This is a genomic window from Kitasatospora sp. NPDC048662 (assembly GCF_055587065.1).
Genome location: NZ_JBVJHA010000002.1, coordinates 488,015 through 543,941 on the forward strand (window position 1 = coordinate 488,015; position 55,927 = coordinate 543,941).

Genomic DNA, 55,927 nt, shown 5'->3' on the forward strand with positions numbered 1-55,927 from the left:
CGGGGGCCGCACACCGGGGGCCGCGGGGGGCCCCCACCCCCCCGGGCCGGGCCGGGAGGTACCCCCACGCGCCCCTGGTTTCGCGCCCGCCTGCCTTCCCCCCAGCTACAGCCAACCCTTTTCGCGGGCGACCCGCACCGCCTCCGCGCGGTTCCTCGCGGCCGTCTTCTGGATCGCCATCGACAGGTAGTTCCGCACCGTCCCCTCGGAGAGGTGCAGCCGGGCCGCGATGTCCGCGTTGACGGAGCCGTCGGCCGCTGCGGCCAGCACCTCGCGTTCGCGCCCCGTGAGGGGATTCGCGCCTTCCGCGAGCGCGGCGGCAGCCAGTGTCGGGTCGATGACCTTCTCGCCGCGCAGGACGCGCCGGATCGCGCCGGCGAGCTCCGCGGCCGGTGCGTCCTTGACCAGGAACGCGTCCGCGCCGGATTCCATCGCGCGGCGCAGGTAGCCGGGGCGGCCGAAGGTGGTGGCGATCACGACCTTGGTCTGCGGCCGGACCCGCCGGATCTCCGCGCAGGCGTCGATGCCGGTCATGCCGGGCATCTCGATGTCGAGTACGGCGACGTCGATGCGGTGGTGCGTCACCGCGGCCGCGACCTCGTCCCCGCGGGCGACCTGGGCGACGACGTCGAGGTCGTCCTCCAGCGAGAGCAGCGCGGCGAGTGCCTCCCGCACCATGCCCTGGTCCTCGGCGAGGAGTACGCGTACCTGTCCGTCCGTCACGGGGCGCAGCCTATTCCCCGCTGGGGCCGGGTCGCAGCGGGACGAGGGCGCGCAGGCGGAAGCCCTTGCCGCGGTTGGCGGGGCCGGCGTCGAGGTGGCCGCCGACCTGTTCGAGGCGTTCGCGCAGGCCAGAAAGGCCGTTGCCGGGGAGGGACTTGCCGGGGCCGGGGCCGTTGTCGACGATTTCCAGGACGGCGTAGCGGCCGTCGTCCTCCCAGGTCTCGTCGAGGTGGACGGCGCAGCGGGTGGCGCCGACGCCGTGCCGGACCACGTTGGTGACGGCTTCGCGCAGGGCCCAGGCGAGGGCGCCGGTCTCCTCGGGGCCGAGGCCGGGGCGTTCGTCGGTCAGGCGGGGGTCGGAGTCGAGTTCGATCCGGCTGGCGGTCAGGGCGGTGCGGGCGGTGGCGAGTTCGACGGCCAGGGTGGGGCGGCGGAAGCCGCTGACGGCTTCGCGGACGTCGGTGAGCGACTGCCGGGCGACCTTTTCGATGTCGGCGACCTGGGCGCGGGCCTCGGCGGCTTTCTCGGCGTCCATGAAGCGGCCGGCGAGTTCGCTCTTGATGGCGATCAGCGAGAGCGAGTGCCCGAGCAGGTCGTGCAGGTCGCGGGCGAGGCGCAGCCGTTCCTCGGAGGCGGCGAGGTGGGCGACGGCGGTGCGGGCCTCGCGCAGTTCCCGCATGGTGGTGACGAGGCGTTGCATGCCGTACATGGCGAAGCCAGCCAGCAGGCAGGGCAGTCCGACCGCGACCAGGGTGGTGTGGTCGGCGCGGGTGGCGAAGCCGATCAGCGCGAAGACGGCGGTGACGGCGGCGATGCCGCCGAGGGCGGTGCGGCCGGGCAGGATGATGGCGGCGCAGACCGAGGTGTAGGTGAACAGGGTCAGCCAGGCTTCGCCGAGGCCGATCGAGGTGCCGATCGCGATGCCGAGGATCAGCGCGAACGGCACGTACTGCCTGGCTCGGGTGCTGCGGCGGGTGTTGCGGATCACCACCAGCGACATGTAGGCGGCCAGGAAGAGCGCCAGCAGCGCCGCTCCGGCCACGGTGGCGGCGGTGGTGTGCCGGCCGGTCGCCAGGTCCTGGACGGGGTACAGCAGGTAGAACGCCCAGACGGACGTCCACATCAGCTTGACCAGCAGCTGCCGGCGGGTGTCGACGGGCACGCCCGGGTACGTGGTCCAGCGGCCGTCCGGCCCGTCCTCCCTGTGCCGGCCGGGGCGGCGGGCCGGGCCGGTGCTCTGCATGCGGGCCATCATGCCTGCTGGGCGTCCTTGCGGTACAGGTAGGCCGCGACGCCCGTGAACAGCGCCAGGAACCCGGCGAGGGCGGCGATCGCGAAGCCCGGGACGCCCTGGCCGTGGATGAACGAGGCCAGCTGGTTGTAGTCGTAGACGGGGTTGAACCGGGCGTAGGTCTTCAGCGAGTCACCGACCGGGAACCAGGTGCCGCCGAGCAGCGCCATCAGCATGTAGACGATCATCACGACGGGCTGGACGGCGTCCGGCTGGGCGGCGTACCCGAGGGCGACGCCGAGCGCGGCGAACACGAAGCTGCCGAGCCACAGGACGGCGGCCAGGCCGAGCCACTGGGCGGCGGTGAGGTCGACGCCCTCGATCGCGCCGATCGTGAAGACCACGGCGATGGCGGGCAGGGTGGTGACGGCGCAGGCGGCGATCTTGCCGACGGTGTAGGCCCGGCCGGGCAGTGCGGTGAGCCGCAGTTGGCGGGTCCAGCCGCTCTTGCGTTCCAGCGAGATCCGCTGCGCGGAGCCGGTGAGGACGGCGCCGACCGCGCCGAAGGTGGCCATCGAGACCATGAAGTACGACTTGACGGAGGCTCCGCCGGCCACCGTGCTGCCGCTGCCGTAGGCGCTGATGAAGAACAGGTACAGCAGGCCCGGGTAGAGGACGATGAGCATCAGGTACCGCTTGTTGCGCAGGGTGCGCAGGATCTCCAGCTTGATCAGGGTGGTCATCGCGCGCTCGCCTCTGCTTCCTCGGTGCGGTCCTGCTCGCCGGTGATGGTCAGGAATGCCTGCTCCAGGCCGAGGCTGGTGACCTCCAGCCCGCGCGGGTACAGGCCGGCCTTGTAGAGCGCGGCGACGCCCGCGTCGGCGTCGGTGGAGCGGATCCGGACGGTGTGCACGCCGTCGGTGCGGGTGCTGACGTCCAGTCCGACGGTGCCGGGCAGGGCGCGCAGCACGGATTCGTCGAGCGGGCCGCCGTCGGAGGGGTGCAGTTCGAAGCCGATCCGGCGGGCGCCGGCCTTGGCCTTGATCTCGGCGGAGGAGCCGTCGGCGATCAGTCGGCCCTTGTGCAGCACCAGCACCCGGTCGGCGATGGAGTCGGCCTCCTCCAGGTAGTGGGTGGCGAACAGCACGGTGCGGCCGGTGTCGGCCTGGGCGCGCATGGTGGCCCAGAACTGCTGGCGGACCGAGACGTCCATGCCGGTGGTGGGCTCGTCCAGCACGATCAGGTCGTTGGCGCCGGCCACCGCGAGGGCGAACCGGACGCGCTGTTCCTGGCCGCCGGAGAGTTTGTCGACCCGGCGGTCGGCGAGGTCGGCGATCCCGGCGGTCCGCAGCACCTCCTGGGGCTGGTGGCCCTTGGGGTGCACCTTGCAGGCCAGGGCGACCAGTTCGCGGACCTTGACGTCGCTCATCAGGCCGCCGCTCTGCAGCATCGAGCCGACCCGGCCGCCGGTGATCGCCTCGCGCGGGGTGCCGCCGAACAGTTCGACGGTGCCGCTGTCGGGCTCGCGCAGGCCCAGCAGCAGGTCGAGGCTGCTGGACTTGCCCGCCCCGTTGGGGCCGAGCAGGGCGACCGTCTCGCCCGGTCGCAGGACCAGGTCGAGTCCGTTCACCGCCTTCACCCGGCCGTAGCTCTTGCTGACGTTCCGGAAGGCCGCGACCTCCCCCGTTCCCGTGCCCATCTGTCTTTCAGTCCCTTCGGAGCCGTCTCTCTTCGACTCCTCAAGACTCCTGGGAACGGGGGTGCCGGCGGCAGTGTGCACCGTCGTGACGTCCGCATGACGGATGTCACGGGTGCATCCGTTACGCCATGCCCAGGGCGTCCTTCAGGAACCGCACCTGGAGCAGCAGCAGGTTCTCCGCGACGTCCTCCTGCGGCGTCATGTGGGTGACCCCGGACAGCGGCAGCACGGTGTGCGGGCGGCCGGCGGCGAGCAGCGCGGTGGACAGCCGCAGGCTGTGCGCGACCACCACGTTGTCGTCGGCCAGGCCGTGCACGATCATCAGCGGCCGGCGCAGCGAAGGGGCCAGCGCCACCACGGAGTTGGCGGCGTACGACTCGGGTTCGGTGTTCGGGTCGCCGTAGTAGCGCTCGGTGTAGTGGGTGTCGTACAGGTCGTGCTCGGTGACGGGCGCGCCGGCCACCGCGGCGTGGAAGACCTCGGGTTCGCGGAGCACGGCGGCGGCGGCCAGGTAGCCGCCGTAGGACCAGCCGCGGATGGCGACCCGGCCGAGGTCGAGCGGGAACTCCTCGGCGAGCGCGTGCAGCGCGTCGACCTGGTCGGCGACGGTGATCTCGGCGGTGCGCCGGTTGATGGACTTCTCCCAGGCGGGGCTGTGCCCGGGGGTGCCGCGCCCGTCGGCGACGATCACGGCGAAGCCCTGGTCGGCGAACCACTGCGAGGTCAGGTGCGGGTTGTGCGCCTGCACCACGCGCTGGCCGTGCGGGCCGCCGTACGGGTCCATCAGCACCGGCAGCTGCCCGTCCACGTCCGGGTCGTAGCCGGTGGGCAGCAGCACCGCGCAGGGGATCCGCCGCTCGCCGGCGAACCGGAACACCGGGCGGGCGGTCAGCAGCGGGGTGTCCGCGTGCGAGGCGATCACCAGGGGTTCCGCGCCCTCCCGCAGCACGGTGACGGTGCTGCCGGGCCGGCGCGGGTCGGCGGTGGTGAGCACGGTGGTACCGCCGCCGCGCACCGCACCGAGTGCGCCGTCGCCGAGCTCCCGCACGCCGTCCGGGCCGTGGGTGAAGACGCCGAGCCAGCCGGGCGGGCGGCACTCGAACTCGGCGGCGCCGCGGGAGGCCGAGAACAGCACCTGCTCGCCGTCCAGGCCGAGCACCGAGCGGACGTGCAACTCGGCGTCGGTGACGGCCTGTTCGCCGACCATCAGGACCCGGGCGCCGTCGTGGTCGGCGATCCGCACCAGCTGCCCGTCGGCGCGCCGCACCGGGACGCCGCCGAACAGCTCCAGCCAGTCCTCGTCCCGCTCGGTGAGCAGCACGGTGGTGTCGCCGGTGCTCGGGTCGGCTTCCAGCACCAGCTGTTCGCGCTGGTCACGGGCCTGCACCTGGAGCAGCGGGGGGCCGCCGGCCGACCAGTGCACGCGGGCCAGGTAGGGGTAGGAGGCGCGGTCCCAGCGGATCTCGGTGCGGGTGCCGTCCAGGCCGAGCAGCCACAGCCCGACCTCGGCGTTGGGGGTGCCGGCGGCGGGGTAGGCGATCTCGACCGGCGGGCGGCCGGGGTTGGCGGGGTCGGCGATCCACCAGCGGCGCACCGGCGTGTCGTCGACCCGGGCGGCGAGCAGCGCGCTGCCGTCGGGGGCCCACCAGTGGCCGCGGTCGCGGCCCATCTCCTCCTGGGCGATGAACTCGGCCTGCCCCCAGCTGATGCCCTCGCCCTCGGGCCCGGCGAGCAGCCGGTCGCCGCTGCCGTCGAGGGCGGTCACCCGCAGCTCGCCGCTCGGGGTGGCGTAGGCGACGTGGCTGCCGTCCGGGCTCGGTCGCGGGTCCAACAGCGGTGCGGCGGCAGGCAGTTCGCGGGCTTCGCCGGTCTCGGTCGCGACGGCGAACAGCCGCCCGGAGAGGGCGAGGACGGCGGTGCGCCCGGCGGCGTCCAGCGCGTAGCCGACGATGCCGGCGGAGGTCTCCCGGCTGCGTTCGCGGCGGGCCCGCTCGGCGGCGGACAGTTCCTCGGCGCCGCCGCCGAGCAGCACCGCCGGGTCGGCGAGCACGGTCTCGGTGCCGGTCGCCACGTCCAGGCTCCACAGCAGGTTGGCGGGCGCCCCGGCACCCCGGGAGCGCAGGAACAGCACCCGCGCGCCGTCCGGGGTGACGCTGAACGACCGGGGCGCGCCGGTGGTGAACCGGTTGGTGCGCGCGTACTGCCGGGGGAAGGTGTCGTGCGGCTTCTCGGTGATCATGCCGCCGACCTTAAAGCCTGGCCCGTCGGCCGCTCACTCCTTCGGCCCAGCGTGCCGCACCTGCGGCGCACGGCCGTTCGGACCGCCTCTGACCGGCGGCGCTGTACCCGAACGAGGCCGCCGCGACACCCCGGAAGGGCTCACGGAACGTCACCCGGAGGTCACCGATCCGGTATCAGTTGACCATCGTTCCGCCCGCTGCCCCGCCCCGGGGCGGCGCACCCGAGGAAGGGTGTGAGCCGTCATGGCTTTGTCCGTCTCCGCCGCTGTCCTGATGCTCTTCGTGGTCTGGCTCCTGGTCCGGCGTTCGGGCCTGAAACTGGGCCATGCGCTGGTGTGCGCACTGCTCGGCTTCTACCTGGCCTCCAGCTCGATCGCACCGTCGATCCAGGAAGTGACGGCCAACCTGGCCGGAATGATCAACAGCCTGAAGCTCTGACCGCTGTCCGCGCGGCGCCACGGCCTGTCCGGGAGTCCTCTCCGGGCAGGCCGTAAGCTGCGGGACATGACCTCCGTACCCCCGGCCGACGCGCGCGGGCTGCTGCTGGTGCACGCCCACCCCGACGACGAGTCGATCAACAACGGCTCCACCATGGCGCGTTACGCCGCCGAGGGCGTCCGGGTCACCCTGGTGACCTGCACCCTGGGCGAGGGCGGTGAGGTGATCCCGCCGGAGCTGGCCCACCTGGCGCAGGACCGGGACAACACCCTGGGCGCCCACCGGATCGGCGAACTGACCGCCGCGATGCGCGAGTTGGGGGTCACCGACCACCGTTTCCTGGGCGGCGCGGGCCGCTACCGGGACTCCGGGATGATGGGCGTCGCGGACAACGAGGACCCGTCCTGCTTCTGGCAGGCCGACGTGGACGAGGCCGCCGGCCACCTGGTCGCGGTGATCCGCGAGACCCGCCCGCAGGTGCTGGTGACGTACGACGAGCACGGCGGCTACGGCCACCCCGACCACATCCAGGCGCACCGGGTGGCGCTGCGCGGCTACGAGTTGGCCGCCGACCCCTCGTTCCGCCCGGAGCTGGGCGAGCCCTGGCAGATCGCCAAGGTCTACTACAACCGGATGCCCCGCTCGGTGATCGAGGCCGGACTGCGCCGGACCGCCGCCGAGGCCCCGTTCAAGGGCGTCGCGCCGGTCGATCAGATCCCCGGTGTGGTGGACGACCTGCTGGTCACCACGGCACTCGACAACGCGGCGCACGCGGGTGCGAAGGCCGCCGCGATGCGGGCGCACGCCACCCAGATCGTGGTGGACGGGCAGCACTTCGCGCTCAGCAACGACCTGGGCCAGCCGCTGCTGGCCACCGAGTACTACCAGCTGGTCCGCGGCGCGCTCGGCCCCGGCGGCCCGGAGAGCGACCTGTTCGCCGGGGTGGCCCGGTGAAACTCCTCCACCCCCTCTTCGGCAGCCGCGAGGACCGGCTGGGCGAGCCGATGCCGCCGCGCGGCGCCCGGATCGCCGTCTACACGGTGCTGTTCCTGCTGGGCGCGGCGGTCTCGGTGTGCGGAGCTTTCGTGCAGGCTCTGTGGGCACCGCTGGGCGTGCTGCTGGCCCTGTTGGCCTGCGGCGGCCTGTTCTACGGCGGGCTGCGGGCGACGGGCACCAAGCTGGGCGCGGGCGCGCCGCTGGCCGGCTGGTTCCTGGTGCTGGCGGTGCTGCTGGCGCCCCGTCCGGAGGGCGACCTGGTGCTCGCCGCGACCGCGACGGCGTACGCCTACCTGTTCGGCGGCTCGGTGCTCGGTGTGGTGTGCGCGACCCTGCCGACCCGCTCCGGGTTCCTGTTCGGCGTACCGGCGCCGCAGCCCCGACAGGCCGTCAAGGACGGCGACCGGTAACGCCATACCGGGGGGATTCGGACCATTGGGATCCACCGGTCGTCCGACGGGCCGGATTCGCAGTCGGTATGGTGGTGCCTCGGCGGGCCACCCCCACCGTTTGGCCCCGACCGGGCAGGACGGTACCTTCGGCACCACTCGCGTGACGGGGCGTTGCCGCAGCCGACATGTGAACAGCTGATGTCCCCCGGGGCCGTTCGGCCCGCCGCACGCCGCACGCCCGCGTACGGCGGCCCAACCCGCCCCATACGCAGCGGACGGCCCAGCCGGCCAGGCCGCGAACCCGGAGCAGAGCAGCATTGAGCAGCCGCGAATCTGACAACGCCCACCCGCAGCCCCGCCGCGGCGGCCCCGACGCGTACCCGTCGGGCACCCCGCCGTACGGCACCGGCCTGCCCGGTGGACTTCCGGACCCGGCCGCCGCACGGACCGCTTCCGGCCCGCGCGCCGACGAGGCCGAGCTGCCGAAGACGGAGACCACGCTGACCACCCGGGTGCGGATCAACATCCCCGGGTCCCGGCCGATCCCGCCGGTCGTGGTGCAGAGCAAGGTCAAAGACGACAAGCCGGCCGAGCCGGCCGGCCCGCGCCACCGCGGCGGGGGCGGCGACCCGGTCCTCGGCGTGATGGACGGCGGCGCCGGCCGCGGCACCGCCACCCCGCCGAAGCTGCCGCCGGAGTGGCAGGAGCCCGCCGCGCCCAGGGCCTCCGAGTCGGAGTCCACCGGCGAGTGGTTCAAGCCCCGGCAGAAGTCCCGTCAGGAGCCCGCCCCGGCACCCGCACAGGCCGCCCCCGCGGCCCCGCCGGCGGGGGGCCCGGCCGGTGGCCCGCAGGCCGCGCCGCGCCCGTCCGGCGCGCCGGCCTCGCCGTTCGCCCCGGCCGACCGGCCCGCCGCCGAGCCGCCGCAGCACCAGCAGCACCAGCAGCAGGCGCAGCTGCCCGGGCAGCAGCAGCCGATGGCCGCTCAGGACCCGTACGCGGCCGAGCAGCAGCACCGCCGGCAGCAGCCGGTGGCCGGCCAGGACCCGTTCGCGGCCCGTCCGCGGGCCGCCGCGCCGCAGCAGCCGGAGCCGCAGGGCGAGCCGTTCGCCGGCGCCCAGGGCCCGGCCGCAGGTGCCCAGGAGCCCTTTGCCGGCCCCCAGGACCCGTACGCCGCCGAGGCCCCGGGCGCGCCCCGGGCGCAGCACGGCGGTGCGCCCGGCGGTCAGGGCGGCCCGGCCCCGTTCCCCGGTGGCCAGGACCCGTTCGCGGCCGGGCCGGCCGCTGCCCAGGGCGCGGACGCGGAGCCGGAGGACACCCAGATCGGCGGCTTCGATCCGATCACCGGCGAGGAGCCGCCCCAGGGCGGTGCGATAGCCGCTGACCCGCCGACCACCCAGTTGTTCCTGAACGCCCCGAAGCCGCCGTCCCACCCGGCCGCGGCCGACCCGTTCGCCACCGCCGCCGACCGGCCCCGTCCGGCGGGCGGCAACGGCGGCGGCCGGTTCGCGGATCTGCCCGAGGCGCAGCCGTTCCCGGGCGGGCCGCGGGCCGCGACGCCCAAGCGTGAGGCGCCGAACGGGCAGCCGCCGGCGGAGCAGGAGGGCGCCGAGGCGCCCGCCCCGAAGAAGCCGGCGGCCAAGAAGTCCGGTGGCGGCAAGGTCAAGAAGCTCATGGTGACGGGTGTCGGCGGCCTGGTGTTCCTGGGCGCGGCGGCGTACGGCGCGGGCCTGATGATGAATCAGTCCGACATTCCCAAGGGCACCACGGTGCTGGGCACCGACATCGGCGGCGACTCCCGCGACCAGGCGGTGACGGCGCTGGACGGTTCGGTCGGCAAGGCCGGTCAGCAGCCGCTGCGGCTGAAGATCGGCGAGCAGTCGGTGACCCTGGATCCGGCCAGCGCCGGCCTGAGCTTCGACACCACGGCGACCGTGGACGGGCTGACCAAGCACAGCTACAACCCGGTCGAGGTGCTGTCCTCGCTGACCGGCAGCAGCAAGGCCGTCGAGCCGCAGGTGCGGGTGGACAAGGCGAAGCTGAAGGCCGCGCTGGACGACCTGGCCGTGAAGTCCGGGCAGGGCCTGCAGGAGGGCTACGTCAAGTTCACCGAGGCGGGCGGCACCGAGGTGGTGCCGGGCAAGGCCGGGCAGGGGCTGGACTCCGCCTCGGCCGCCGACAAGGTCGAGCAGGCCTACCGGGACCGGGCGGCCGGCAAGCCGGACGCCGAGCTGGCGCTGCCGCTGACCGACGCCAAGCCGAAGGTCGGTCAGGACGCCCTGCAGGCCGCCGCGGACAGCATCGGCAAGCAGGTGCTGAACGGCCAGATCACCATCACCGCGGGCACCAAGCAGTTCAACTTCGGCAAGAGCACCGCGGCGAAGGCGCTGGTCCTGGCCCCGGACGCCTCCGGCACCGTCACCCTGAAGTGGGACCTGGACCAGCTGGCCAAGGCCATCGCCCCCACCCTCGACAAGGTGAAGATCACCAAGAACGGCCAGTCCTCGGTGATCACGGCGCAGGACGTGGCGGACGCGATCGGCCAGACCATCGCCAAGACGGGCCGGGACCGGGCGTACAAGTTCCCTGGCTGACCTGTCGTCAGCACCCGCGCCGGGCCGGGGCTCCGCAGTCGGAGCCCCGGCCTTCGGCATGCTGGCGAATCCTCGCCAGTGGCGTCCCAGAACGGGACGAAACGGGCGGCGTGCGGGGTGGCCGCGTCGCGTTATCAAGACTTGATCGGCCGCTGGTCGACAACTTGTCGCGCCGGTACGCAAGATGTGCCGCGTGCCGAGACCCCCCGCCCCGCGAAGCCGCCGTGCTCTTGCCCTGACCGCCTCGGTGGCGGTGCTGTCCTTCGCGCTGTGCTCCTGCGCTTCGAAGAGCGGGCCGGACGGCGGCGGATCCGCGGCCCCGGCGGGCGGCGACGCCCCGCGGATGACCCAGCAGGCGCTGAACCCGAAGCCGCGCGCGGAACTGCGGCAGGGCGGCACCCTGAACTGGGCGATCGACCAGTACTCCGCCCAGTGGAACCCGGTCCAGGCGGACGGTTCCGCGGTCTCCACCAACGACGTGGCCAAGGCGCTGCTGCCGACCTTCTGGCGTTCCGACGCGGGCGGCATGCAGACCCCCAACCCGGCCTACCTGACCGATGTGAAGAGCGAACTGCGGCAGGGCAAGCAGACCGTGGTGTGGACGCTCAACCCGAAGGCCCACTGGTCCGACGGCACCCCGATCACCTGGCGCGACCTGCAGGCCGAGTGGCAGGCGCTGAACGGCCAGGACCCGGCGTACCGGACCGCCTCCAGCAATGGCTTCGACCAGGTGGAGAGCGTGGTGCGCGGCCAGGACGACCAGCAGGCCGTGATGACTTTCCGGGAGCCGTACTCGGAGTGGCAGGCGATGTTCAACAACGCCGGCAACGCCCCGCTGCTGCCCGCGAAGTACATCGCCACCCCGGAGCTGTTCAACACCTCCTTCAAGGGCCGCTTCCCGGTCACCGCCGGGCCGTTCAAGGTGGAGGCGATGGACCCGGCGGCGCGCACCGTCACCGTGGTCGCCGACCCCGGCTGGTGGGGCGACAAGCCGCTGCTGGACCGGATCGTCTTCAAGGCGGTCGACACCGGGAAGATGCCCCAGGCGTTCGCCGACGGCACGGTCGACTACTACAACAACGGGCCCAACACCGAGGGCTACCGGATCATCGAGTCCACCCCGGGCGCGGAGGCCCGCCGGGCCGGCGGCCCGAACCTGCGGCACCTGGTGCTGAACGGCCGCAGCCCGCTGCTGGCCGACCCGAAGCTCCGTCAGGCGCTGGTCCGGGCGATCGACCGGGCGGAGATCACCCGCACCGACCTGGCAGGCCTGAACTGGCCGTACGCGCCGATGAACAACCACTTCCTGGTGCCGTCCCAGCACGGCTACCAGGACAACTCGGGCGGCCTGAGCCGCTTCGACCCCGACGCCGCGAAGGCGTCCCTCGACTCGCTGGGCTGGAAGCTCGGGCCCTCGGGCGTCCGCACCAAGGACGGCAAGGAGCTGGCGCTGCGGTTCGTGGCGCCGGGCGACAACAACGTGGCCGCCAACGAGAGCGCGCTGGTCACCCGGATGCTGGGACAGGTCGGGGTGAAGGTCACGGTGCAGACCGTGCCGGCCGGCGAGTTCTTCGACGGCTACGTGTACAAGCACGACTTCGACCTGACCGCGTTCGCGCTGATGGGCACCCCCTTCCCGGTCTCCAACTCGATCAGCACCTTCCAGCAGGACTCCGGCTCCAACTGGTCCCAGGTCGGCACCAAGGCGCTCGACCGGGCCATGGCGGACGCCGCCAAGGCCGACAGCGTGGACGACCGGACGACGGCGCTCAACCGGGCCGACGCCGAGGCGTGGGAGGTGGCCGGCCTGGTTCCGCTGTACCAGCGCCCGGCCATTTACGGCGTCCGGAAGAACCTCGCCAACCTCGGCGCGGCCGGGCTCGGCGACCTCGTCTACGAGAACATCGGGCTGCTGAAGTAACGCCCGGGCGGCGAAGTCTCGCCAATGGCGGGAAATAGCCAGGCGGTCGGTGGCGCGGCTGCCGCCCGAATTGGGTGACCCCTACCCATGAATTCGCTCAGGCATGCCCGAAAACGCAGGTGTCCGATTATCGGACACTCAATTGCCGAGCCCAATTCCACCGATTGGCACCAAAACGGACATGGTGTCTACGCGCGTCACGCAATCGACCTGCCGAACTCGCCGTCCAGATAGCGGACCTGACAGTTCGTCGTTACGGACACGTGAACGAGCCTTGATCACGTTTGTCCGGTTTTGACCGTCTCGGTCGGAGGCTGTCAAGAGTTCAGGAACTACAAAGTGGTTGACATTCCAGCACGAAGCAGGAAATGGGCGCCCGACAACTGAGGAACTCTTGACGTTCGATAAACGACTTGCAAGAGTCCATTCATCCAAGTTCTTACTCCTTGCTTCTGCACGGACCACGGTCGGGAGCTTTAGCACCATGACGACGCCTACTGGGGCCACGACGGACGGGGACACCCCCGGGTCCACGTCGGACCTCGCGGACAACGCCTCGGCCGACGCGCCCGCCGAACCCGGCTTCCGCGGCCTCTCTCCCGGGAAGCTGATGTGGCGCCGCTTCCTCCGCGACCGCACCGGCGTGGTGAGCGCCTGTGTGGTGCTGTTCTTCGTCCTGGTGGCGATCTTCGCGCCGCTCATCTCGATGATCTACGGCAACGACCCGCAGACTCACTACGGCCAGGACGACCCGACCCTGCTGACCGACTCCGGCCTTCCGGTGGACCCCAACGGCGGCATGAGCAGTGACTTCTGGTTCGGTCTGGAGCCTGGCCTGGGCCGTGACGTGATGATGCAGCTGGTCTACGGCATCCGTACCTCGCTGATCATCGCCGTCGCCACCTCGGTGCTGACCACCGTGATCGGTGTCGCGCTCGGCATCGCGGCCGGCTACCTGGGCGGAAAGGCCGACTTCTTCATCGGCCGCGTCATCGACGTGCTCATGTCTTTCCCGTCGCAGATCTTCCTGATCGCCACCATGCCGGTGGTCACCAGCCTGCTGGTGAGCAAGGACGAGAAGACCCCGGAGTGGCTGCCGTTCGTCGCGGTGACCATCGTGCTCTCGCTGCTCGGCTGGATGGGCCTGGCCCGCATCCTGCGCGGTACCGCGCTGGCGCTGCGCGAACGGGAGTTCATCGAGGCCGCCAAGGTCACCGGTGCCTCTCCGATGCGGATCATCTTCAAGGAGATCCTGCCCAACCTGTGGACCCCGATCCTGGTTCAGGCCACCCTCGCGCTCCCGGCGTTCGTCACCGCCGAAGCCGGCCTGTCCTACCTCGGTGTGGGTGTCAGTGAGCCCGTCCCCGACTGGGGCCGGATGATCGCCGACGCCGCGAACTACCTGCGAACCGACGTCACCTTCCTGCTCTTCCCGGGTCTGGCCATGGTGATCTTCGTTCTCGCCTTCAACCTGCTTGGCGACTCCGTCCGGGACGCCTTCGACCCGAAGGCCAACCGCTAGCAGGCCCTCAAGACTCCGGGGGGATGGGAAAGCCAGGCCCCGGGCACCCCACTGCACATAGTCACTACACCTACCCCAGGCAGGATGAAGATGAGTTCTCGCAAGTCGCGGCTCGTTGCCGCCATCATGGTCGCCGGGGCCCTGACCGTCACCACGGCGTGCTCCAGTGGCCACTCCAACAAGGACGCGAAGCCGGGTGCCTCGAAGGAGCCGGTCGCCGCCACCTCGATCTCGGTCGGTACCGCCGAGGACTCGAAGGGTCCGGCCATCCCCGAGCCCAACGCGAAGAAGGGCGGCACGGTCAACATGATCGACCGCGACGACTTCTCGCACCTGGACCCGGCCATGGTCTACATGAACTACAACGCCGAGGCCTCGCTGCTGTTCACCCGTCAGCTGACGGGCTACAAGACCGCCGCGGACGGCTCGCAGAAGCTCGTCGGCGACCTGGCCACCGACACCGGCACCACCACCGACGGTGGCAAGACCTGGAAGTTCACGCTGAAGGACGGCGTGAAGTGGCAGGACGGCTCGCCGATCACCTCGGCCGACATCAAGTACTCGATCGAGCGCACCTACGCCTCGTTCATCAAGGGTGGCCCGACCTACATCCAGACCTGGATCTCGGGTGACAAGTACCGCGAGGCCTACGCCGGTCCGTACGACGGCAAGGGTCTGGACGCGATCACCACCCCGGATGAGAAGACCGTCGTCATCCAGTTCCAGGACATCCACCCGGATGCCAACTTCACCCTGGCCATGACCGGCTACGGCGTGGTGTCGAAGGCCCACGACACCAAGGAGGAGTACGACAAGAAGCCGTTCTCCTCGGGCCCGTACCAGATCACCGAGCACGTCACCGACCGCTCGCTGGACCTGGACCGCAACCCGAACTGGGACGCCGCCACCGACCCGATCCGGAACGCGTACCCGGACAAGTGGCACATGACCTTCGGTGTCCAGGCCCTGCAGTCCACCGAGCGCTTCATGGCGGACAACGGCGACGACAAGAACACCTTCTCGTTCCACAACACGGTCCACCCGACCTACGTGGACAAGGTCAAGAGCGACGAGAAGCTGAAGTCCCGCACGCTCGAGGGTCTGACCCCGTACGTGGACTACTACTACATCAACAACAGCCGCATCAAGGACCAGAAGGTCCGCGAGGCCCTGGTCAAGGCGTTCCCGCACCAGCAGACCCGCCAGCTGCAGGGCGGCACCTCCTACGGTGACTACGCCACCTCGTACATGAGCCCGACCGTCCTCGGCTACGAGTCGTACGACCCGTTCGGCATCAACAAGAAGCCGCAGGGCGACATCGAGGCGGCCAAGAAGCTGCTCGCCGACGCGAACGCCAAGGACACCACCATCGTCTACGCGTTCAACAACACCCCGCTGCAGCAGAAGGTCACCGAGGCCATCCGCACCAACCTCGAGGCCGCCGGCTTCAAGTTCGTGCCGAAGCCGCTGGACTCGAAGACCTACTACGACGCGATCCAGGTCGTCAACAACGACTTCGACCTGTACTGGGGTGGCTGGGGCGCCGACTGGCCGACCGGTTACACCTCGCTGCAGCCGGTGTGGGACGGCCGTGCGATCGCCGACGGTGGTCAGAACTACGCCCACGTGAACGACCCGGAGATCAACGCCGCCATGGACGAGGCGGTCAAGATCGCCGACCCGGTCGCCCAGGGCAAGGCGTGGGCCGCGATCGACAAGAAGCTGCAGGACAAGGCGTACTCGATCCCGGACGTGTACCAGCGTTCGCTGAGCCTGTACGGCTCGGGCCTCGGTGGCGTCAAGTTCGACACCCTGGCCGGCCTGCAGTCGCCGCTCAACATCTACGTCAAGTAGTAGTCATCACCGAGCAGTAGCTCACGGTGGGGCACCGGCACGACCTGCCGGTGCCCCTCCCCGATCAGGAGAGCCCGTCCGATGCTCCGATTCCTCGTCCGCCGATCACTCGGCGCTCTCGTTATTCTGGTGATCGTTTCGATGGTCACCTATGCGCTGTTCTTCGCGATCCCGGCGGACCCGGCGCGGCTCTACTGCGGCAAGATCTGCACGCCCGAGAACCTCGCCCTGATCAGGCACGACATGGGCTTCGACAAGTCCTTGCCGGTCCAGTACTGGGACTGGCTGAGCGCCATCTTCACCGGTGGCACCTACAACAACGTGGCCTGTTCCGCCCCGTGCTTCGGTTACTCCTTCGACAAGAAGGAACTGGTCGGCAGCATCCTGATGGACCGCTTCCCGACCACCCTGTCGCTGACCGTCGGCTCCGCCGTGGTCTTCCTGGTCTTCGGCATCGGCACCGGCATGCTGGCCGCCCACAAGCAGGGCAAGGCCGTTGACAAGATCGCCAGCGCCGCCTCGCTGATCGTCTCCTCGATGCAGATCTACGTGGCCGGTCCGCTCGCCCTGATCCTCCTGGTCTACAGCACCGACCTGATGGACCAGCCCACCTACGTGCCGTTCACCCAGGACCCGCTCGGCTGGTTCACCGGCCTGCTGGTCCCGTGGATCGTCCTGTCGCTGATCTGGACCGCCAACTACACCCGTATGACCCGCTCCTCGATGGTCGAGCAGCTGTCCGAGGACTTCGTGCGTACGGCCCGTGCCAAGGGCATGTCCGGTACCGCGGTCTTCATGCGCTACGCCTGGCGCGGCGCGATGGGCACCATCGTCACCGTCTTCGGCATCGACCTCGGCGTCCTGCTCGGCGGCGCGATCATCACCGAGACCACCTTCGGCCTGCACGGCCTGGGTGAGCTGGCGATCCACTCCTTCAACGACTCCGACCTCTCGCTGCTGGTCGGCGTCACCGTGGTGGCCGCCACGCTGATCGTGTTCTTCAACATCATCGTCGACGCCGCCTACGCCCTGATCGACCCGCGCATCCGCCTGGCCTGACCGGCCGCACCCCAGGCCGACCCAGCAGTCCCGACCTCACGTACCGCACCGAGGAGCCCAGTCCATGACCACCCAGGCCAAGCCCGAGGAGGCCTCGTCCGCCGGCAGCGGCGGCGACAAGCCCTTCCTCTCAGTCCGCGACCTCTCGGTCCGTTTCAGCACCGAGGACGGCGTGGTCCGGGCCGTGGACAACCTCTCCTTCGACGTGTCCCCGGGCAGCACGCTCGGCATCGTCGGTGAGTCCGGCTCCGGCAAGTCGGTGACCAACCTGGCCGTGCTGGGCCTGCACAACCCGGACCGGACCCAGATCACCGGCTCGATCAAGCTGGACGGGCAGGAACTGGTCGGCGCGTCCAACCGCGAGCTGGAGAAGCTCCGCGGCAAGACCATGTCGATGATCTTCCAGGACCCGCTGACCGCGCTGTCGCCGTACCACACCATCGGCAAGCAGATCGGCGAGACCTTCCGCAAGCACACCGGCGCCTCCAAGAAGGAGGCCCGGGACCGGGCCATCGAGATGCTGACCCGGGTCGGCATCCCGCAGCCCACCACCCGGGTCGACGACTACCCGCACCAGTTCTCCGGCGGTATGCGCCAGCGCGCGATGATCGCCATGTCGCTGGTCTGCGACCCCAAGCTGGTGATCGCCGACGAGCCGACCACCGCGCTGGACGTCACCGTCCAGGCCCAGATCCTCGACCTGCTGAAGGACCTTCAGCAGGAGATGGGCACCGCGATCATCCTGATCACCCACGACCTGGGCGTGGTGGCGCGCACCGCCCAGAACATCATGGTGATGTACGCGGGCCGGGCGGTGGAGCGCGGCACCGTCCGCGAGGTCCTGAAGGCCCCGCAGCACCCGTACACCTGGGGCCTGCTGTCCTCGATGCCGAGCCTGACCGGCGACGTGAACGTGCCGCTGCGGCCGGTCCGCGGCACCCCGCCGAGCCTGATCAACCTGCCGACCGGCTGCCCGTTCAACCCTCGCTGCGACTACCAGGAGCAGGTGATCGGCGGCGGCTGCACCTCGGAGCGTCCGCCGCTCGCCCCCGCCACCGGGCACGCCGCTGCCTGCCACCTGAGCGCGGCGAAGCGGCAGGACATCTTCATCGACCAGATCAAGCCGCGGCTCGGCTGAGAGGGACATCATGAGCAACGAACTGACCCTCGAACAGCCGGGCGGCGCTGCCACCACCTCCGGTGACCCGCTGCTGTCCATCAAGGGCCTGCAGAAGCACTTCCCGGTGATGGACGGCTTCCTGTTCAAGCGCCAGGTCGGCGCGGTGCACGCGGTGGACGGCGTGGACCTGGACGTCTTCGCCGGCGAGTCGGTCGGCCTGGTCGGCGAGTCCGGCTGCGGCAAGTCGACCACCGGCCGCCTGGTGACCCGCCTGCTGGAGCCGACCGCCGGCGAGATCCGCTACAACGGCAAGGACATCACGCACGCCACCCGCAAGGAGCTGGCGCCGATCCGGTCCGAGATCCAGATGATCTTCCAGGACCCGTACTCCTCGCTGAACCCGCGGCACACCGTCGGCTCGATCATCAGCGCGCCGATGGAGATCAACGGGATCAACCCCAAGGGCGGCATCCAGCGCCGGGTGCAGGAGCTGCTGGAGACCGTCGGTCTCAACCCGGAGCACTACAACCGCTTCCCGCACGAGTTCTCCGGCGGCCAGCGCCAGCGCATCGGCGTGGCCCGCGCGCTGTCGCTGAACCCGAAGCTGATCGTCGCGGACGAGCCGGTCTCGGCGCTCGACGTCTCCATCCAGGCGCAGGTCGTCAACCTGCTCCAGGAGCTGCAGCGCGAGCTGGGCATCGCCTTCCTGTTCATCGCCCACGACCTGTCGGTGGTGCGCCACTTCTCGCAGCGCGTCGCGGTGATGTACCTCGGCAAGATCGTCGAGATCGCCGACCGCAAGTCGCTGTACGAGTCGCCCCGCCACCCGTACACCCACGCGCTGCTGTCCGCCGTGCCGGAGGCCGACCCGGACGACAACCGCGAGCGGATCCGGCTGACCGGTGACGTCCCGTCGCCGCTCAACCCGCCGTCGGGCTGCCGCTTCCGCACCCGGTGCTGGAAGGCGCAGGAGAAGTGCTCGGTCGAGGAGCCGCCGCTGATCCAGCTGTCCGGCAACCGCGACGGCCACCTGACGGCCTGCCACTTCCCCGAGGACGGCACGACCGCCGCCGTTCCGGACCAGCGCGCCAAGGTCTGATCCCGCGTCATGCCCGAAGAGGGCCCCTACCGCTCCGGTGGGGGCCCTCTTCGCGTCAGACGTTCTCGCGTTCGGCGGCGAAGTGGCAGGCCGAGTCGTGCCGGGCCCGGCCCTCCAGCCAGTCCCGGACGGTCAGCGCCGGATCCTCCCGCTCGCACTTCTCCTGGGCCTTCCAGCACCGGGTCCGGAACCGGCACCCGGACGGCGGCTTCGCCGGGGAGGGCACGTCACCGGTCAGCACGATCCGGTCCCGGGACTCCCGCGCGGTCGGGTCGGGCACCGGCACGGCCGACAGCAGCGCCTGGGTGTAGGGGTGGGTGGCGTGGTCGTAGATCTCCAGGTCGGTGCCGATCTCCACCATTCGCCCCAGGTACATCACGCCGACCCGGTCGGAGATGTGCCGGACGATCGACAGGTCGTGCGCGATGAACATGTAGGACAGCTCGAACTCGCTCTGGAGCTGCTCCAGCAGGTTGATCACCTGGGCCTGCACCGACACGTCCAGCGCCGACACCGGCTCGTCACAGATGATGATCTCCGGCTTCAGCGCCAGACCCCGCGCGATGCCGATGCGCTGACGCTGGCCGCCGGAGAACTGGTGCGGATACCGGTTGATGTACTCCGGGTTCAGACCCACCACATCGAGCAGATCCTGAACCGCCTTGCGCCGGTCGCCCTTCGGCGCCACTTCCGGGTGGATCTCGAACGGCTCCCCGATGATGTCGCCGACCGTCATACGCGGGTTCAGCGAGGTGTACGGGTCCTGAAACACCATCTGGATGTTGCGCCGCACCGCTTTCAGCGCGGCGCCCGACAGGTGCGAGATCTCCTCGCCCTTGTACTTCACCGACCCACCGGAGGCGGGCTCCAGGTTCATCAGCACCTTGGCCAGGGTGGACTTGCCGCAGCCGGACTCGCCGACGATGCCGAGCGTCTCGCCCTGCATCAGGTCGAAGGACACCCCGTCGACGGCCTTGACCGCGCCGACCTGCTTCTTGAACAGCACGCCCTGGGTGAGCGGGAAGTGCTTGACCAGGTTCCGCACCTCCAGGATGGGCTCGCCGCGCCGCACCTCCTGGGCGAACGCGAGCTCCTCGGGGGTGGTCGCCCCGAGCGGCGTGGCGCCGTCAGCTGTCATGGAGGGTCTCCTTCCAGAAGAAGCACGCGCTGCCCCGCCCGGCCAGCGGTGTCCCGTCGTCCTCGGTCACCTGCGCCAGCGGTGGCACCTCATGCCGGCACACCTCCTGCGCCCGCGGGCAGCGCGGGTTGAACGCGCAGCCGGCCGGGATCCGCAGCAGGTTGGGCGGCAGGCCCTTGATCGCGTAGAGCTCCTGGCCCTTCTGGTCGAGGCGCGGGATGGAGTCCAGCAGGCCGCGGGTGTAGGGGTGGGCGGGCCGCGCGTACAGCTCGTGCACGGGGGCGGTCTCGACGATCCGGCCGGCGTACATGACGGCGATCTTGTCGGCGACGTCGGCCACCACGCCGAGGTCGTGGGTGATCAGGATCAGACCCATGTGGTACTCGGCCTGAAGCTCCGCCAGCAGGTCCATCACCTGCGCCTGGACGGTCACGTCCAGCGCCGTGGTCGGCTCGTCCGCGATGATCAGGTCCGGCTCCAGGGCCAGCGCCATCGCGATCATGATGCGCTGCCGCATACCGCCGGAGAACTGGTGCGGATAGTCGTTCACCCGCTGCGCCGCGGCCGGGATGCGCACCCGGTCCATCAGCTCGATGGCCTTGGCCTTGGCCTCCTTGCGGTTGCTGCCGCGGTGCGCCCGGTACATCTCGCCGAGCTGGTAGCCGACCGGGAGCACCGGGTTCAGCGAGGACAGCGCGTCCTGGAAGATCATCGCGATCTTCTGCCCGCGGATCCTGCGCCGCTCGTCCTTGGACATGGTCAGCATGTCCCGGCCGCGGAACAGGATCTCCCCCTTGGGGATACTGGCCGGCGGCATGTCGAGGATGCCCATCAGGGCCTGCGCGGTGACGGACTTTCCGGAGCCGGACTCGCCCAGCACCGCGAGCGTCTCGCCCGCGCCGACGCTGTAGTTGACGCCGTTGACGGCCCGGACGACACCGTCCCGGGTCTTGAACTCGACGTGCAGGTCCTTCACGTCCAGCAGCGGGCCGGTGTACGGCTCCTCGCGGGCCGGGCGGGCCCGGTCGGCGGCGGTGGTCATGTGCCTCTCCCCTCGCTCAGCGCAGCTTCGGATCGAGGGCGTCGCGCACCGCGTCGCCCAGCATGATGAAGGCCAGCACGGTGACGGACAGCGCCGCGGCCGGGAAGAACAGCACGTACGGCGCCTGCCGGATCACCTTCTGCGCGGAGGAGATGTCCACGCCCCAGGAGATGGTCGGGGGCTGCAGGCCGATGCCGAGGAAGCTCAGCGTGGCCTCCGCGGTGATGTAGCCGCCCAGCGCGATGGTGGCGACCACGATCACCGGGGCGATCGCGTTCGGCATGATGTGCCGGAACATCAGCCGCCCCGTCCCGGCGCCCAGCGCCCGCCCGGCCACCACGTAGTCCGACTGTTTGACGGTGATCACCGACCCGCGCATCACGCGGGCCAGCTGGGTCCAGCCGAGGAAGGACAGCGCGATCACCACGGACCAGACGGTGCGGACGCTGAAGGCGTTCAGCAGTACCAGGGCGCCGAGCAGCAGCGGGATGCCGAAGAAGATGTCGGTGACCCGGGACAGCACCGCGTCGACCGTGCCGCCGAAGTACCCGGCGACCATCCCGGTCAGGCCGCCCACCAGGGTCACCGCCAGGGTGACGCAGATGCCGACCGTGATCGAGGCCCGCGCCCCATAGATCACCCGGGCGTAGATCGAGCGGCCCAGGCCGTCGTAGCCGAACCAGCCGGCCCCGAAGAAGTCCGTCCAGTCCGGTCGGCGCAGGTAGTTGTGGAGCAGGTCGGCGGCCCGCGGGTCGGTGCTGGTGAACAGCCCGGGGAAGATGGCGATCAGGATCAGCAGCAGGATCAGCAACGCCGAAATGATGAAGATCGGCCGCCGCCGCAGGTCCCGCCAGGCGTCGCCCCAGAGACTGCGGGCCTGCTCCCGCTTGCCCGCGTCCCGCTCGATCAGGGTGTCCTGCTCCACCGCCATGCCTTGCTGCCCCACGTAGTCCAGGTGATCGCTGTCGGTGGGCTGGATGTTCCGCAGCGGGTCGTGGTCGTCGGGGATGTCCTCGTTCCGGTCAGGCATAGCGGATCCTCGGGTCCAGGACGGCGTACAGCAGGTCGACGACCAGGCTGGCGACCAGGTACACCATCACCAGCACGGTGACGATGCCGACCACCGTCGGGCCTTCCTTCTGGTTGATCGCCTTGTAGAGGACGTTGCCGACCCCGGAGATGTTGAAGATGCCCTCAGTGACGATCGCGCCGCCCATCAGCGCGCCCAGGTCGGTGCCCAGGAAGGTCACCACCGGGATCAGCGAGTTGCGCAGCAGGTGCCGCCCGACGATGGTCCGCCGCGGCAGGCCCTTGGCCACCGCGGTGCGCATGTAGTCGGCGCGCAGGTTCTCGCCGATCGAGGTGCGGGTGAGCCGGGCCACGTACGCCAGCGACAGGGACGCCAGCACCAGGCCCGGCAGGATCAGCTGGGTGATGTCCGTCGAATCCTGGACCGTCGCCGTCACCCAGCCGAGATTGATCGCGAACACCGTCTGGGCGACGTAGCCGAGCACGAACACCGGGATCGAGATGACGACCAGGGTCAACACCAACACCAGGGTGTCCGAAAAGCTGCCCCGCTTCAGGCCGGCGAGCAGGCCCAGTGGCAGGCCGACCACGATCTCGAAGAAGAACGCCACCAGGGCGAGCCGGATGGTGACCGGGAAGGCGTCCCTCATGATCTCGGACACCGGGCGGCCGGTGAAGCTGGTGCCGAAGTCCAGGTGGAAGACGTTGTTCATGTAGTGCAGGTACTGCTTCCACAGCGGCTGGTCGAGGTAGTACTTGTGCTTCAGGCTGGCCACGGTCGCCGGGTCGGCCGCCTTTTCGCCGAACATCGCCGCGATCGGGTCACCCGGCAGCGTGTACACCATCAGGAAGATCAGCAGCGTGGCCCCGAAGAACACCGGGATCATCTGGAGCACGCGCCGTACGACGTAGTGGCCCATGGGGGGCTCTCCCTCCGAAGAGTGACTGACGTACTGCCGGAGCCCCGCCCTCCCTGCGGGAAGGACGGGGGCAGGCGTCGGACGGGATCAGCCCTTGACCTCGACCTGGGTCCAGGCCGGGTTGCCGAAGGAGTCGAACGTCACGTTCTGCACCTTGGTCGAGTAGCCGGAGTTGGTCCGGTAGTACCAGAGCGGGATGGCCGGCATGTCGATCGCCAGCTGCGCCTCGGCCTGCTGGTAGCCGGTCGCGGTGTCCTGGATCGAGGAGGCCCGGTCGGCCTGGTTGGCGAGCTTGTCGAACTCCGGGCTGGAGTAGCCGGTGTCGTTGGAGGCCGCGCCGGTGCGGTACACGTCCGCCAGGAAGTTCGCGTTCAGCGGGTAGTCCTGCACCCAGCCGGTGCGGAACATGCCGTCGATCTGGTGGCCGGTGATCGCCGCGCGGGCGGTCTTGAAGTCGGTCTTCGGGTCGCCGGCGCAGTTCACCCCGGTCGCCTGGCGGATCGAGTTGCAGACCGCGTCCACCCACTCCTTGTGGCCGCCGTCCGCGTTGTAGGTGACCTTGACGGAGTTCCCGGGGACGCCGCCGCCCTGCTGGATAAGCTGCTTCGCCTTGTCCGGGTTGTACGTGCAGAAGTCCCCGCAGGTCCCCGCCTTGTAGCCCTCGACGCCCTCGGCGACCCAGGCGGAGGCCGGCGCCCGGGAGCCCTGCAGCACCGTCTTGGTGATGGTGTCCCGGTCGATCGCCATCGACAGGCCCTGCCGGACCAGGTTCTTGTTCGCCCCCTGCCAGTCGGCCTGGTAGAGGGTGAAGCCGACGTTCTGGATCCCACCCTGCGGGGCGTCGATCGCCCGACTCCCCAGGTCACCCTTGTAGTTCGCCAGCGCCGACGGCGGCACCTGGTCCATCACGTCCAGGTTGTTCGACTGGAGGTCCGCGTAGGCCGCCTCGGAGCTGGTGTACATCTTGAACACCACGCCGCCGTTCTTCGGCTTGTCCACGCCCTGGTAGTTGGCGAAGGTCTTGGTGACCACCTGCGAGTTGTGGTCCCAGCTCACGAACTCGTACGGCCCGTTGCCCACCGGCTTCTGCCCGTAACCCGCCGGGTCCTTGAAGAACCCCTCCGGGAGCGGCGAAAAGGCCACGTACCCCAGCTTGTACGGGAAGTACGAGACCTTGTTGCTCAGCTTGATCGTGAAGTGCGTGTCGTCCTGAACGGTCAGCCCCGACATGGTGTCCGTGGTCGGCGTGCCGCTGGCCGGGTGGACATCGTTGTAGCCCTGGATGTCGGAGAACCAGGAGCTGTTGATCTGGTTGTTCTTGGTGTTCGCCGCCCAGTTCCAGGCATCCACAAAGCTCTTCGCCGTCACCGGCGTCCCGTCGTGGAAGGTCCAGCCCGACTTCAGCGTCACGTTGTACGTCTGCGCGTCATTGGTGTTGATCGAGTCCGCAACCTGCATCCGCAGCTTGCCGTTGGACGGGTCGTAGTCCGCCAGGCCCTTGAACAGGTTCTGCACGATGCGCCCGCCACCCACCTCATTGGCGTTGGCCGGCTGCAACGGATTCTGCGGCTCACTGCTCTGATAAGTGAACGTCTTGGTCGCGTCCGACGAACCGCTACCCGAACTGCCGCCACCACCACAACCCGTGGCCATCAGGGCCACTGACGTCGCACTGACCACGGCCCAGCGCACACGGGTGCCTGCAGGCATGGAGCTTCCTCCTCAAGGGTGGATGACGCATCTCACCTCATGAGAATCGCCGCCAAGCGGTCACGCGACCGCAACGCAGCCGGACGAGCGAGGAGCGCAACGGCAGGTGGGCGCGAAAACAGGGGCGCGGGGAACTGCGCGAAGCGGAAGGCACTCACCAGCAAGATCGCGACGCAGGACAATGACCTGCACTTGCTCGCGACCTTGCCGGCGTTCACTCCTTGCTCGCGCAGTTCCCCGCGCCCCTGTCGGTGCACGTCCTGTCGGTGCACGTCCTGCCGTTGCGTCAGGCCGCGCCGGCGACCTCGCGTTCGGCCGCGAAGTGGCAGGCCGACTCGTGCCTGGCCTCGCCTGTCAGCAGCTCCGGGACGGCCAGCAGCGGCAGCTCCGTCGAGCAGCGTTCCTCCGCCTTCCAGCAGCGGGTGCGGAAGCGGCAGCCGGAGGGCGGGTTCGCCGGGGAGGGGATGTCGCCGGTGAGGATGATCCGCTCGCGGCTCTCGCGGCCGGTCGGGTCGGGCACCGGGACGGCGGACAGCAGCGCCTGGGTGTAGGGGTGGGTGGCGTGCTCGTAGATCTCGGCGTCGGTGCCGATCTCCACCATCCGCCCCAGGTACATCACGCCGACCCGGTCGGAGATGTGCCGGACGATCGACAGGTCGTGCGCGATGAACATGTAGGACAGCTCGAACTCGCTCTGGAGCTGCTCCAGCAGGTTGATCACCTGGGCCTGCACCGACACGTCCAGCGCCGACACCGGCTCGTCACAGATGATGATCTCCGGCTTCAGCGCCAGACCCCGTGCGATGCCGATGCGCTGACGCTGGCCGCCGGAGAACTGGTGCGGGTACCGGTTGATGTACTCCGGGTTCAGACCCACCACATCGAGCAGATCCTGAACCGCCTTGCGGCGGTCGCCCTTCGGCGCCACTTCCGGGTGGATCTCGAACGGCTCCCCGATGATGTCGCCGACCGTCATGCGCGGGTTCAGCGAGGTGTACGGGTCCTGGAACACCATCTGAATGTTGCGCCGCACGGCCTTGAGCGCGGCGCCCGACAGCCGGGAGATGTCCTCGCCCTTGTAGAGGACCTGGCCGGCGGTCGCCCGCTCCAGGTTCATCAGGACCTTGGCGAGGGTGGACTTGCCGCAGCCGGACTCGCCGACGATGCCGAGCGTCTCGCCCTTGTCGAGGGTGAAGGAGACGCCGTCGACGGCCTTGACCGCGCCGACCTGCTTCTTGAAGAGGACGCCCTGGGTGAGCGGGTAGTGCTTGACCAGGTCGCGGACCTCCAGGATGGGCTCAGCCATGGAGGGTCTCCTTCCAGAGGTGGCAGGCGCTCTTGCGGCCGGCGAGTTCGGCCCCGTCCCGGTCGGTGACCTGGTGCAGGGCGGGGATCTCGGTGCGGCAGCGGTCGGTGACCACGTCGCAGCGCGGGTTGAAGGCGCAGCCGGCCGGGACCTTGTAGAGGTTGGGCGGCAGGCCCTTGATCGCGTAGAGCTCCTCGCCCTTCTGGTCGAGGCGCGGGATCGACCGGAGCAGGCCGCGGGTGTAGGGGTGGGCGGGCCGCGCGTACAGCTCGTGCACCGGTGCGGTCTCGACGATCCGGCCGGCGTACATGACGGCGATCTTGTCGGCGACGTCGGCCACCACACCGAGGTCGTGGGTGATCAGGATCAGACCCATGTGGTACTCGGCCTGAAGCTCCGCCAGCAGGTCCATCACCTGCGCCTGGACGGTCACGTCCAGCGCCGTGGTCGGCTCGTCCGCGATGATCAGGTCCGGCTCCAGGGCCAGCGCCATCGCGATCATGATGCGCTGCCGCATACCGCCGGAGAACTGGTGCGGATAGTCGTTCACCCGCTGCGCCGCGGCCGGGATGCGCACCCGGTCCATCAGATCGATGGCCTTGGCCTTGGCCTCCTTGCGGGAGGCGCCCTCGTGCACGCGGAACATCTCGCCGAGCTGGTAGCCGACGGAGAGCACCGGGTTCAGCGAGGACAGCGCGTCCTGGAAGATCATCGCGATCTTGCGGCCGCGGATCTTCCGGCGCTCCTCGTTCGACATCTTGAGCATGTCCTGGCCGCGGAACATGATCTCGCCGGCGGTGATCCGGCCGGGCGGCATGTCGAGGATGCCCATGATGGTCTGCGCGGTGACGGACTTGCCGGAGCCGGACTCGCCGAGCACGGCCAGGGTCTCGCCGGCGGCGACCGAGTAGTTGACGCCGTTGACGGCCTTGGCGACGCCGTCGCGGGTCTTGAACTCGACGTGCAGGTCGCGGACTTCGAGCAGCGGGGTGCCGGGGACCAGGCGGTCCTTCGCGGCGGTGGTCTTCTCGGGTGCGGTGGTCATGATGCGGGCCGCCTCTCTCAGCGCAGCTTCGGGTCGAGGGCGTCGCGCACCGCGTCGCCGAGCATGATGAACGCCAGCACGGTGACGCTGAGCATGCCGGCCGGGAAGAACAGCGCGAACGGCGCGGTACGGAGGACCTTCTGGGCCGAGTTGATGTCGATGCCCCAGGAGATGGTCGGGTCCTGCAGGCCGATGCCGAGGAAGCTCAGCGTGGCCTCGGTGGCGATGTAGCCGCCCAGCGCGATGGTGGCGACCACGATCACCGGGGCGATGGCGTTCGGCAGGATGTGCTTGAACATGATCCGGCCGGTGCCGGCGCCGAGCGCCTTGGCCGCGGTCACGTAGTCCGACTGCTTGACGGTGATCACCGAGCCGCGCATCACGCGGGTCATCTGGGTCCAGCCGAGGGCGACCAGGGCGAAGACCACCGACCAGACGGTGCGGGTGGTGAAGGCGTTCAGCACGACCAGCGCGCCGAGCAGCAGCGGGATGCCGAAGAACATGTCGGTGACCCGGGAGATCACCGCGTCCACCCAGCCGCCGTAGTAGCCGGCGATCATGCCGGCCAGGCCGCCGAGGACGGTGACACCGGCGGTGACGCAGATGCCGACCACCACGGAGGCGCGGGCACCGTAGATCATCCGGGCGTAGATGGAGCGGCCCTGGCCGTCGTAGCCGAACCAGTCCGCCTGGAAGAAGTGCAGGTAGTTCGGCTTGCTCAGGTAGTGCAGGCGCAGGTCGCCGGCCCGCGGGTCCACCGAGGTGAACAGGCTGGGGGCGATCGCGAAGGCGACCAGCAGCACGATCAGCGCCGCCGAGATGATGAAGATCGGCCGCTTGCGCAGGTCGTGCCAGGCGTCCGAGCCGAGGCTGCGGGGCTTCTCCGGCTTGGGCTCGGCGGAGCCCTGTGCCGGGACGGTCTTCTCGATCAGGTCAGGCATACCGGATCCTCGGGTCCAGGACCGCGTAGAGCAGGTCGACGATCAGGCTGGCGGCCAGGTACACCAGCACCAGCACGACGACGAAACCGGAGACGGTCGCGCCCTCGTTGAGGTTGATGGCGTGGTACAGCGCGTTGCCGACGCCCTTGACGTTGAAGATGCCCTCGGTGACGATCGCGCCGCCCATCAGGGCGCCGAGGTCGGTGCCCAGGAAGGTCACCACCGGGATCATCGAGTTGCGCAGCAGGTGGGTACCGATGACCTTGCGCCGGGGCAGGCCCTTGGCGATCGCGGTGCGCATGTAGTCCGACTTGATGTTCTCCGCGATGGAGGTGCGGGTCAGTCGGGCGACGTAGGCGAGGGACAGCGAGCCGAGCACGATGGCGGGCAGCATCAGCTGGCCGAGGTTCATCGAGTCCTGAACGGTCGGGGTGATCCACTTGAGCTGGATCGCGAAGACGTTCTGGAAGATGAAGCCGAGCACCGGGACCGGGATCGAGATCAGCAGCAGGGTCAGCACCAGGGTGCTCTTGTCGAACGCCTTGCCGCGGCGCAGGCCGGCCAGCAGGCCGATCCCGACGCCGACCACCAGCTCGAAGACGAAGGCCAGCAGGGCCAGGCGGATGGTGACCGGCAGGGCCTCACCGATGACGTCGATGACCTTGCGGCCGGACATGGTCTCACCGAAGTTTCCGGTGAACAGGTCGCCCATGTAGTTGAGGTACTGCTGCCACAGCGAGACGTCGAGTCCCATCCGGTGCTTGAACGCGGCCAGCTGTGCGGGGTCGGCGGCCTTGTCTCCCCACATTGCCGCCGCCGGGTCGCCGGGCAGCATGCGGGTCATGAAGAAAATGATCGTGACCGTGCCCAGGAACACCGGGATCATCTGGAGCAGTCGCCTTGCGACAAAGCGCCCCATCGTGCCTCCAATTTGCTGCTCTGACGGGCCGTCGTCCCGATCAGAGTTCTTGGCGTGACAACGGCCGGTGCCGGTCCGCCCGGTGGGGCGGGGTACGGGCACCGGCCGTGTCGGTTCGAGCCGTGCGGTGCCGGCTCGGTTACTTCTGCTTGACCTCGACCTGGGTGAAGACCGGGTCGCCGAACGAGTCGTACTTCACGTTCTGCACGTTCTTCGAGTAACCGGCGGTGGTCTTGTAGTACCAGAGCGGGATGGCCGGCATGTCCTTGGCCAGCTGGGCCTCGGCCTGCTGGTACAGGTCGGCGGTCTGCTCGACGGTGGTGGCCTTGTCCGCCGCACTGGCCAGCTTGTCGAACTCCGGGCTGGAGTAGCCGGCGTCGTTGGCGTCGGCGCCGGTGCCGTACACGTCGCGCAGGAAGTTGGCGTTCAGCGGGTAGTCCTGCTGCCAGCCGGTCCGCATCAGACCGTCGACCTTCTTGCCCTTGATCAGGTCGCGGGCGGTCTTCATGTCCGGCTTCGGGTCGCCGACGCACTCCACGCCGGTGGCCTGGCGGATGGAGTTGCAGACCGCGTCCACCCACTCCTTGTGGCCGCCGTCGGAGTTGTACAGCACGGTGATCTTGTTGCCGGGGACGCCGCCGCCCTCGGCGATCAGCTGCTTGGCCTTCTCCGGGTTGTAGGTGCAGGCATCGCCGCAGGTGTTGTCCTTGTAGCCCATGGCGCCCGGGGCGACCCAGGTGTTGGCCGGCTGGCGGGAGCCGTTGAGCACCGTCTTGGTGATGGTGTCGCGGTCGATCGCCATCGACAGGCCCTGGCGGACCTTGGCCTTGTCCTGGCCCTTCCAGGAGTCCTGGTAGAGCGAGAAGGACAGCGCCTGGATGGAGCCCTGCGGCTGGTCGACGGCGCGGTCGCCCAGGTCGTTCTTGTAGGAGGCGAGGTCGCTCGGGTCGACCTGGTCCAGCACGTCCAGGTTGTCGGAGACCAGGTCCTTGTAGGCGGCCTCGGGCTGCGAGTAGCTCTTGAAGACGACGCCGCCGTTCTTCGGCTTGTCGGCGCCCGCGTAGTTGTCGTAGGCGGCGAGGGTGATCGCCTTGTTGTGCTCCCACGAGACGAACTTGTAGGGGCCGTTGCCGATCGGCGACTGACCGTACTTCGCCGGGTCGGTGTAGAACACCTTCGGCAGCGGCGCGAAGGCGGTGTAGCCGAGCTTGTACTGGAAGTACGACACCGGGCCGGTCAGCGCGATGGTGAAGTGGGTGTCGTCGACGACCTTCAGGCCGGACATGGTGTCGGCGGTCGGGTCGCCCTTGGCCGGGTGGACCGCGTCGTAGCCCTGGATGTCGGAGAACCAGTTGGAGTTGATCTGGTTGTTCTTGACGTTGGCGGACCAGTTCCAGGCGTCCACGAAGGACTGCGCGGTCACCGGGGTGCCGTCGTGGAAGGTCCAGCCGGACTTCAGGGTGACGGTGTAGTTCTGCGCGTCGGTGGTCTCGATCTTGTCGGCGACCTGGTTGCGCAGCTTGCCGCTGCTGGGGTCGTAGTCCACCAGGCCCTTGAACAGGTTCTTGATGACGCGACCGCCGCCGACCTCCATGGCGTTGGCGGGCTGGAGCGGGTTCTGCGGCTCGGAGCTCTGGTAGCTGAACGTGCCCTGGGCGTTGGCCGGTCCGCTGGAAGCGCCGTCCGACGAGCTGCTGCCGCAAGCGGTAGCGGCGAGGGCGACCGCGACGGCTGCGACAACCCACTTGGCCTGGCTGGCACCGCGCATGGGTGTGCCTCCTGAAATCGTGTTGCAGATCGCTCGCGGCCTGGCGCGCACCCCTGCGCAGGAGCCTCGACCCGAGCTCGACTGCACCCACTATCGGTCACTCATGGATACGGAATTGACCAATCCGGATTTCAATTTGGTCACATGAACGATGGGTGAATCCCAAAAATCGGACATTCCAGACATAGCCAGACAGGGGCGAAACGGACAGTTGTCACGGATGACGATCAGTGACGTCCGATTAACGAACAGCCTCTCCCTGGCCGTTCATGACGGAGAGTCACCAAAAACACGACCGGCCGGCGCCCCGAAGGACACCGGCCGGTCGGCCGAAACAGGCGGGCGTCAGCCCTTCTTGGCGCGCGACGCGGTGCGGCCGCGCTCCTTGGCGTCCAGGACGACCTTGCGGATGCGCACGGTCTCCGGGGTCACCTCGATGCACTCGTCCTCGCGGCAGAACTCCAGCGACTGCTCCAGCGAGAGCTTGCGCGGCGGGACGATCGACTCGGCCACGTCAGCGTTCGAGGAACGCATGTTGGTGAGCTTCTTCTCCTTGGTGATGTTCACGTCCATGTCGTCGGAGCGCGAGTTCTCGCCGACGATCATGCCCTCGTACACCTCGGTGCCGGGGTCGGTGAACAGCACGCCGCGCTCCTGCAGGTTGGTCATCGCGAAGGCGGTGACCACGCCGGAGCGGTCGGCGACCAGCGAACCGTTGTTACGGGTCGTCAGCGCGCCGAACCACGGCTCGTAGCCCTCGTGGATGGAGTGCGCGATACCGGTGCCGCGGGTGTTGGTGAGGAACTCCGTCCGGAATCCGATCAGGCCGCGGGACGGCACCACGAACTCCATCCGGACCCAGCCCGAACCGTGGTTGGACATGTTGTCCATCCGGCCCTTGCGGATGCCCATCAGCTGGGTGACGGCACCCATGTGCTCCTCGGGGACGTCCACCGTGAGGCGCTCGACCGGCTCGTGGGTCTTGCCGTTGATCTCGCGGGTGACGACCTGCGGCTTGCCGACGGTCAGCTCGAAGCCTTCCCGGCGCATGGTCTCGATCAGGATGGCCAGCGCCAGCTCACCGCGGCCCTGCACCTCCCAGGCGTCCGGGCGCTCGGTGTCCAGCACGCGCAGCGAGACGTTACCGATCAGCTCGCGGTCCAGACGGTCCTTGACCTGGCGGGCCGTCACCTTGCGGTCCACCTTGGCGCCGGACTTGGCGTCCGCGCCCTTGCCGGAGCCGCCCTTGCCGACCAGCGGCGAGGTGTTGGTGCCGATGGTCATCGAGATCGCCGGCTCGTCGACGGTGATCAGCGGCAGCGCGATCGGGTTCTCGGTGTCGGCCAGGGTCTCGCCGATCATGATCTCCGAGATACCCGCGACGGCGCAGATGTCACCGGGGCCGGCCACCTCGGCGGGCTTGCGGGTGAGCGCCTCGGTCATCAGCAGCTCGGAGATGCGGACGTTCTGGATCGAGCCGTCGCGCTTGATCCAGGCCACCGTCTGGCCCTTGCGCAGCTCGCCCTGCTCGACGCGGAGCAGCGCGATACGGCCGAGGAAGTTGTCGGCGTCCAGGTTGGTGACGTGCGCCTGCAGCGGGGCGTTCTCGTCGTAGGTCGGGGCCGGGACGTGCTCCAGGATGGTGGAGAAGAACGGCTCCAGGTTCTCGGAGTCGGCCGGCACGGTGCCGTTCTCCGGCTTGGTCAGCGAGGCGACGCCGTCACGGGCGCAGGCGTAGACGATCGGGAACTCGATCTGGTCCTCGTCCGCGTCCAGGTCCAGGAACAGGTCGTAGGTCTCGTTGATGACCTCGTCGATCCGGGCGTCCGGGCGGTCGGTCTTGTTGATGCACAGGATGACGGGCAGGCGGGCGGAGAGCGCCTTGCGCAGCACGAAGCGGGTCTGCGGCAGCGGGCCCTCGGAGGCGTCGACCAGCAGGACGACCGCGTCCACCATCGACAGACCGCGCTCGACCTCGCCACCGAAGTCGGCGTGGCCCGGGGTGTCGATGATGTTGATGGTGATCGGCGCGCCGCCGTCCTTGGGGTGGTACTTGACCGCGGTGTTCTTCGCGAGAATGGTGATGCCCTTCTCGCGCTCCAGGTCGTTCGAGTCCATCATGCGGTCGTCGAGCTGCTGGTGGGCCGCGAAGGCACCGGCCTGCTTGAGCATGGCGTCGACCAGGGTGGTCTTGCCGTGGTCGACGTGGGCGACGATGGCGACGTTGCGGATGTCGTTGCGCGTGGGCATGCGGCGCTGATTCTCCCGGAATCGTGGGTCACGGTGCCCGGCCCGCGTCAGCATTCACCGGTCCACCCACCGGGCACGGCACATGCCTCGGCTTCTCCCCATCGTACGGGGAAGCCCGCAATGGAGCAGAAACGGGCAGCCGGTGGAGGTTTGAATCACAACGGCCCGGCGCCCGCTTCCGGTACGAACGGACGGCTGCGGGCTAGAGGGCCAGCTCGAACCAGACGATCTTGCCCTTGGGGGTGCGGCGGCTGCCCCAGCGCTCGGCCAGCAGGGAGACCAGCTGGAGGCCGCGGCCGCCCTCGTCGGTCTCCTGGGCGCGGCGCTGGCGCGGCTGGGCGTAGGCGTCGTCCCAGACCTCGCAGACCATGGTCTTGTCGCGCAGCAGGCGCAGCCGGATCTCGCCGCGGCCGTGCCGCAGGGCGTTGGTGACCAGTTCGCTGACCAGCAGTTCGGAGGTGTCGACGAGTTCGTCGAGGCCGCGTTCCAGCAGCCAGCCGCAGGCGGCCTCGCGGGCCCGGGCGACCGAGGTCGGCTCGGGCGGCAGCCGCCAGTCGCCGACCGAGCCCTTGGGCAGGCCCTTGACCTTGGCCATCAGCAGGGCGATGTCGTCCTCGCCGTGGTGCGGGTTGAGCTCGTCCAGCACTTGGTCGCAGAGCTCCTCCAGCTGGTCGGAGCCGTTGGTGAGGGCGGTACGGAAGGCCTTCAGGCCCTCGTCCAGCTGGTGCTTGCGGGACTCCACCAGGCCGTCGGTGTACAGGCCGAGGACGGCGCCCTCGGGCAGGTCGACGGTGACCTCCTCGAACGGTTCGCCGCCGACGCCGAGCGGCAGGCCGGGCGGCACGTCGAGCATCCGGGCGCGTTCGCCGGGGGCGAGCAGCACCGGCGGGAGGTGGCCGGCGTTGGCGAAGGTGCAGCGCTGCTTGACCGCGTCGTACACGGCGTACACGCAGGTGGCGAGGTAGACCTCGGCGCCGGCCCGGTCCGGTTCGGCGTCGTCGTTGCCGAGGCCGCGGGCGATCTCGTCGAGGGCGGAGAGCACCTCTTCCGGGTCCAGGTCGAGCATCGCGAGGGTGCGCACGGCGGTGCGCAGCTGGCCCATCGCGACGGCGGCGCGCAGGCCGCGGCCCATCACGTCGCCGATCACCAGGGCGGTGCGGCTGCCGGGCAGCGGGATGACGTCGAACCAGTCGCCGCCGACCTCGGTGTTGTTGTTGCTGGGCAGGTAGCGGCGGGCGATCTCCAGGCCGGACGCGGCCGGGTTGCCCGGGGGCAGCAGGCTGCGCTGCAGGATCAGCGCGCGCTCGTGCTCGCGGCGGTACAGGCGGGCGTTGTCGACGCAGACGGCGGCGCGGGCGACCAGTTCCTCGGCGATCGCGACCTCGCGGGCGTCGAACGGCTCGCTGCCGATCGCCCGGGACAGCTGCACCAGGCCGAGCACCTGGTCGCGGGCGACCAGCGGCACCACCAGGGTGGAGCGCAGCAGCGGGTCGGGCCCGGGCTGCGGGACGACGCTGCGGCCGGTGCGCAGCGCGCGGGCGTGCGGGGAGCGCGGCGGGTAGCAGAGCGTGCCGCCGGCCTCGGCGACCCGGACGCCGCCGCGCTCGCTGCCGAGCACCGACGGGGCGTTGCCGACCACGCTGGAGACCGCGACCCGGCGCAGTTCGCCGTTCTCCGGGTTGGCGGTGAGCGAGGAGTCGCCGGTGAGCAGCGCGGTGTACAGGTCGACGGTGGCGACGTCGCAGAACTGCGGGACGATCACGTCGAGCAGTTCCTTGGCGGTGGTCTCCAGGTCGAGGGTGGAGCCGATGTGGGTGGACGCCTCGTTGAGCAGGGCGAGGCTGCGGCGCACGCCGGCGGCCTCGCGTTCGGCGATGTGCCGGCTGGTGACGTCCTGGACCTGCCCGGCGACGCCGATCGGACGTCCGCCGGCGGCGGTGAGGCGGTACAGCGAGACCGCCCAGGTGCGTTCGTCGTCGCGGCCGGCCGGGCGGCCGGGGCGGGCGGGGCCGGACAGCCGCAGGTCGAGGACGGGATCCTGGCCGGTGAGGACCTTGCGCAGGGCGAGCAGCAGCCGGTCCGCGTCGGAGGGGCGGAACACGTCGCCTGGGGCGAGGCCCTGCAGGGCAGCGGGGCTGCGGCCGACGCCGGTGGCGAAGGCGGCGTTGACGCGCTGCAGCTTCAGGTCGGTGTCGAACAGGAAGAAGCCGGTGGGGGTCTGGCCGATGACCGCCTCGGAGGCGGCCAGGTCGGTCTCGATGGCGCGCAGCCGGCCGAGGTCGACGGCCAGGCAGGTGGCCGAGCCGTCGGCGCTGTCGGGCATCGCGTAGACCTCGGCGAGGCTCTCCGCGCCGGACAGGTCCCGGTAGGGGGCGGTGCCGACCCATTCCTCGCCGGACAGGATGCGCTCCAGCCGGGCCCGGCCGCGCTGCCACAGTTCGCGCGGGACGAACGCGGTGATCGGGTCCGCGCCGACCGCCTCGGCGGCGGGCACGCCGAAGAACTGGGCGGCCCGGTCGCTCCACTGCGCGATCCGCCCGTCGGGGCCGATCGCGAAGGTGGCGACCCGGATGTAGTCGTAGATGGTGCCCGACGAGGCCTGTTCCCAGCCGTCCGGGAGCGTGGCGGGCACCGTGGGGGCACCCGGCTGCTCCGGCAGTGCGGCTCGGCCGCTGCTGCCGTGCGTCGTGTTCCGTGCCGGGAAGCTGTTCAACGGACCGACCCCTCCAACCCGCGCGCCCATCCGGTGTCGAGACGACCGAGTATTTCGATGTCCGAGTATTCATCATCCGGGCGTGGGCGCACACGCCCTTCAACGTCACAACATCGACTCGGGTGGTTGAACGTCCGAGTCTGCCAGTTCGAACCAGACGACCTTGCCCAGCCCCTCCGCCCTGGTGCCCCAGCGCAGGGCGAGCCGGCGGACCAGTTCGAGGCCGCGCCCGCCCTCGTCGCCGGCGCTCGCGTGCCGTTCCCGGGGCGGGTCGGGCAGCGGGTCGGAGATCTCCACCAGCAGCAGCTCGCCGAGGGTGAGGCGGACCCCGATCGGGGCGCTGGCGTACCGGACGGCGTTCGTGACCAGTTCGCTGACCAGCAGTTCGGCGGTGTCGGTGAGGGCTTCGACGCCCCAGTCGGCGAGCGTGTGGCGCACCAGCCGGCGGGCCCGGGAGACCGCGGTCGGCTCGGCCGGCAGTGTCCAGCCGGCGGTGGGGGCGTCGTCCCGTTCCCGGCCCAGCCGGGCCAGCAGCAGCGCCACGTCGTCGGGCTCGCGGCCCTGCTCCATGGTGTCGAGGACGGCCTCGCACGCCTGCTGGATCGAGGCGTACGGCTGTTCGAGCACGCTGATCAACCTCCCGAGTCCCACGTCCAGATCCTTGTCCCGGGACTCCACCAGCCCGTCCGTGCACAGGGCGAGCAGGCTGCCGTCGGGGATCTCCATCTCGATGGACTCGAACGGCACCCCGCCGACGCCGAGCGGCGCACCGGAGGGCAGGTCGAGCACCTGGCCGGCGCCGCCGGGCAGCGGGCCGCCGGAGCGGGCCGGCTCGGCGTCGGCGCCGGGCACCACCAGGACCGGCGGGATGTGGCCGGCCTTGGTGACGGTCAGGTTGCGCCGCGCGGGGTCGAACACCGCGTAGACGCAGGTGGCGAGCAGGGCCTCGTCGGGGCCCTGGGCGAGGTCGTCGGCGAGCTCGTGGACGTGCCGCAGGACCACCTCGGGCGCCAGGTCGAGGGCGGCCAGCACCCGCACCGCGGTGCGCAGCCGGCCCATCGTGGCGGCGGCCCGCAGGCCGTGGCCCATCACGTCGCCGACCACCAGCGCGGTGCGGTCGCCGGGCAGCGGGATGACGTCGAACCAGTCGCCGCCGACCTCGGTGCCGCTGGAGCCGGGCACGTACCGGTAGGCCACCTCGACGCCGGCCGGCTGCGGCACCTGCTGGGGCAGCAGGGTGCGCTGCAGGGTGAGCGCGGCCGTCCGCTCGCGGGCGTACAGGCGGGCGTTGTCCAGCGAGCTGCCGGCCCGGTCGGCGAGTTCGACGGTGAAGGCCAGGTCGTCGCGGTCGAAGCCCTCGCGGTAGCCGGCCCGGCTGACCACCAGCAGGCCGATCACGATGCCGCGGGCCCGCAGCGGCACCACCAGGCGGGAGTGGATGCCGAGGTCGCGGGCGGCCTCCACCTTGGGGTCGCCGGGGAAGGACAGCGCCTCCAGTTCGGCGCCGGTGAGCAGTTCGGGGACGCCGCGGCGCAGCACCCGGCCGAACACCGAGTCGTCCTCGAAGGTGATCCGGGCGCTGTGCCGGAGCATGGTCTCCACCGCCGGGCCGTCCTGGACGCCGGCCACGCCGAGCTGGAGCAGCGAGGTGCGCCGGTCGTGGCCGTGCCGGGGCAGGTCGTCACCGTGCGCGACGGCCTGCAGCAGGATCACCGCGGCGTAGTCGGCCAGCCGCGGGACCACCGCGCCGGCCAGTTCCTGGGCGATCATCGAGGCGTTCAGCAGGTCGCCGACCCGGGAGCCGAACTCGTTGAGCAGCGACAGCCGCCGCCGGGCGCCCTCCACCTTGGCCACTGCCCGGTAGCGCTCGGTGACGTCCATCGCGGTGCCGGAGATGCCGAGCACCCGGCCGGCCCGGTCGGTCATCCGGCTGAACGAGATCGACCGGTAGCCGCCCCGGCCGCTGTTCGGCGCGGCCAGCGTGACGTCGATGACGGGCTCGCCGGTGGCCAGCACCTGGCGCTGCAGCGCGGTGATCTCGTCGGTGGAGCGCTCCGGCAGGGTCTCGCCGGCGGTGCGGCCGATGTGTGCCTCGGCGGGCAGGCCGTTCATCTCGGCCAGCGTGCGGTTGACGGCGGTGTAGCGCAGGTCGGTGTCCAGCACGGCGATGCCCAGCGGGGACTGTTCGAACAGCGCGTCGCGGACCGCGAGGTCGCGTTCGACGGCGCGCAGCGCGGCGGCCTCGGTGAGCGCGGCCTGCACGTACGGGGCGCCGTCGCCGTCCACCAGCAGCGACAGCCGGACCTCCACCTCGACCGGCACGCCGTCGCGGTCGCTGATGCCGGTGAAGCCGTGCCAGGAGCCGTGGCGAAGCGTCTCCTGGAGGGCGGCCCTGGCCCGCTGCTGGTCCTCCGGGTCGGCGAGCAGTTCCTCGATCGACCGGCCGACCAGTACCTCGCTGGGCCAGCCGAGCATCTCCTCGGCGGTGGGGCTCCACAGCACCACCCGGCCCGCGGTGTCCAGGATGACGATCGCCACCCGCACCACGTCCAGCAGGCTGCCGCCCTCGGTGCGGCGGCTGGGGTGCAGCGTGGTCGGCGCGGTGTCGGGGCGCGCGGCCGGGTGCGGGCCGGGCCCCCCGGGGAACGCCCGGATGGGGCGGCCGCGGGACGATCCGGCGCCCTGGGCCGACGACCCGGGGCCGGCCGGTCCGGCGGACGGCCCGGGGGGCGGCGCCGGCTGGTCGTGGCCGGGGTGGCGGCGCAGACGGGCCCGGGCGGCCGCTCCGCCGGACCGGCCGGTGCCCTTGGGCCGCGCGGAGCCGCTCGGCCGCCGCGGCCCGCGCGGGGGCAGGCCCGACGCCTCGGGCTCTTCCCCGCCGTCACCCGGCTTCGCCACCTACGGGGCCTCCGGCCGTCGCTGGAACACGCTGCCGACGGGCCGCCGGGGCGTGGGCCGTCGCCACGTCGCGCCGTGCGCGGCTCACTGATCGTGACGAATCAAGCCGAACACTGCCATACCCAGGGAAACGCCCAGCTATCCCGGCATACGGGTCGTCTGTCCGATTGGCGTACAGAACGGGCATTTCCTTGCGCGGCCGGGATCTCCCGTGCTCAGTGCAGGTGGCCGTCGCGGTGCAGGTCGTCGAAGAGCAACTGGTCGACCGGGGGGACGCGGTCGCGGTCGGCATAGCCGAACCACTCGACGTCCTCGATCTCGCTGCTGGCGGCGAGGGTGCCGGTGTACTCGGCGCGGTAGCAGGCCATCCGGACGGTGGGGCCGCCCGGATGGGCGTCGGCCTCGTAGGTACCGGCGTGGGTGACGGTGTCGGGGCGGATGGCGACGGTGAGTTCCTCGGCGACCTCGCGGGTCAGCGTCTGCAGGTCGGTCTCGTCTCCCTCGCGCTTGCCGCCGGGGATGTAGAAGACGTCCTTGCCGCGGGGGCGCGCGCAGAGGATCCGGCCGCCCTCCAGCCGGACCCACGCCACCGTGTCGATCAGCTCTGCCATTGCCGCCCTTGCCGCTCGTACCGCTCGTCGGCTCCCGACCCTATGTCAGGGGCGGGGCGGCGGCGGTGGCGAGGTGCTGATTCTTCAGGTCGGGGCGGTCGGTGACCTCGGCTCCGAACCAGGGCGGCGGGGTGAAGGCGGCGGCGTCCTGCTGGTCGGTGAACTCGACCTCGACGGTGCGCAGTCCGGCCAGCCGGCCGTGGAAGGTGTCGACCACGGCCTCGTACCGGCCGAGCTGCACCAGCCGGCGGGTCTTGGCGACCCGGGCCTGCTCGGTGGCGGGCCACAGTGCCTCGAACTGCTCGGCGGTGAGCGGGGTCTCCCACTCGCCGCGGACCAGTCCGGTGCCGCGCTTGACCGTCAGCGAGCACGCCCCGCCCTGGTCGCGGACCCGGGCCTCGGCCCCCTCCGGGCCGATCACCAGGTACCCCTGCCGGACTTCGAACTCCCGCCCCTCGGGGACGGTTTCACCGTCCGGGACCAGGAACTTGCGCTCGATCTCCACCGCCATCTGAGGTCCTCCTCGCTCGGCATTCCCGCTCCCCCGCCTGCCGCCACGCTACGCGCCCGCGAGCGATCCGAACCGGACCTACGGGGCGCGGTCCTCCTCGGCTTCGACCCAGTAGAGCTGCTTGTGGCCGCGGGCCTCGAACTCGGCGGCCAGGGCCTCGGCGGCGGGGCGGGTGAGTCCGCGGGCGAGCAGGAAGCGATTGCCGTTGTCGTCCTGCCGCATGACGCGGTGCATGGCGGGCGTGCGATCCGGGTTCCCCATGGCGTCACACGGTAGCGGTCCGGCCCGATGGGGGGCGGGCCGGACCGGGCCGATGGGGCCAACTAGCTTACGCGCACGAGGAGTTCGCCGTGCAGAACGGCGAACCAGGCATCCGGGCGGTCGGCCCAGCGAAGCCAGCCGGCGGCGATCCGGTCCAGGTCGGCGGCGGTGGCGAGGCCCTCGGCCAGGGCGGTGGCGGCGGTGTTGGAGTGCACCGTCCGCTCGGCCCAGCTCTCCGACCACCAGGCACGTTCGGCCCCGGTGGCGTACGTCCAGGTGCTGGAGGACGGCCGGACGTCGGTCAGCCCGGCGGCGTGCGCCCAGGACAGCAGGCGGCGACCGGCGTCGGGTTCGCCGCCACTGGCCCGGGCGGTCTTTCGGTAGAGCGCCAACCAGTCGTCCAGTTCGGGCAGTTGGGGGTACCAGGCCATCGCGGCGTAGTCGGCGTCGCGCACCGCGATCACCCCGCCGGGGGCGGCGACCCGGCGCATCTCGCGCAGCGCGGCGACCGGGTCGGCGAGGTGCTGGAGCACCTGGTGGGCGTGCACCACGTCGAACGAGGCGTCGGCGTACGGGAGCCGGTACACGTCGGCGACCTCGAAGGTCAGCTGCTCCAGGCCGCGTTCGGCGGCCGACGCGGCGGCCTGGGCGAGCACCTCGGCGGACGGGTCGATGCCGATCACCCGGCCGGTCGGGCCGAGCCGGGCGGCGAGGTCGGCGGTGATCGTGCCGGGCCCGCAGCCGACGTCCAACAGCCGCTGCCCGGGCCGCAGTTCGGGCAGCAGGTAGGCCGCGGAGTTGGCGGCGGTGCGGGTGCGGTGCGAGCGCAGGACGGCGGCGTGGTGCCCGTGGGTGTAGCCGGCCACGTTGGTTCCCCTCTCCTCGAAGGCGCCTCCCAGGATAGGAAAATGTTCCATGGGCCGGACAATCTCGTCTCGCACTACGAGACGACTGCGAAATCTCCTCGCCCGCCGGGCCGGGCCGGGCGCAGAATCACCGGTATGGGAAAGACCTACGAACGCATCGACGACCGGCTGCGCGCGTTCATCGACAGGCAGCCCGTGTTCTTCGTGGCCACCGCCCCGCTCTCCGGCGACGGACACGTCAACCTCTCCCCCAAGGGCCGCGCCGGCACCCTCGCCGTCCTCAACGAACTCACCCTCGCCTACCTGGACTTCGGCGGTTCGCACGCCGAAACCATCGCCCACCTGCGGGAGAACGGCCGGATCACGCTGATGTGGTGCGCCTTCGACGGTCCGCCGACGGTGCTGCGGGTGCACGGCCGGGGCGAGCCGGTGTTCCGGGACGACCCGCGGTTCGCCAAGTTGCTCGGGCACTTCGACCCGTCCGCGGACGGCGTCGGGCTGCGCGCGATCGTCCTGGTGCGGGCGGAGCTGGTGAGCGACTCCTGCGGGTACGCCGTCCCGTTCATGGACTACCGCTCCGAACGAGGCCTGCACGAGCAGTACTTCACCCGCAAGGGCGAGGAGAACTTCAGCGCCTACTGCGAGGGCAAGGACCACGTCGCCGTCAGCATCGACGGCCTGCCCGCGCTGCCGCTCCCGCTGCCGCCGCGCCCCGCCGGCTGAAGCGTCGCGGGCCGTACCGTCGCGGCCCGTACCGTCGCGGCCCGTACCGTGGGGGGCGCCGTCCCGTACTGAAGGAGTCCCCCATGACCACCTCCGACCAGGAGTGGCTGCGCCGCGCGATCGAGCTGTCCCGGCGCTGCCCGCCGTCCCGCACGGCGTTCTCGGTGGGCGCGGTGATCGTCGGAGCGGACGGCGAGGTGCTGGCCGAGGGCTTCAGCCGAGAGGTCGACGCGGTGAACCACGCCGAGGAGGCCGCGCTCGGCAAGCTCGCGCCCGGCGATCCGCGACTGCGCACCGCCACCATGTACAGCACCTTGGAGCCGTGCGGGCAGCGGGCCTCCCGGCCGCACCCGTGCGCCGAGTTGATCGTCGCAGCCGGGGTGCCGCGGGTGGTGGTGGCCTGGCTGGAGCCCGCGCTGTTCGTCTCCGAGGGCCGGGGCAGCGCCGTGCTCGCCGGGGCGGGCATCGAGGTGGTGGAGCTGCCGGAGCTGGCCGAGGAGGCCCGGGCGGTCAACGCGCACCTGCTGGGGTGAGCCCGGCAGCCCTCGGCGCTAGTTTTGTAGGATTGCGGAACAAACACTCGCCCGAGGCCCCCGAGGAGCCCCGATGCCCGTCCTCACCCCGCCGGTCCGGGCCGTCCTGCTCGACATGGACGGCACCCTGGTCAACTCCGACGCCGTGGTCGAACGCTGCTGGCGCCGCTGGGCGGAACGGAACGGGCTCGACGCGGACGAGGCGATGAAGACCGTCCACGGCCGGCAGGGCCACCTGACCATGGCGCTGCTGCTGCCCGACCGCCCGATGGAACAGAACCTCGCGGAGAACCGGCAGATGCTCGCCGAGGAGACCGCCGACACCGACGGCGTGGTCGAAGTCCCGGGCGCCCGACGGCTGCTGGAGTCGCTGGCCGGACTGCCGCACGCCCTGGTCACCTCCGCCGACGACCGCCTCGCCCGGGTCCGGATGGCCGCCGCCGGCGTCCCGCTGCCACCGCTGATGATCACCGCCGAACATGTCGGCGCCAGCAAGCCCGACCCCGAAGGCTTCCTGAAGGCCGCCGCCGAACTCGGCGTCGCCCCCGCCGAATGCCTCGTCCTGGAAGACTCCGAGGCCGGCATCACCGCCGCCCGCGCCGCCGGCATGCCCGTCCTCGGCATCGGCCCCCGCGCCGCCGCCCACCGGCCTGACCACTGGGTGGACGACCTCACCGGCGTCACCATCACAGCCGCCCCGACCGGCGGCGAACTGGTCGTACGACTGCCCTGACAAGCGCTCGGGCGCTGGGCGGGCTGGCCGGGCGGCCGTCTTTGACGGGCACTCAGGCGCTGGGCGGCCTGGCCGGGCGGCCGTTCAGACGTCGGCGGACTGTCGCGGGGCTGCTCTGGCGGACGCTCGGGCATCGGCAAGGAACGCGGCAACCACTTGGACGCGGCACTCCGGGTGGCCGCTCAGCCAGGTGCCGAGCATGTGGTCGACGGGCTGGCCGTGCGACCTCCCTGGCGGCCGTTCAGGCGGCGGCCCGCCGGCAGTACGGCCTCCCTGACGCCCAACCAGGCAGCGGCGGGCCGACCATGTGTCCTCCCCTGCGACCGTCCAGGCGTCGGCGGGGCGGACCGGCCGTACGGCTGGGCGCGACGGCCGTTCAGGCGTCGGCAAGGGACGCGGTGGCCACCTGGGCGCGGTGCTCCGGTGGTCGCTCAGGCCTGTGCCGACCCGCTCGGTGGCGGATTGGCCGACCGAGCGGCTGCCCCGACGGCCGTTCAGGCCCCGGCGGCGGGATGGCCGTGCGGCTGCCCCAACAGCCCTTCAGGCGTCGCCGAGAAGCGCGGCAGCCACCTGGGCGCGGTGCTCCGGGTGGCCGCTCAGCCAGGTGCCGAGCATGTGATCGGCGCCCGGCAGGACGAGCCGGGTGTACGCGGCACGGGTGCGCAGGGCGGCGTCCAGAGCGTCGGTCACCTCGGCCGGGATCACCTCGTCCGTCTCGGGCACTACCAGCACCGCCCGGCCGTCGAACGCCGCGAAGGTCTCGAACGCCGTGCTGCTGCGCCAACTGCCCGGGCTGCGCAAGGTGGCCGTGAACTCCGGTGCGGCAAACGGGAGTTCCCGCACGTCGCGGGCGTACGCGGCCGGGGCCCCGAGGGCGATCGCCCGCACCCGGTCGCCGATGTCGGGCTCACCCAGCAGGTCGGCGACGGTCTGGCCGCTCATCGAGAACCCGACCAGCAGCAGCGGCCCGTCCGGCGCGTGGCGCTCCAGCACCGCACGGGCCTGCCGCGCGCGGCGGGCCAGCGAGAGCTGCCCGAGCTCGCCGGTGCTCTCGCCGTGCCCCGCGAAGTCGAACACCACCGAGCGACAGCCCGCAGCCGCCAACTCCCGGGCCAGCGGCAGGCATCGATGCCTGCCGCTGTTCCCCGCGCCGTGCATCAGCAGCGCCGTACCGGGGCGGGCCGGGACGGCGGGTTCGACCACGGTGCAGGCCAGGCGTTCGCCGTCCGCCGCCAGCGTGGGTGTACCGGCCGTCGTCATTCGGGGATCGCCAGGCAGAACGGGTGCCCGTCCGGGTCGAGCAGCGTCACCCAGTGGTCACCGCCCGCCTGGTGCTCCGGCTTCGTCGCGCCCGCCGCCAGCAGTTCGGCCACCGCCGGCGCCAACTCGGGCACGGTGAAGTCGAGATGGGCACGGGCCCCGTCGGAGGGCCAGGCCGGCGGCCGGAACCCGCCGACCCGCTGAAAGCCGATCCGCACCGGGCCGTCCCCGATGAACACGTACGCCTCGCTGCGGTACGTCACCTCCCAGCCCGTCAACAGGCGGTAGAACGCCGCCAGTCGCTCCGGGTCCGGGCAGTCCAGCACCGTCGAACTCAGCGCCCCGACCGCCCGGCGCTCTGCCATCTGCTCTTCCGTCACCGGCCCAGCGTGTCACGCGCCACCGACAGCGGCTTCCCGACACGACAGGCGTCGGACGACCGACGCGGCGAGGGACGGCCGGCCCCACCGCAAGCGGCGGATGCTCTGCCTGGCACCTCCCCAGGGGCAGCAAGTCCCCGGCGCGGCACGTGCGGCGCAGCAGGCGGGCGGGAGACCGCAGGCAGCCTGCACCGCCGAACCCGACAATTGCCGCACTGCCACTGCCCCGACACGTCACCGCCGCGGACGCCGACTCCCAACACTGCGAGTGCGGCGCAGCGACCAGGGCGGACGGAGGCCCCAGGCAACGACCTGACACCTGCCACCCGACGCGTCCCCCACCCGCGACAGCAACTCCCGACACTGCGAGTGCGGCACCACAACCAGGCCTGGCGGATACCCGGGCGACGACCTGCCGCACTACCCCCAGCACCTCCACCATCGGCCCGGCACCTCACCTGCCCGAGCAACGACTCCCCAATCACCGCAAGCACGCCAAGGGCAGCCGACCTCACCGAGCCCCGCAACCCGACACCTACCGCACTGCCGCATCACCCCGGCGCGTCACCCACCCGCGGCAGCAACTCCCTTGCCCGGCCGGTGCCGTGCGGCAGGCAGTGTGGTGGCCGGGAGCAGCCCGATCGTGGCGAGCAAGGCCAGGGCCGGGAGGGCGCCGTGCGGGCCGGCGCCGGAGGCGGTGGCGATGCCCAGGGTGGGGCCGACGTTCATGGCGGTCTGTTTCAGGCCGCCGACCGCGCCCGCGTATCCCGGCGGGGCGTCGCCGACCACGCTGCCGGTGGCCGTCACCATCACCGCGGCGAACCCCGCCCCCAGTAGCGCCGAGGCCATCGCCGTCGCGGTGGGCGCCGCCCCGCCGCCGCCCGGGCCGGCCAGTGCGGCAATTCCCGTCACCAGCAGCAGCGTTCCGCCGAGCGCGGTGCGACGCGGGCCGTACCGGCGCAGCGCCCGTTCGGCGGCGGGGGCGCCCAGGACCATCAGCGCGGTCAGCGGCAGCATCCGCAGCGCGGTGTCCACCGGGCCGAGGCGCAACGCGTCCTGGAGGCGGAAGGTGGTGCTGAACAGGGTGCCGAACAGTCCGGCGGAGGACGTCAGGAGCAGCGCCAGCGAGCCGATCACCGGCCGCGACCGGGCCACCGGGCGTGGCACCACCGGCGTGGGGGTGCGCCGCTCGTGGCCGAGCAGAGCCGCCAACAGGCCTGCGGTGGCGGCCAGTTCGACGACGGTGCCGGTGGCCGTCCAGCCCCGGTCGGGGATCTCTGCGAGGGCGTGCACCAGGACGGCGAGCGTGGCGGCGAGCAGCGCGGCACCCGCCAGGTCGAGCCGCTGGCGGCCCCGTTCGACCTCGGGTGGCCGCAGTGCGAGCGTCATCGCCGCGATCAGGACGGCGACCGGCACGTTGATCCAGAACACCGCCCGCCAGCCGAACTGCGCCACCAGCGCGCCGCCGAGCAGCGGGCCCGCGCCGGCCGCGAGCGCGATCGCGCCCGTCCGCACCGCGACCGCCCGGCCGAGCCGTTCCGGCGGACAGCACAGTCGCAGCAGCGCGAGCGTCTCGGGCTGCAGCAGCGCCCCGAACGCGCCCTGGGCGACCCGCAGTCCGATCACCCAGCCCACGGTGGGGGCGAGCGCGATCCCGGCCGAGGCCGCGCCGAACCCCAGCACCCCGGCCAGCAGCGTTCCCCGGTGCCCGTACCGGTCGCCGAGCCGGCCGGCCACCACCAGCAGGGCGGCGACCGCGACCAGGTAGCCGGTGCTGGTCCACTGCAACGCGGCCGCGTCCGCGCCGAGTTCGCGTCGCATGCTCGGCTGGGCGATCAGCAGCACGGTGCCGTCCAGCGCCACCAGCATCGCGGCCGTGACGCTCACCGGCAGCGCGAACCGGCTCACCGCGCGCCCAGGTGCGCCGTCAGGACGGCCTCCAGCAGCGCGTCCTCCCGCCCCGCCCCCAGCATCAACTCGACGCTCCCCCACCCCTGCAACTGCGCCAGCCCGTGCAGGTTCGCCCACAGTGCCGCCGCCACCACCGGCGCCCGCTCGCCGTCCCCCGTGCACTCCGCCACCAGCCCGACCATCCCCCCGAACAGCGGACCCGTCGACTCCCGCAGCCTCGGCCCGTCCGCCTCCCGCCCGTCACTGCTCAGCAGGTCGTGACGGAACATCAGCTCGAACATCCCGCGCCGCTCCGCCGCGAACGCCAGGTACTCCCGAGCCACCCCCTCCAAGCGCCCCCGGGCCCCCTCCGCCCGCACCCCCGCGAACCGCCGCCCCAGCTCCTCGAACCCCCGCCGCGCCACCGCCGACAACAAATCCCGATGGGTGGCGAAGTACCGCCGCGGCGCCCCGTGCGACACCCCCGCCCGCCGCGCGATCTCCCGCAATCCCACCGCCCCCGACCCCTCCGCCAGCACCAACTCCACCCCGGCATCCACCAGGCGCTCACGCAGGGACGTCCGCTCATCATCCATAGACACTGTCTACCAGCGGAGCGCAGACAGTGTCTACCCACTACCCTGAGGAGCATGACCTCACTGCCCGACTGGATGCGCCCGCCGCGCGCGGAGGGCTGGTTCGCGGAGGATCTCGACCGCCTCCCCGAGGCGCCTCGGCACACCGAACTCATCGACGGAGCACTCGTCTTCATGATGTCGCCGCAGCGGTGGTGGCACGGCCACCTCGTCACCATGCTCACCGTCGCGCTCATGGGCCAGTGCCCGCAGGGGTTCAAAGTGGGCAGGGAAATGACCATCAGGCTCGACTCCCGCAACCGGCCCGAGCCGGATCTGCTGGTGACCGACGCTCCGATCGACCGCGACCGCACCTGGCTCGCCCCCGAAGAGGTCGCGCTGGCCGTCGAAGTGGTCTCCCCCGAATCCGCCCACCGCGACCGCACCGTCAAGCTCCGCAAGTACGCGGAGGCCGGGATCCCGCATTACTGGCGCATCGAGGACGAGGACGGCCACCCCGCCGTGCACGTCTACGAACTCGACGTCCCGACCCGGACCTACGCCCCGGCCGGCATCTTCCGGGGCACGCTCAAGCGCCCGGTGCCGTTCACGATCGACCTCGACCTCGAACAACTCGTGGCCGGCCTCTGACCGACACGACACAAGGGACCGGCTAGCAGGGCGGTTCCGCGCCGGTCAGGTCCACGTCCTCGAACAGTTCCAGCATCCGGCCGAGCACGCGGACGGTGGTCGCCAGGTCGGCGTCGGTGAGGTCGCCGTCGGCCTGGCGCAGCAGCGCGTGTTCGCGGGCCGTCACGGCCGTGATGGCGGCCTGGCCGGCGTCGGTGAGCCGGATCAGCGAGGAGCGCGCGTGGGCCGGGTTGGGGACGGCCTCGACCAGCCCGGACGCTGCGGCGTCGTTCACCATGCGCTGGACGAACTGTCGGCTGAGCGACTGGGCCCGGCCCATCTGCGGCACCGTCATGGGTCCGTGCTGGCACAGCAGGTCCAGCACGGCGCGCACGCCGACGGAGAGGCCCTGGGCGGCGTCCAGCTCGATCCGGCGCTGGACACGGCGGTACAGCGGGCCGACGAGGGCGAAGACCTCCATGAGGCGCCCCGGCAGCTCTTCGGGGGACAGCGGAACGGACGGGGCGGGGGAATCGGTCACCACACCACTATGACATGACAACCCAGTTGCCATTATTGGGGAGCTGTGACAACTTGGTTGTCATGATTGAGTTCGGGTTCGAGACCTTCCAGTCCTCCGACGGCCTGCTCGCCTACCGCGACGAGGGTCCGCGCCAAGGCGAGACCCTGGTGCTGCTGCACAGCGTGTTCGTTGACCACACCCAGTTCGACAACCTGGTTCCCGGCCTGGTCGCGCTCGGCTACCGGGTCGTTGCGCCGGACGCTCGAGGACACGGCCGGTCGGCGAATGCGAGCGGGCCGTTCCGGAACGCGGACGATCTCGCGGAGCTGCTGCGGCACCTGGGGCTGCGTCAGGTCACGCTGGTGGGTGTGTCGATGGGCGCGATGATCGCGGTCGAAACGGTGATCGAGCACCCCGAGCTGGTGCGGGCCCTGGTGGTCAGCGGTCGCGGGCTCGGCGAGCCGGACCTGACCGACGCCTGGTCCGCCGGGATCGCCGAGCGACAGGGCGCGGCACTGGCGGCCGGCGACCTGTCGGGCTATCTCGACGGTTTCCTCCAGTGGATCGCCGGCCCCGCACGCAGCCTCGACGAGGTCGATCCGGCCATCGTGGCCCAGGTGCGCGAGATGGCGCTGCGCACCCTCATGAAGCACACCCCGGACGAGCCGGACCACCGCGTCCCGGTCGAGGACCTCGCCACGCGCGCCAAGGAGATCACCGTGCCGGTCCTCGCGATCAACGGCGCACTCGACGCCCCCAACCTCCTCGCCACGGCGGACGAGCTGATCCGGGCGGTCCCGAACGGCCGCACCATGCTGCTGCCGGGTGTCGGCCACTACACGACACAGGAGGCCCCGCAGGAGTTCACCCGCGCACTGGTCGACTTCCTCCGGGAGACCGACGCCACCTGAGGCCATCGCCCCGGCCCGGAACCGTCGCGCCGCGCGGAGCAGAACCTTCGAGCCGACCCGACCGGCGCCCAACCAAAAATGCTGCTCGGCCACCGAGCGGGCCGAGCAGCATTCCTGGCGGGACCTCAGACGTTGAAGCGGAATACTCACGACAAGGCTGTGACCTGCAAAGACGCCGATCCCGGCGACCCAAGTCAGCACAGAATCAGCACGGTGACTCGAACCCTCAGCCAGTCATCAGTAGTGGTAGCGGGCGGCCAGAACGATGATTTCCCGGTCCGTCACCAAGTAGACGAGGCGGTGCTCGTCATCGATCCGCCGCGACCAGGCGCCGGGCAAGTGATACTTCAGCGGCTCGGGCTTGCCGATCCCGGTGAAGGGGTCGCGCAGGACGTCCTCGATGAGCTTGTTGATCCGGGCGAGCATCTTGCGGTCATTCTTGAGCCAGGAGGTGTAGTCCTCCCAGCCGGTCTCCTCGAAGACGAGCCTCACGCGGCACCCTTCTCGCCATCCGCCGCGTCAGGGTCGATGAGCTCCCGCTCGGAAAGCCCTATGCCGCCAAGGGCGTTCTCGTACGCCTTGAGCAAGCGGCGGGCGTTCACCGGCGAGCGCAGCAGGTAGGAGCCTTCACGCAGAGCGGCATAGTCCTCGGCCGAGACGAGTACGGCATTTCCATGCTTGGAGACGATCTCAATGGCCTCGTGATCGTCATTGACCTTCTTGATCAACGGGAAGAGAGCCTTGCGCGCCTCGCTGGCAGTGATCGACATCGACTGAACTCCCTCCACGGCTGGTACCACATAACGTACCACTCATGCGAGCACGGCGGGCCGAAGAAGTCAGCACCAAGTCAGCACGGAAAAGAAGTCGGGGCCCACCTCAAGGGAGGCGGGCCCCGTACGACCTGCGCATTTGACAGATCAATCTATCTCAAAGTAATCAAACGATCACACGTTGAAGCGGAACTCCACCACGTCGCCGTCGTGCATGACGTAGTCCTTGCCTTCGATGCGGGCCTTGCCCTTGGCGCGGGCTTCGGCGATGGAGCCGGTGGCGACGAGGTCCTCGAAGGAGGTGACCTCGGCCTTGATGAAGCCCTTCTGGAAGTCGGTGTGGATGACGCCGGCGGCTTCGGGGGCGGTGGCGCCCTGCCTGATGGTCCAGGCGCGGGCTTCCTTGGGACCGGCGGTGAGGTAGGTCTGGAGGCCGAGGGTGGCGAAGCCGACGCGGGCGAGGGTGGCGAGACCGGGCTCGTCCTGGCCCATGGACTGGAGGAGTTCGAGGGCCTCGTCGTCGTCGAGTTCGATGAGCTCGGACTCGATCTTGGCGTTGAGGAAGATGGCCTCGGCGGGGGCGACCAGGGCGCGCTGGGCACTCTTGAAGTCCTCGTCGGAGAGGGCGTCCTCGTCGACGTTGAAGACGTAGAGGAACGGCTTCGCGGTCATCAGGTGGAGGTCGCGGACGAGGGTGGTGTCGAAGCCGGCCTCGAAGAGGGTCTTGCCGGTCTCCAGGATCGCCTGGGCGGCCTCGGCGGCGGCGAGGACGGGGGCGGTGTCCTTCTTGAGCCGGGCTTCCTTCTGGAGCCGGGGCAGCGCCTTCTCGATGGTCTGCAGGTCCGCGAGGATCAGCTCGGTGTGGATGGTGTCGATGTCGTCCTTGGGCGACACCTTGCCATCGACGTGGACCACATCGGGGTCGGTGAAGGCACGGACGACCTGGCAGATCGCATTGGCCTCGCGGATGTTGGCGAGGAACTTGTTGCCCAGTCCTTCGCCCTCGCTGGCACCGCGGACAATGCCGGCGATGTCCACGAAGTCGACGGTGGCGGGCAGGATGCGCTGCGAGCCGAAGATCTCGGCGAGCTTGTCCAGCCGCGGGTCCGGGACGCCGACGACGCCCACGTTGGGCTCGATGGTGGCGAACGGGTAGTTGGCCGCCAGCACGTCGTTCTTGGTCAGGGCGTTGAACAGGGTCGACTTGCCGACGTTCGGCAGGCCGACGATTCCGATCGTGAGCGACATGGAGAGTGGTGTCCCGTGGCTTGGAGGGCGTCGAGGTGGCCCGTGCGGGCCGATCCCCCAGTCTACGGGGCGTGCGAGGGCCCGAAGCAGCGTGGTGGGGCGTGCACCGGCCGGACACGGACCAATTGCTCGGGAGCCATTACACAGGGTGTCGATGATCGGACCGTACGTTGGTCGGGTGGAGCAGAGCATCCGTACCCAGCCGCCAGGGCCGAGAAGACGAGCGCCGGGGCGCGGCGCCGATGAGGCCGCCGTTCCGGGGCAGATCCGGTCCCCAGAGTCCCGCTCGCGGGCGTCCGCCGGCGGCCGGACCGGACCACCCGCCGTGCGGTGGCTGCAGCGCCTGCCGCGCCGGCTGCTGACGGCCCGTCGGAGGCGGGGCGGCAAGCCGCCGGCCCGGCTGACGGCGGTGGGCACCGGGGTGGTCGCGGTGGCCGGGACGCTGGTGGCCGCGGCGGTGGACCGGCTGATGTTCGGGGGACTCGGGGTGCTGTTCGGGCTCGGCTATCTGGTGGTCTGCTTCCAGCTGGCCGTGCGGGTGCGGTACCCGGACCTCCCGGCGGCCCCGATCTGCGGACCGATCGCGTTCGCGGCGGCGCTGGTGCTGCTGCAGCCGGGCGCCGCGAACGGCGTCACCGGTCAGGTGGTGGCGCTGGCCGGCGGACTGGCGCTGCGCGCGGGCTGGTTGTTCACGGGCACCGGCCTGGCCGCCGCGATCGTCACCGCGCGTTACATCGCCCAGCGCCGCCGCCACCGGGCCAGGTGAGCCAACGGCCGCCGGTCAGCGCCCGGCGGTCAGCGGCTGCCGGCCGGCGGCCATCGCCGCGCCGACGATGCCCGCGTTGTTGCGGAGCTCGGCGGGGACGACCTCGGCACGGCGGTCCTTGAGCAGGGGCAGGAACTTCTCGTGCTTGCGGCTGACACCGCCGCCGACGATCACCAGCTGCGGGGAGAAGAGCATCTCGACCAGGTCGAGGTACTCGTCGACCCGCCCGGCCCACTGCGGCCAGCTGAGGTCGTGGCGTTCCTTGGCGGCGGAGGAGGCACGCCGCTCGGCGTCCTTGCCGCGCAGTTCGAGGTGGCCGAGTTCGGTGTTGGGGACGAGCACGCCGTCGGAGAACAGCGCGCTGCCGATGCCGGTGCCGAAGGTGAGCAGCAGGACCACGCCGGAGCGGCCGCGGCCGGCGCCGTGGGTGACTTCGGCGAGGCCGGCCGCGTCGGCGTCGTTGACCACGGTGGCGGGCATGCCGAGCGCCTCGGTGAACCGGGTGGCGGCGTCCAGTCCGATCCAGCTCTTGTCGACGTTGGCGGCGGTGCGGGTCTGCCCGTCGACGACCACGCCGGGGAAGGTCAGGCCGACCGGCCCGTGGTGGCCGAAGTGCCGGACGACCTCGCACACCGCGTCGATCACCGCGTCGGGGCCGGACGGCTGCGGGGTGAGCACCTTGTGCCGCTCCTGCGCGAGCACGCCCTTGTCGAGGTCGACCGGTGCGCCCTTGATGCCCGAGCCGCCGATGTCCACGCCGAAGACCGTCGTCACTGCCGTCGCCTTCCGTCCGCAGGGGCATCCGCTGCCCGCTCTCGCACCAACGTACGGGGGCGCGGGGGCGGGCGCAGCCGTTCCCGGACGGTCGCCGCCCGCACGGGCGACGCCCGGACCTCTCGGGAGAGGGATCCGGGCGTCGGACGGCCGAGGTGACCTGCGGGCGGTCAGAGCTTGCCGGCGGCCTCGGCGCGCAGGTCGCGGCGGAGCTCCTTGGGGAGCGAGAAGGTCAGGTGCTCCTCGGCGGTCTTGACGATCTGCACGTCCTCGAAGCCGTGGGCGGCGAGCAGTTGCAGCACGCCCTCGACCAGGATCTCCGGCACGGAGGCGCCGCTGGTCAGGCCGACCGTCTGCACGCCCTCCAGCCAGGCGAGGTCGATCTCCTCGGCGAAGTCGACCAGGTGGGCGGCCTTGGCGCCGTACTCCAGGCCGACCTCGACCAGGCGGACCGAGTTGGAGGAGTTCTTCGAGCCGACCACGATCAGCAGGTCCGCCTCGGGGGCCAGCTGCTTGACGGCGACCTGGCGGTTCTGGGTGGCGTAGCAGATGTCGTCGCTGGGCGGCGAGACCAGCAGCGGGAAGCGCTCCTTGAGGGCGCCGACGGTCTCCATGGTCTCGTCCACGGAGAGGGTGGTCTGGGAGAGCCAGACCAGCTTGGACTCGTCGCGGATCTTCACGTTGGCGACGTCCTCGGCACCGTCCACCAGGTGGATCCGGTCCGGGGCCTCGCCCATGGTGCCGACGACCTCCTCGTGGCCCTCGTGGCCGATCAGCAGGATGTCGTAGTCCTCGTCGGCGAACCGGCGGGCCTCCTTGTGCACCTTGGTGACCAGCGGGCAGGTCGCGTCGATGGTGGCGAGCTTGCCGGCTTCGGCCTCGTCGTGCACCGACGGGGCGACGCCGTGCGCGGAGAACACCACGATCGCGCCCTGGGGCACCTCCTCCGTCTCGTCGACGAAGATCGCGCCCTGCTTCTCCAGGGTCTGCACGACGTACTTGTTGTGGACGATCTGCTTACGGACGTAGATGGGCGCCCCGTACTGCTCCAGGGCCTTCTCCACGGCGATCACGGCGCGGTCGACACCCGCGCAGTAGCCACGGGGGGCGGCGAGCAGGACACGGCGCTGAGCACTGGCGGACATGGCTCCATCGTACGGGCGAGTCCCGCCCGCGTGGACGCGCGTCGCCGCTGCCGGGGCGGGCGCGGCCGGTGGAATGGCGAGGGTGAGCACAAAGGCGGCTTCGACGGAACTGCGGCGCACTCTCGGGGTGCGCGATCTGATGGTGTACGGGCTGCTGTTCATCGCCCCGATGGCGCCGGTCGGCGTGTTCGGCGTCCTGGACGCGAAGAGCCACGGGGCGGTGGCCGCCGTCTACTTGGTGGCCACCGTGGCGATGGGGTTCACCGCCGTGTCGTACGCCGAGATGGTGCGGGCGGTGCCCCGGGCCGGCTCGGTGTTCGCGTACGCGCGGGCCGGGCTGGGCGAGGGGCCCGGGTTCATCGCCGGGTGGATGGCGATGCTCGACTACCTGCTGATCCCGGCGGTCGCGTACCTGTTCTCCGGCATCGCGCTGCACTCGCTGGTGCCGGGCGTCTCGCGGTGGGTGTGGACCACGCTGGCGGTACTGGTCACCACCGCGCTCAACCTGATCGGGGTGCGGACGGCGGCCGTGGTCGGCTTCGCGGTGCTGGCCATGGAGGTCGTGGTGCTGGCGGTGTTCGTGGTCGCGGCCTCGGTGGAACTGGCGCTGCACGGGGCGGCCCGGGACTGGGGCTCCCCGTTCGGGGGAATCGGCGGTTTCTCGTTGACGGCGGTGCTGTCGGCGGTGTCCGTCGCGGTGCTCTCCTACCTCGGCTTCGACGCGATCGCCTCCTTCGTCGAGGAGGCCGTGGGCGCGTCGGCCGCGGTCGCCCGGGCGGTGCTGTGGTGCCTGGCGCTGGCCGGCCTGCTGTTCGTCGTCCAGACGTACCTGGCGGCGGTGCTGGAACCCATGACGCCCGATCAACTGGCCGCCGACCCGGCCGCGCAGGGGTCGGCGTTCTACGACACCGTCGAGGCCGCCGTCGGGCACTGGCTGCATGTGCTGATCGCCGCGTCCAAGGCGATCGGCGCCGCGTTCGCCGCGCTGGCCGGGCAGGCCGCGGCCGGGCGGCTGGTGTTCGCGATGGGGCGGGAGGGGCGGCTGCCCCGGCGGCTGGGCGTGGTCGAGGAACGCTCCGCGATCCCTCGGCGGGCGCTGCTGACGGCCGCCGTCATCACGCTGGTGGCCGCGGTCTGGGCCGCCCGCCGCGACGACGGACTCGACCGGCTCACCTCGGTGGTCAACGTCGGCGCGCTCACCGCGTTCGTGCTGCTGCACGCCTCGGTGGTGGGCTGGTACGTGGTGCGCGGCCACTCCCGCGACTGGCTGCGCCACGGCGTCGTTCCACTGCTGGGCATCGCGGTGATCGTCGCGGTGCTGGTGGAGGCGTCGCACACGGCGCTGATCGTGGGCGGGATCTGGCTGGCGGTGGGGTTGGTGGTTCTGGTGACGCAGCGGAGGTAGCGGGGCGCAGGCGGGCGCGAACACAGGGGCGCGGGGAACGGCGCGGCCGGCCAGGCACCGCCGGCCAGATGCGACGCAGGACGGCGAGTCGCACTGTTTCGCGATCTTGCGGACAGGTTCCTCCCGCTTCGCGCAGTTCCCCGCGCCCCTGATTTGGCACCCAACCGCTCGCGCAGGTCTTCCCGTGCCCCCGGCTTCCCGTCGGCCCGAAGGGCTAGCCTCTGGGAATGGCTAATGCGAGCAGTCCCGAAGCACCCCTGCCCGTGGCGAAGGTCTCGGCGCTGATCGGCGGGTGGGTCGATCGGCTGGGCGAGGTGTGGGTGGAGGGGCAGATCGCGCAGCTCTCGCGGCGGCCGGGGGCGGGGATGGTGTTCCTGACGCTGCGCGACCCCGATCGGGACGTCTCGTTGACGGTGACGTGCTTCCGGTCGGTGTTCGAGCAGGTCGCGGATGCCGTGCAGGAGGGTTCGCGGGTGATCGTGCTGGCGAAGCCGGAGTGGTACACGGCGCGCGGCACGCTGTCGCTCCGGGCGTCGGAGATCCGGCTCGTCGGGCTGGGTGAACTGCTGGCCCGGCTGGAGCAGTTGAAGCGCAAGCTGGTTGCCGAGGGCCTGTTCGAGGAGGCCCGGAAGAAGCCGTTGCCGTTCCTGCCGGGGTGCGTGGGTCTGGTGACCGGCCGCGGTTCGGCGGCCGAGCGGGACGTGCTGGAGAACGCCCGGCGGCGCTGGCCGGCGGTGCGGTTCGAGGTGCGGAACGTGTTGGTGCAGGGGCCGCAGGCGGTGTCGCAGGTGAGTGCCGCGGTGCGCGAGTTGGACGCGCATCCGGATGTCGAGGTGATCGTGGTG

50 protein-coding genes (1 of these 50 only partly in view) are annotated in these 55,927 nt (G+C 70.9%); 18 read left to right on the top strand and 32 right to left on the bottom strand.

Annotated elements, in window-relative coordinates; translation table 11 throughout:
* Positions 1-105: 105 nt before the first annotated feature.
* The 5 genes from ACZ6R9_RS08140 to ACZ6R9_RS08160 form a co-directional block, all read right to left on the bottom strand.
* Complete coding sequence (locus tag ACZ6R9_RS08140) at positions 106-723, bottom strand: response regulator (RefSeq protein ID WP_380487817.1); 618 nt, start codon at positions 721-723, stop codon at positions 106-108.
* Positions 724-733: 10 nt separating this feature from the next.
* Positions 734-1,966, bottom strand: coding sequence for a sensor histidine kinase (locus ACZ6R9_RS08145; RefSeq protein WP_465537176.1), 1,233 nt, complete (start codon positions 1,964-1,966; stop codon positions 734-736).
* An 8-nt stretch (positions 1,967-1,974) separates the two neighbouring features.
* Complete coding sequence (locus ACZ6R9_RS08150; RefSeq protein WP_380487813.1) at positions 1,975-2,697, bottom strand: ABC transporter permease; 723 nt, start codon at positions 2,695-2,697, stop codon at positions 1,975-1,977.
* Complete coding sequence (locus ACZ6R9_RS08155) at positions 2,694-3,653, bottom strand: ABC transporter ATP-binding protein (protein WP_380487812.1); 960 nt, start codon at positions 3,651-3,653, stop codon at positions 2,694-2,696. Before ACZ6R9_RS08155 ends, ACZ6R9_RS08150 begins: the two co-directional genes overlap by 4 nt.
* A 121-nt stretch (positions 3,654-3,774) precedes the next feature.
* Positions 3,775-5,892, bottom strand: coding sequence for a S9 family peptidase (locus ACZ6R9_RS08160; protein ID WP_380487810.1), 2,118 nt, complete (start codon positions 5,890-5,892; stop codon positions 3,775-3,777).
* A 244-nt stretch (positions 5,893-6,136) separates the two neighbouring features.
* On the opposite strand from ACZ6R9_RS08160, the gene ACZ6R9_RS08165 reads away from it, so the two are divergent.
* The 10 genes from ACZ6R9_RS08165 to ACZ6R9_RS08210 all read left to right on the top strand — a co-directional run bounded on the left by ACZ6R9_RS08165 (position 6,137) and on the right by ACZ6R9_RS08210 (position 18,885).
* On the top strand, positions 6,137-6,331 hold the full coding sequence (locus ACZ6R9_RS08165; protein WP_380487809.1) for a DUF2304 domain-containing protein: 195 nt from the start codon (positions 6,137-6,139) through the stop codon (positions 6,329-6,331).
* 66 nt (positions 6,332-6,397) lie between these two features.
* Positions 6,398-7,285 carry an N-acetyl-1-D-myo-inositol-2-amino-2-deoxy-alpha-D-glucopyranoside deacetylase gene (gene mshB / locus ACZ6R9_RS08170; RefSeq protein ID WP_465537179.1) on the top strand — a complete coding sequence of 296 codons (888 nt, stop codon included), beginning with the start codon at positions 6,398-6,400 and terminating at the stop codon, positions 7,283-7,285.
* The gene (locus ACZ6R9_RS08175; RefSeq protein ID WP_380487805.1) at positions 7,282-7,737 is read left to right on the top strand and encodes a DUF6113 family protein; all 456 of its coding nucleotides are present in this window, start codon (positions 7,282-7,284) and stop codon (positions 7,735-7,737) included. Before mshB ends, ACZ6R9_RS08175 begins: the two co-directional genes overlap by 4 nt.
* A 299-nt stretch (positions 7,738-8,036) precedes the next feature.
* Positions 8,037-10,310 (top strand): peptidoglycan binding domain-containing protein, encoded by a 2,274-nt coding sequence (locus tag ACZ6R9_RS08180; protein ID WP_465537181.1) that lies wholly within the window; start codon positions 8,037-8,039, stop codon positions 10,308-10,310.
* Between the two features lie 193 nt (positions 10,311-10,503).
* Positions 10,504-12,231, top strand: a complete 1,728-nt coding sequence (locus ACZ6R9_RS08185; RefSeq protein ID WP_465537183.1) for an ABC transporter family substrate-binding protein — start codon at positions 10,504-10,506, stop codon at positions 12,229-12,231.
* A 484-nt stretch (positions 12,232-12,715) separates the two neighbouring features.
* Positions 12,716-13,753 (top strand): ABC transporter permease, encoded by a 1,038-nt coding sequence (locus tag ACZ6R9_RS08190; RefSeq protein WP_380487799.1) that lies wholly within the window; start codon positions 12,716-12,718, stop codon positions 13,751-13,753.
* Positions 13,754-13,843: 90 nt separating this feature from the next.
* Positions 13,844-15,607: an ABC transporter substrate-binding protein gene (locus ACZ6R9_RS08195; RefSeq protein ID WP_465537185.1), complete on the top strand. Its 1,764-nt coding sequence runs from the start codon at positions 13,844-13,846 to the stop codon at positions 15,605-15,607.
* 81 nt (positions 15,608-15,688) lie between these two features.
* Positions 15,689-16,666 (top strand): ABC transporter permease, encoded by a 978-nt coding sequence (locus tag ACZ6R9_RS08200; protein WP_380487795.1) that lies wholly within the window; start codon positions 15,689-15,691, stop codon positions 16,664-16,666.
* A 64-nt stretch (positions 16,667-16,730) separates the two neighbouring features.
* The gene (locus ACZ6R9_RS08205) at positions 16,731-17,804 is read left to right on the top strand and encodes an ABC transporter ATP-binding protein (RefSeq protein WP_380487793.1); all 1,074 of its coding nucleotides are present in this window, start codon (positions 16,731-16,733) and stop codon (positions 17,802-17,804) included.
* A 10-nt stretch (positions 17,805-17,814) separates the two neighbouring features.
* Positions 17,815-18,885, top strand: coding sequence for an ABC transporter ATP-binding protein (locus tag ACZ6R9_RS08210; RefSeq protein WP_380487791.1), 1,071 nt, complete (start codon positions 17,815-17,817; stop codon positions 18,883-18,885).
* 55 nt (positions 18,886-18,940) lie between these two features.
* Here the strand turns inward: ACZ6R9_RS08210 and ACZ6R9_RS08215 are convergent, their stop codons facing one another.
* The 17 genes from ACZ6R9_RS08215 to ACZ6R9_RS08295 all read right to left on the bottom strand — a co-directional run bounded on the left by ACZ6R9_RS08215 (position 18,941) and on the right by ACZ6R9_RS08295 (position 40,864).
* Positions 18,941-20,023 (bottom strand): ABC transporter ATP-binding protein, encoded by a 1,083-nt coding sequence (locus ACZ6R9_RS08215; RefSeq protein ID WP_380487789.1) that lies wholly within the window; start codon positions 20,021-20,023, stop codon positions 18,941-18,943.
* Positions 20,013-21,065 carry an ABC transporter ATP-binding protein gene (locus ACZ6R9_RS08220; RefSeq protein WP_465537188.1) on the bottom strand — a complete coding sequence of 351 codons (1,053 nt, stop codon included), beginning with the start codon at positions 21,063-21,065 and terminating at the stop codon, positions 20,013-20,015. Before ACZ6R9_RS08220 ends, ACZ6R9_RS08215 begins: the two co-directional genes overlap by 11 nt.
* 16 nt (positions 21,066-21,081) lie before the next feature.
* On the bottom strand, positions 21,082-21,996 hold the full coding sequence (locus ACZ6R9_RS08225) for an ABC transporter permease (protein ID WP_465537692.1): 915 nt from the start codon (positions 21,994-21,996) through the stop codon (positions 21,082-21,084).
* Positions 21,997-22,087: 91 nt separating this feature from the next.
* Positions 22,088-23,014: an ABC transporter permease gene (locus tag ACZ6R9_RS08230; RefSeq protein WP_465537190.1), complete on the bottom strand. Its 927-nt coding sequence runs from the start codon at positions 23,012-23,014 to the stop codon at positions 22,088-22,090.
* An 87-nt stretch (positions 23,015-23,101) separates the two neighbouring features.
* Complete coding sequence (locus tag ACZ6R9_RS08235) at positions 23,102-24,724, bottom strand: peptide ABC transporter substrate-binding protein (protein WP_380487783.1); 1,623 nt, start codon at positions 24,722-24,724, stop codon at positions 23,102-23,104.
* Between the two features lie 286 nt (positions 24,725-25,010).
* On the bottom strand, positions 25,011-26,030 hold the full coding sequence (locus ACZ6R9_RS08240) for an ABC transporter ATP-binding protein (RefSeq protein ID WP_380487781.1): 1,020 nt from the start codon (positions 26,028-26,030) through the stop codon (positions 25,011-25,013).
* Positions 26,023-27,075 carry an ABC transporter ATP-binding protein gene (locus ACZ6R9_RS08245; RefSeq protein WP_465537193.1) on the bottom strand — a complete coding sequence of 351 codons (1,053 nt, stop codon included), beginning with the start codon at positions 27,073-27,075 and terminating at the stop codon, positions 26,023-26,025. The genes ACZ6R9_RS08240 and ACZ6R9_RS08245 overlap by 8 nt, the downstream gene beginning before the upstream one ends.
* A gap of 17 nt (positions 27,076-27,092) precedes the next feature.
* Positions 27,093-28,016, bottom strand: coding sequence for an ABC transporter permease (locus ACZ6R9_RS08250; RefSeq protein ID WP_380487777.1), 924 nt, complete (start codon positions 28,014-28,016; stop codon positions 27,093-27,095).
* Positions 28,009-28,935: an ABC transporter permease gene (locus ACZ6R9_RS08255; protein ID WP_380487775.1), complete on the bottom strand. Its 927-nt coding sequence runs from the start codon at positions 28,933-28,935 to the stop codon at positions 28,009-28,011. The genes ACZ6R9_RS08250 and ACZ6R9_RS08255 overlap by 8 nt, the downstream gene beginning before the upstream one ends.
* A gap of 139 nt (positions 28,936-29,074) precedes the next feature.
* A complete protein-coding gene (locus tag ACZ6R9_RS08260) occupies positions 29,075-30,703 on the bottom strand; it encodes a peptide ABC transporter substrate-binding protein (RefSeq protein ID WP_465537196.1) in 1,629 nt (542 codons plus the stop codon).
* Between the two features lie 345 nt (positions 30,704-31,048).
* Positions 31,049-32,953 carry a translational GTPase TypA gene (gene typA / locus ACZ6R9_RS08265; protein ID WP_380487771.1) on the bottom strand — a complete coding sequence of 635 codons (1,905 nt, stop codon included), beginning with the start codon at positions 32,951-32,953 and terminating at the stop codon, positions 31,049-31,051.
* A 202-nt stretch (positions 32,954-33,155) separates the two neighbouring features.
* The gene (locus ACZ6R9_RS08270) at positions 33,156-35,696 is read right to left on the bottom strand and encodes a SpoIIE family protein phosphatase (RefSeq protein ID WP_380487769.1); all 2,541 of its coding nucleotides are present in this window, start codon (positions 35,694-35,696) and stop codon (positions 33,156-33,158) included.
* Between the two features lie 75 nt (positions 35,697-35,771).
* Positions 35,772-38,564: a SpoIIE family protein phosphatase gene (locus ACZ6R9_RS08275; RefSeq protein WP_465537199.1), complete on the bottom strand. Its 2,793-nt coding sequence runs from the start codon at positions 38,562-38,564 to the stop codon at positions 35,772-35,774.
* Between the two features lie 215 nt (positions 38,565-38,779).
* Positions 38,780-39,175: an NUDIX hydrolase gene (locus tag ACZ6R9_RS08280; RefSeq protein WP_380487765.1), complete on the bottom strand. Its 396-nt coding sequence runs from the start codon at positions 39,173-39,175 to the stop codon at positions 38,780-38,782.
* A 40-nt stretch (positions 39,176-39,215) separates the two neighbouring features.
* The gene (locus ACZ6R9_RS08285) at positions 39,216-39,686 is read right to left on the bottom strand and encodes a CYTH domain-containing protein (protein ID WP_465537201.1); all 471 of its coding nucleotides are present in this window, start codon (positions 39,684-39,686) and stop codon (positions 39,216-39,218) included.
* Positions 39,687-39,764: 78 nt separating this feature from the next.
* Entirely contained in the window at positions 39,765-39,947 is a 183-nt protein-coding gene (locus ACZ6R9_RS08290; protein WP_380487762.1) for a hypothetical protein, read from the bottom strand.
* A 62-nt stretch (positions 39,948-40,009) separates the two neighbouring features.
* Positions 40,010-40,864, bottom strand: a complete 855-nt coding sequence (locus ACZ6R9_RS08295; protein ID WP_465537203.1) for a methyltransferase domain-containing protein — start codon at positions 40,862-40,864, stop codon at positions 40,010-40,012.
* A gap of 84 nt (positions 40,865-40,948) precedes the next feature.
* Between ACZ6R9_RS08295 and ACZ6R9_RS08300 the strand changes: the two genes are divergently transcribed.
* The 3 genes from ACZ6R9_RS08300 to ACZ6R9_RS08310 all read left to right on the top strand — a co-directional run bounded on the left by ACZ6R9_RS08300 (position 40,949) and on the right by ACZ6R9_RS08310 (position 42,802).
* Entirely contained in the window at positions 40,949-41,536 is a 588-nt protein-coding gene (locus tag ACZ6R9_RS08300; protein ID WP_465537205.1) for a pyridoxamine 5'-phosphate oxidase family protein, read from the top strand.
* 83 nt (positions 41,537-41,619) lie between these two features.
* Positions 41,620-42,069 (top strand): deaminase, encoded by a 450-nt coding sequence (locus ACZ6R9_RS08305; RefSeq protein WP_465537207.1) that lies wholly within the window; start codon positions 41,620-41,622, stop codon positions 42,067-42,069.
* Positions 42,070-42,142: 73 nt separating this feature from the next.
* Positions 42,143-42,802, top strand: a complete 660-nt coding sequence (locus tag ACZ6R9_RS08310) for an HAD-IA family hydrolase (protein WP_465537209.1) — start codon at positions 42,143-42,145, stop codon at positions 42,800-42,802.
* A 540-nt stretch (positions 42,803-43,342) separates the two neighbouring features.
* On the opposite strand, the gene ACZ6R9_RS08315 is transcribed toward ACZ6R9_RS08310, so the two are convergent.
* The 4 genes from ACZ6R9_RS08315 to ACZ6R9_RS08330 form a co-directional block, all read right to left on the bottom strand.
* The gene (locus ACZ6R9_RS08315) at positions 43,343-44,062 is read right to left on the bottom strand and encodes an alpha/beta hydrolase (protein WP_465537211.1); all 720 of its coding nucleotides are present in this window, start codon (positions 44,060-44,062) and stop codon (positions 43,343-43,345) included.
* Complete coding sequence (locus ACZ6R9_RS08320; protein ID WP_465537213.1) at positions 44,059-44,442, bottom strand: VOC family protein; 384 nt, start codon at positions 44,440-44,442, stop codon at positions 44,059-44,061. The genes ACZ6R9_RS08315 and ACZ6R9_RS08320 overlap by 4 nt, the downstream gene beginning before the upstream one ends.
* A 564-nt stretch (positions 44,443-45,006) precedes the next feature.
* Complete coding sequence (locus ACZ6R9_RS08325) at positions 45,007-46,350, bottom strand: MFS transporter (protein ID WP_465537214.1); 1,344 nt, start codon at positions 46,348-46,350, stop codon at positions 45,007-45,009.
* The gene (locus ACZ6R9_RS08330) at positions 46,347-46,928 is read right to left on the bottom strand and encodes a TetR/AcrR family transcriptional regulator (RefSeq protein WP_380487749.1); all 582 of its coding nucleotides are present in this window, start codon (positions 46,926-46,928) and stop codon (positions 46,347-46,349) included. Before ACZ6R9_RS08330 ends, ACZ6R9_RS08325 begins: the two co-directional genes overlap by 4 nt.
* Positions 46,929-46,982: 54 nt before the next feature.
* Between ACZ6R9_RS08330 and ACZ6R9_RS08335 the strand changes: the two genes are divergently transcribed.
* Entirely contained in the window at positions 46,983-47,558 is a 576-nt protein-coding gene (locus ACZ6R9_RS08335; protein WP_380487747.1) for a Uma2 family endonuclease, read from the top strand.
* A gap of 22 nt (positions 47,559-47,580) precedes the next feature.
* Here the strand turns inward: ACZ6R9_RS08335 and ACZ6R9_RS08340 are convergent, their stop codons facing one another.
* Complete coding sequence (locus ACZ6R9_RS08340) at positions 47,581-48,018, bottom strand: MarR family winged helix-turn-helix transcriptional regulator (RefSeq protein ID WP_380487821.1); 438 nt, start codon at positions 48,016-48,018, stop codon at positions 47,581-47,583.
* 122 nt (positions 48,019-48,140) lie between these two features.
* On the opposite strand from ACZ6R9_RS08340, the gene ACZ6R9_RS08345 reads away from it, so the two are divergent.
* On the top strand, positions 48,141-48,971 hold the full coding sequence (locus ACZ6R9_RS08345; RefSeq protein WP_465537216.1) for an alpha/beta fold hydrolase: 831 nt from the start codon (positions 48,141-48,143) through the stop codon (positions 48,969-48,971).
* Between the two features lie 237 nt (positions 48,972-49,208).
* Here ACZ6R9_RS08345 and ACZ6R9_RS08350 read toward each other — a convergent pair whose 3' ends face one another.
* The 3 genes from ACZ6R9_RS08350 to ychF all read right to left on the bottom strand — a co-directional run bounded on the left by ACZ6R9_RS08350 (position 49,209) and on the right by ychF (position 50,992).
* Positions 49,209-49,463, bottom strand: a complete 255-nt coding sequence (locus ACZ6R9_RS08350; RefSeq protein WP_350631555.1) for a Txe/YoeB family addiction module toxin — start codon at positions 49,461-49,463, stop codon at positions 49,209-49,211.
* On the bottom strand, positions 49,460-49,741 hold the full coding sequence (locus ACZ6R9_RS08355) for a type II toxin-antitoxin system Phd/YefM family antitoxin (protein ID WP_344325967.1): 282 nt from the start codon (positions 49,739-49,741) through the stop codon (positions 49,460-49,462). Before ACZ6R9_RS08355 ends, ACZ6R9_RS08350 begins: the two co-directional genes overlap by 4 nt.
* A 177-nt stretch (positions 49,742-49,918) precedes the next feature.
* Positions 49,919-50,992, bottom strand: a complete 1,074-nt coding sequence (gene ychF / locus ACZ6R9_RS08360; protein WP_465537218.1) for a redox-regulated ATPase YchF — start codon at positions 50,990-50,992, stop codon at positions 49,919-49,921.
* Positions 50,993-51,317: 325 nt separating this feature from the next.
* Here ychF and ACZ6R9_RS08365 point away from each other — a divergent pair, with 325 nt between their 5' ends.
* Positions 51,318-51,758, top strand: coding sequence for a DUF6542 domain-containing protein (locus ACZ6R9_RS08365; protein WP_380487741.1), 441 nt, complete (start codon positions 51,318-51,320; stop codon positions 51,756-51,758).
* 15 nt (positions 51,759-51,773) lie between these two features.
* Here ACZ6R9_RS08365 and ppgK read toward each other — a convergent pair whose 3' ends face one another.
* Positions 51,774-52,532 carry a polyphosphate--glucose phosphotransferase gene (gene ppgK / locus ACZ6R9_RS08370; RefSeq protein WP_465537220.1) on the bottom strand — a complete coding sequence of 253 codons (759 nt, stop codon included), beginning with the start codon at positions 52,530-52,532 and terminating at the stop codon, positions 51,774-51,776.
* Positions 52,533-52,702: 170 nt separating this feature from the next.
* Positions 52,703-53,677 carry a 4-hydroxy-3-methylbut-2-enyl diphosphate reductase gene (locus ACZ6R9_RS08375; protein ID WP_380487737.1) on the bottom strand — a complete coding sequence of 325 codons (975 nt, stop codon included), beginning with the start codon at positions 53,675-53,677 and terminating at the stop codon, positions 52,703-52,705.
* Between the two features lie 73 nt (positions 53,678-53,750).
* Between ACZ6R9_RS08375 and ACZ6R9_RS08380 the strand changes: the two genes are divergently transcribed.
* Positions 53,751-55,082 (top strand): APC family permease, encoded by a 1,332-nt coding sequence (locus tag ACZ6R9_RS08380; protein WP_465537223.1) that lies wholly within the window; start codon positions 53,751-53,753, stop codon positions 55,080-55,082.
* A 227-nt stretch (positions 55,083-55,309) separates the two neighbouring features.
* Positions 55,310-55,927 carry the 5' portion of an exodeoxyribonuclease VII large subunit gene (gene xseA, locus ACZ6R9_RS08385; protein WP_465537225.1) on the top strand. It continues 597 nt past the right edge of the window, so 618 of the gene's 1,215 nt are visible here — the first part of the coding sequence; it begins with the start codon at positions 55,310-55,312; the stop codon falls past the right edge of the window.

What these genes read in the sequence shown, in the direction of transcription:
- ACZ6R9_RS08145 (WP_465537176.1), bottom strand. Translation starts at nt 1,966, where the DNA reads ATGCAGAGCACCGGCCCGGCCCGCCGCCCCGGCCGGCACAGGGAGGAC.
- ACZ6R9_RS08150 (WP_380487813.1), bottom strand. Translation starts at nt 2,697, where the DNA reads ATGACCACCCTGATCAAGCTGGAGATCCTGCGCACCCTGCGCAACAAG.
- ACZ6R9_RS08155 (WP_380487812.1), bottom strand. Translation starts at nt 3,653, where the DNA reads ATGGGCACGGGAACGGGGGAGGTCGCGGCCTTCCGGAACGTCAGCAAG.
- ACZ6R9_RS08160 (WP_380487810.1), bottom strand. Translation starts at nt 5,892, where the DNA reads ATGATCACCGAGAAGCCGCACGACACCTTCCCCCGGCAGTACGCGCGC.
- ACZ6R9_RS08165 (WP_380487809.1), top strand. Translation starts at nt 6,137, where the DNA reads ATGGCTTTGTCCGTCTCCGCCGCTGTCCTGATGCTCTTCGTGGTCTGG.
- mshB (WP_465537179.1), top strand. Translation starts at nt 6,398, where the DNA reads ATGACCTCCGTACCCCCGGCCGACGCGCGCGGGCTGCTGCTGGTGCAC.
- ACZ6R9_RS08190 (WP_380487799.1), top strand. Translation starts at nt 12,716, where the DNA reads ATGACGACGCCTACTGGGGCCACGACGGACGGGGACACCCCCGGGTCC.
- ACZ6R9_RS08195 (WP_465537185.1), top strand. Translation starts at nt 13,844, where the DNA reads ATGAGTTCTCGCAAGTCGCGGCTCGTTGCCGCCATCATGGTCGCCGGG.
- ACZ6R9_RS08200 (WP_380487795.1), top strand. Translation starts at nt 15,689, where the DNA reads ATGCTCCGATTCCTCGTCCGCCGATCACTCGGCGCTCTCGTTATTCTG.
- ACZ6R9_RS08205 (WP_380487793.1), top strand. Translation starts at nt 16,731, where the DNA reads ATGACCACCCAGGCCAAGCCCGAGGAGGCCTCGTCCGCCGGCAGCGGC.
- ACZ6R9_RS08210 (WP_380487791.1), top strand. Translation starts at nt 17,815, where the DNA reads ATGAGCAACGAACTGACCCTCGAACAGCCGGGCGGCGCTGCCACCACC.
- ACZ6R9_RS08215 (WP_380487789.1), bottom strand. Translation starts at nt 20,023, where the DNA reads ATGACAGCTGACGGCGCCACGCCGCTCGGGGCGACCACCCCCGAGGAG.
- ACZ6R9_RS08220 (WP_465537188.1), bottom strand. Translation starts at nt 21,065, where the DNA reads ATGACCACCGCCGCCGACCGGGCCCGCCCGGCCCGCGAGGAGCCGTAC.
- ACZ6R9_RS08225 (WP_465537692.1), bottom strand. Translation starts at nt 21,996, where the DNA reads ATGGCGGTGGAGCAGGACACCCTGATCGAGCGGGACGCGGGCAAGCGG.
- ACZ6R9_RS08230 (WP_465537190.1), bottom strand. Translation starts at nt 23,014, where the DNA reads ATGGGCCACTACGTCGTACGGCGCGTGCTCCAGATGATCCCGGTGTTC.
- ACZ6R9_RS08235 (WP_380487783.1), bottom strand. Translation starts at nt 24,724, where the DNA reads ATGCCTGCAGGCACCCGTGTGCGCTGGGCCGTGGTCAGTGCGACGTCA.
- ACZ6R9_RS08240 (WP_380487781.1), bottom strand. Translation starts at nt 26,030, where the DNA reads ATGGCTGAGCCCATCCTGGAGGTCCGCGACCTGGTCAAGCACTACCCG.
- ACZ6R9_RS08245 (WP_465537193.1), bottom strand. Translation starts at nt 27,075, where the DNA reads ATGACCACCGCACCCGAGAAGACCACCGCCGCGAAGGACCGCCTGGTC.
- ACZ6R9_RS08250 (WP_380487777.1), bottom strand. Translation starts at nt 28,016, where the DNA reads ATGCCTGACCTGATCGAGAAGACCGTCCCGGCACAGGGCTCCGCCGAG.
- ACZ6R9_RS08255 (WP_380487775.1), bottom strand. Translation starts at nt 28,935, where the DNA reads ATGGGGCGCTTTGTCGCAAGGCGACTGCTCCAGATGATCCCGGTGTTC.
- ACZ6R9_RS08260 (WP_465537196.1), bottom strand. Translation starts at nt 30,703, where the DNA reads ATGCGCGGTGCCAGCCAGGCCAAGTGGGTTGTCGCAGCCGTCGCGGTC.
- typA (WP_380487771.1), bottom strand. Translation starts at nt 32,953, where the DNA reads ATGCCCACGCGCAACGACATCCGCAACGTCGCCATCGTCGCCCACGTC.
- ACZ6R9_RS08270 (WP_380487769.1), bottom strand. Translation starts at nt 35,696, where the DNA reads ATGGGCGCGCGGGTTGGAGGGGTCGGTCCGTTGAACAGCTTCCCGGCA.
- ACZ6R9_RS08280 (WP_380487765.1), bottom strand. Translation starts at nt 39,175, where the DNA reads ATGGCAGAGCTGATCGACACGGTGGCGTGGGTCCGGCTGGAGGGCGGC.
- ACZ6R9_RS08285 (WP_465537201.1), bottom strand. Translation starts at nt 39,686, where the DNA reads ATGGCGGTGGAGATCGAGCGCAAGTTCCTGGTCCCGGACGGTGAAACC.
- ACZ6R9_RS08290 (WP_380487762.1), bottom strand. Translation starts at nt 39,947, where the DNA reads ATGGGGAACCCGGATCGCACGCCCGCCATGCACCGCGTCATGCGGCAG.
- ACZ6R9_RS08295 (WP_465537203.1), bottom strand. Translation starts at nt 40,864, where the DNA reads ATGGAACATTTTCCTATCCTGGGAGGCGCCTTCGAGGAGAGGGGAACC.
- ACZ6R9_RS08300 (WP_465537205.1), top strand. Translation starts at nt 40,949, where the DNA reads ATGGGAAAGACCTACGAACGCATCGACGACCGGCTGCGCGCGTTCATC.
- ACZ6R9_RS08305 (WP_465537207.1), top strand. Translation starts at nt 41,620, where the DNA reads ATGACCACCTCCGACCAGGAGTGGCTGCGCCGCGCGATCGAGCTGTCC.
- ACZ6R9_RS08310 (WP_465537209.1), top strand. Translation starts at nt 42,143, where the DNA reads ATGCCCGTCCTCACCCCGCCGGTCCGGGCCGTCCTGCTCGACATGGAC.
- ACZ6R9_RS08315 (WP_465537211.1), bottom strand. Translation starts at nt 44,062, where the DNA reads ATGACGACGGCCGGTACACCCACGCTGGCGGCGGACGGCGAACGCCTG.
- ACZ6R9_RS08330 (WP_380487749.1), bottom strand. Translation starts at nt 46,928, where the DNA reads ATGGATGATGAGCGGACGTCCCTGCGTGAGCGCCTGGTGGATGCCGGG.
- ACZ6R9_RS08335 (WP_380487747.1), top strand. Translation starts at nt 46,983, where the DNA reads ATGACCTCACTGCCCGACTGGATGCGCCCGCCGCGCGCGGAGGGCTGG.
- ACZ6R9_RS08340 (WP_380487821.1), bottom strand. Translation starts at nt 48,018, where the DNA reads ATGGAGGTCTTCGCCCTCGTCGGCCCGCTGTACCGCCGTGTCCAGCGC.
- ACZ6R9_RS08345 (WP_465537216.1), top strand. Translation starts at nt 48,141, where the DNA reads ATGATTGAGTTCGGGTTCGAGACCTTCCAGTCCTCCGACGGCCTGCTC.
- ACZ6R9_RS08355 (WP_344325967.1), bottom strand. Translation starts at nt 49,741, where the DNA reads ATGTCGATCACTGCCAGCGAGGCGCGCAAGGCTCTCTTCCCGTTGATC.
- ychF (WP_465537218.1), bottom strand. Translation starts at nt 50,992, where the DNA reads ATGTCGCTCACGATCGGAATCGTCGGCCTGCCGAACGTCGGCAAGTCG.
- ACZ6R9_RS08375 (WP_380487737.1), bottom strand. Translation starts at nt 53,677, where the DNA reads ATGTCCGCCAGTGCTCAGCGCCGTGTCCTGCTCGCCGCCCCCCGTGGC.
- ACZ6R9_RS08380 (WP_465537223.1), top strand. Translation starts at nt 53,751, where the DNA reads ATGGCGAGGGTGAGCACAAAGGCGGCTTCGACGGAACTGCGGCGCACT.